Genomic DNA, 47,478 nt, shown 5'->3' with positions numbered 1-47,478 from the left:
TTCTCACGCACCATGAGAATCCTCACTATGGTTAATTTTTGTGAGGATCTCTCAGGGTCAGAGCCGCGGAAATTCGAAATGCAGCATATTCTCACATATCAAGCGAATTCCCGCGGCTGTGATCGCGGGAGAATAGGAGTTGTAGCCTGTTTGCTCGCAAACAGGATCATGGTTTCTCAAGCTTCTAAATCGAAGCTTATAGTTTGGGCATAAAACCAGGCTACTGAACTGAGACATAGTTGTTCCAGCCGCCCATTAGAACCAAAGTTATTTTTTGGGCATAAAAAATAGGGATGTAGCGTATAAAGTGCCAATTTATACAATAATGGAGCTTTATGTTTTGTTTTTTGGAGTGGTTCTTCGCTTTTGTAAGGTCAACAGATTTTGGTCAATCCAATTCATGATATTGATATTTATTCATTTATCTGTTTAAAGTAACTGCAAGGCGAGTACTTTGTAAAACAGATTTTTCATTAATAATGAAATACCACTTAAAGGACAATTGATGCACCAAAAACAGAATGCTCAAAATATAAAACCAATCTTGATTTGTACCATTTTATTCATGATGGCATTGATGCAAATGACTATGGATCAGTATGTTCCTTCCTTACCAGCGATGACTCAATTTTTTCAGAGCAGTGAAGCAACGCTACAATTAACCCTGACTTTTTTCATGTTGGGTTTGAGTATTTCCCATGTGTTCTATGGACCTTTATCGGATCGAATAGGACGAAAACCGCCACTGATGTTCGGTGTGGGGTTGAGCATTATTGGCAGTATTTTTTGTTTTATGGCACCCTCGACAACGGTATTAATTTGGGGTCGCCTGTTACAGGGGTTTGGTATTGGGTGCTGTAATTCCGTAGGGCGATCATTAATCCGTGATTTGTTTACTGACCGACTGCTGGCAAAAATCGGTTCTTACGTTGGGATAGTGAGCGTTTTTATCATGGTCGCATCTCCCACATTGGGCGGATACATACAAGAACATGCCGGGTGGAGAGCTAATTTTTTATTTTTAATTGTATTTGGCATTGCCGTATGGAGCATGGCACTCATAACTCTTCCAGAAACCAACAAAAATCTTAATCCTGATGCAACGAAATTAAAGGTCATGGGAGCTAATTATCGTACCTTGATAAGCAACAAAGTCTTTTTAGGCTATACTCTCTGTGCCTGCTTTGCTTGTGCTGGATTGGTTTCATATCTTACGATTGGTCCTTTTTTATTTCAGGATAGATTAGGCTTAAGTCCACTAGAATTTGGGCAATTGACCTTTTTTATTGCAGGGGCCATTTGTGTGAGTGGTATCATAAACAGTCAGTTAGTGATGCTTAAAGGCATCTCTTACATGGTACTTACCGGAGTGCTGTTGATGATTATAGGCGGACTAAGTCTGTTCTTGCTTACTGTGGCTGGAGTAACCCATGTTTTGGGGATCATGATCCCTGTAGCACTGTTTAGCACAGGAGTTGGCTTTACGTTCATTAACGCCTTTGCAGGCGCTTTTCATCCATTTCCGAACATGGCTGGAACGGCAGGGGCATTGTATGCCAGCATGCAGGATTTGAGTGCTGCCTTTACTAGCGGCGGGATTGCTGCATTTAAAGGGTTCGGGCAGTTTTCTTTGGCTATAATATTACTGGTATTGGGATTAGCTTCATTAGCCGCATGGTATTATTTGGCGATTCGCGACGAGTCGCCTTCAAATTAAGAGGACATTATGAAAATAACAGACGCACAATTAAAAGAAATTGTTTGTAAATTATCCGGGGCGAAAGCAGACGAGATTAATGATGACACGGCACTAATAGAGGATTTGCAATTAGATTCTTTGAAAATTGTAGAATTGTTGGCGATATTGAGCGAAGACTACCAGATTCCGGTTTCTGAAGAAGATGCAATGAAATTTCATACCTATAAAAATTTATTCGATTTTACGCAACAATAAAATGACAGGGCGAAACAAAGCTGTATATAGCTCGTTTCGTGTCTGGATGAAGCGCTTTCTTATGATGCTCGGGATGACGCACTATTCTGGATGATGAATTGCTGATGAAGCATGATGAAATAGAATGGACTCAATGGTCTAAACAACTTCGAGTAATGCGCATGCCGCAATTCCTCCTCCTCCGGCGGCGACCAGAAGTACTTTGTCTCCAGATTGTATAGGCGAATTGACTCGTAAATCATCGAGGGCTATTCCTACGCTTGCTCCGGAAGTATTACCTGTTTCCTCAACAGTCTTGATGACTCGTTCAACAGGAAAACCCAATTGTTTTGCAACCGACAGAACCAGATTTTTATTGCCTTGATGAGGTACCAGCCAATCGATATCTGTTGGACTCAGCGCCAGTTCTTTCAGAAACATTTGGGCGCTATCAACCATTCCATGAACGGCTTTCACAAACAGGGCGGTACTTTCACGTATGGTGATATGGAATTGATCCGGATTGGTACACAAGGCTGCCGGCAAGCGTGATCCCCCTGCGGGTGTTGAAACGGTATCACTGACCTCACCATCCGCAAATAATGCTGAAGCAAGAAAACGAAATTCAGCGTCTTTTACGTCCTGGGAAACACTACAAGCCGCGGCACCATCTCCAAACAGAACACTGGTGGCAAAATTATTCTTATTTAAGAACTTGGAGCGAATTTCGCTGGCTATGAGTAATACGGCTCCTGAACTGGCTTGGGCAAGAGCGGCACTGGTATGCAAACCTACGACAAAACCTGCGCAAGCGGCGCCTACATCAAAAGCTCCTGCGTGTTCTAATCCTAGCCGATATTGAATCAGGGGGCTTGTAGGCGGTGCTATATAATCCCCGGAGATGGTTGCAAGAATAACTTGGGTTATTTTAATTTTTTCATCAGGTTTTTCAGAGAACAACCGCTCAGCAGCACTAACCGCCAGATCACTACAGGCTTGTTCTGCATTGACCCAGCGTCGATTTCTGATTCCGGTGGAAAATCCAATCAAGGCCGGGTTTTGAGTACTGTTCATCCAATTCAGCACATCCTGATTGCTCATTACTCGCTCAGGCAGGGCAACGTATGGACCTTTAAGGTATATGGGTTTTTCTGCACGAAAAAAATTCATTATGACAATACTCCCTCAGAACTCATCAAAGGCAATCCGCCGCTTACGGTCACCACTGAACCGGTCATGAACGAAGTCAGGGAAAGAAGAGGATCCATTGCTTCTGCAACTTGAGCCGGCTCTCCCATGGTTCCTTGTGGAATAATTTTTGATACTTTTTCCTGATAGGCCGGATTTTTCCAGAACTGTTCTGTCCGTGACGTTTTAATCAAGCCCACTCTCAGTATATTGGATAATATATTTTTTGCGCTGTAATCTACGGCTAAGTTTAAGAACAATCCTTCCAGCGCCGCTTTTGCTGCACAATAAGCAGGATAGCGGCTTGTTCCAGTTATCGATGACAAACTTGAAACAAGAACCAATCGCCCCAATTTATTAATTAACATGGACGAAATGACTTTTTGGATCAACCATATGTTGCCATTGATATTCGTGTCAATGTAATTACGCACTGCAGAGTAAGGCAGTGCATGCAATTTGCGTAGTTGAGTGACTCGGGTGAAGGCATTAAGAATTAATCCATCAATCGGTTGCTGAATTAAACGATCTAATTCTTTTTCACAGTCTTCTGGATGAGCAAAATCATAAACAAAGCCCGTTACATCCATTTTTTGAGCCTCATAGTGTTCCAAGGTCTGCTTCAGTTTCTGTTCATTAGAGGCAGTTATAATGATGGTATCGCCCATTTGAATACGTCTTTTGGCTATCGCCTGGGCAATTTCTGAGGAACCTCCGGTAATTAAAAGATTCATTTTGCCCCCAGATCGGTGAGGTGTTGTTCTATGCTTGCTCTGGTTTCATAATGTTCTTTTACCAAGGGGATGACCGGGATTTTAATTTTAAACTCACGCTCCAGTTCCAGAATTAACAAGGCCAGCATCAAGCTATCCAGCCCGCCTTGTTCGAGAGGCGCATGCTGGTCTTGCGGAAGATTCCCCAGGCCAATTCGTTCAAAAGCGTTTTGAATTCTATCGCTCAACATGGTGTGATTCCTTATGATCAAAAGTCATTTTGTTTGCCAGCAATGCTTTTCTATCCGGTTTACCGTGAGGATTTCGTGGTAAATAGTCCAGAATACATGCGTTAATGGGTACTTTTTTGGGAAGTAGATGCTGCTGAATGCGCTCAGAGAGCTGTTGCTCCGTCCGATTGGCGGGGAGAGTACCTCGTTCGAAACACGCGATTAATCGGGTGCCATAAAGCTCATCCTCTATAGGTAACACAATGACTTCTTTAATCCCATCCATTTGACACAATTTTTGTTCTATTTCAGTCAAATTCACCTTTTCCCCGCCAATGTTCACTTGAGTATCACGCCGTCCTTTGATTGCGACCAATCCGTTGGGAAGTATCTCGGCAATGTCTCCGGTGTGCAGCCAGCCATTGTGTATCTTTTCATTTTTATCTTCCCCCAAATAACCTAACATCATCTGGCTGCCTTGAATTACTAATTCGTGATCTTCGGATACCTTTATTTGCCAGTCTCCTACTGGATAACCAGCATATGGTTCAAAAAAAAGGGGATCCTGGCTTGAATAAGTGAGGACTCTTGGTGATGCTTCAGTTAAACCATAATTGTTGTACAAGATGGCTTGGGGAAATGTGTTTCTTAGTTCCTTTCGTAAAGTTATAGGCAGGGGTGCACCTGCAGAAACAATTGCGGCAATTTGGTCGGTATTTTCTGGATAAAGAGAGGCCATTTTACTGATGGCTACCCAATGAGACGGGACTCCACTCCACATTTGAGGAATGGGGCCGTCTTCAAGTAAATTTTTTATGTCTGTAAATTGTGCTATCAGCCGGGTAGTGATACCGCACAGTAAACCGGGCAGTAGTTGTCCTAATAGTCCATAAGAATAGGAAAGAGGTAAAAAGAGCAATTGACTTTCAATTTGGGAACAGTTCAGTGCCTTAATGACCGCCAGACAATTTGCTTCAATATTTTTAGCGGACAATTGGACTGCTTTTACCTGGCCTGTTGTGCCAGATGTAAACAGGATTAACGCTAATTCCGGATGATGTTGGGTCGTTTTATTTTCATAAAATGCCAATAAATTCCCTTGGCTGTCCACTGTCATTGCAGTATCCAGAATAGCCAGTCTGCTGTGCAGTTCCTGTTCTGTTAAGGCATTTGGAATAAGGGCTACAGGCTTCTCAATCGCGAATGCAGCGAGAAGTTGAATAACAAACTGGATACTGTGGCTAGCGGTAAGCAACAGTATGCCCTTGGGTAATTGTTGCAATTGCAGTGCCTGATGCTTTATTTCATTGCGTAATTGCGCAAAAGAACAGCTTAACTCTCCCTCGATAAGTGCTGTTTTTTCAGGATATTTATTGGATAAAAACCGCATGTGTTTATTCCTTGTTCTTACTTAATTGCCAGGTCGCAATGACTGGCAAAGTATGATCCAATAAACTGTTTCGACAGAAATTTCTGCGTATTTTTCCACTGGTCGTATGGGGAATTGCTTGAGGAGGAATGAGTACGATTCTATTAATTTCCAGTTGATGTGTTTGATAAGTGAGCTTGAATATGGCGTTAAATAATTCTTCCTGGGCTGCAGTATCCATTAATTCATTTTTGATCTCACACACTACGGTGAGTTCGTATTCTTGCTCATTCTGAATCACGAATGCAGCACATTTTCTTAATAAGGGACGTAAGGGTGAGTGAATCAGGCTGTATTCTATATCTTGAGGATAGTGATTTTTTCCATAAAGAATAATTAAATCTTTGATTCTTCCGGTAACATAAAGTTCTTCATCGTGAATAAATCCCAGATCGCCAGTCCTTAAATAGGATAAATTTGTATCGTCGCCTTTGATTTTGCCGTGAAACGCATGTTTTGTTTCTTCTTTTTGCTCCCAGTAACCCAGGGCTACGCTTTCGCCATGAACCCAGATTTCACCGACCTGATCCCGTTCACAAGGTATTAAGGTATCTGGATCAACAATTTTAACGTTTTGAGCCAATGCACCACAACCAACCAAAACATGGCTCCCAGGGCTATTTTCTTCTACAAAATGAACACGATGATCCTGGTAATATTCTTTATCCAGGGTGAGTGTTCTGAAGCGCATTCCCGGAGTTCCGCAAGTCACCAGTAATGTTGCTTCTGCTAAACCATAACAGGGATAAAAGGCTTCCATTTGGAAACCATAGTCTTTAAAGGCTTGATAAAAATGTTCCATGGTTTCCTTACGGACTGGCTCTGCGGCATTTGATGCGATGTTCCAGGAACTTAAATCCAGCCCCTGTTTTTTTTCTTCACTTATCCGTTTAACGCAGTAATCGTAAGCAAAATTGGGGCTTCCACTAATGGTTATCTTATATTTAGTAATATTGGTTAACCAGGATAGAGGACTTTCAATAAAGGAAAAGGGAGACATCATAATAACAGGAAGCATCTTGTATATTGGGGTTAGAATATAGCCAATTAAACCCATATCATGATGCGGCGGCAACCAACTGAACAAGACACTCTTTTCGTTAACCTGAAATCTGGTGCACATGAGTTCGAGGTTATGGATTAAATTTCCGTGACTGACCATCACACCTTTAGGATGCATGGTAGATCCTGAAGTGTATTGAAGGAAGGCAATGTCGTTTTTATTCAGTTCAAGTGGACGCCAATGAGCACCTTGCTCTGATTTAATGGAGTCCACTGCAAGACAGGGGATTTGAGCAAAACTTCCTTTTGATTTTGAATCTGTTCCAGTGAATAGTTTCAGGTGTGCGGCAGTCAATAATACCAAACCCGGTTTGGAATTTTTAATGATGCGATGTGCTTTTTCAAGTAATTTTTCCTGGGCAGGCGGATAAATAGGAACGCCAATACAACCGGCATACAGGCAACCAAAAAAAGCCTGTATCAAGGGTAATCCCGGGGAGAATAATAACAGCACTCTATCCCCTTTGTTTAGCCCCTGCTCTTGCAATGCTGCGGCTATGGCCCTGGCTTGTTCATCCAGTTCAGCATAAGTCATGGTCTGTTCTGTCTCTTTATTCAGAAAAGTGCAGATGATTTTTTGAGGGCTGCTTAGGGCTCTAAATCTTAAAACATCAACTAAAGATTGGCATTCTTGCAATTCTTTATTCATGATTGATTCCTGGTATCTCGACTGTTCGTTCCATATTAAACAGATTCCTGGCTTGATTGATTTTTGGTGTATTGCAGTACTTGTGCAGCATAAGACAAGCCCCCACCGACACTCATTAATAGAATTTTTCCTGATCTGTCCAATACATTTTCTTCTACCGCTCTGGCAAGGGTATAGGCTATGGATGCTCCTCCAATGTTTCCAATGGTGTCGGAATCCCACAGTACGGTTGTATTTTTTAATTGATGTTCCTCCAGAAGAAGATCGATTAATTTACGGTTAACCTGATGCGGGATTACCCAGGTAATTTCATTTCGTTGCTGTTCTGTAGGGAGGATATGGGTCAACATTTCGTTATATTGTTTATAAGCCAGTTCTTTTAACAACGCTTCATCACCAAGCAAATGATAGCCAATAGTGTCTAACTGCTCCTGGGTCGGTGGAAAGACGCCTTGAGTGGTGAATGCCTCAACATAGGCGCCATCTGTTGAAAAAAAACTCTGTTCAACTGTAAAGGAACCTTGATCGGATTGCTCAAGGAATAAAGCGGCAGCGCCATCTGCCAGGCCAATCCAGGTTTTTTCATTTTCGGGATCAATGACTTTTGATAACGTCTCAGCACAACTGACCAGTACATTCTTATAACCTAAAGCCATTAACGCATAGGCTAAATGCAAGGTGGATAGGGATGTTGAGCAGCCTGTTTTTAAATCATATGCTGGTGCATTTAACCCTAATTCTCCCAAGACAGCCGCTGCCTGGGAGCCAGTAAACCGTTTATTCGTTGTGGAACCTAAAAGAAAAGCGGCGATGTGTTCCGGTTTATACCGCATAATGAGCTTTTTAACTGCTTCGGCTGCAAGGGATTCAGCGGTTAGATTTCGTGACGCATCCAGAGACCCCCAAGGTTTATGACACCAGTACCGTGTATAAAAACCAAATTCTTCACCTATTTTTTCAGCGAATTTTTGAAGAAAAGCCGGAGATTGTTTTGCCGTTCGCGGGAAATTTTGAAGGATTTCCAAATTGGTAATTGGGCCAGATTCAGGTAAGCTTCTTGACGTCGCAGAAATATTAAAGCGAATATTAGGTTTTAAAATATCCATAATGTGAGTTCACCTCTCCAAACGATTGGGTGATGATAGGTTAATGAAACTACACTTTTTTGTAGAAGCAAATCAAGTATATTTTTGTTACAAAATTCATAATGAGTGTTAATTTATTACCTTTATATTAGTCTATATTTTACTAAGTTGATTTATTTTTAATTCAGTTAGGGGGTTAGATGTCCGTACAGTCTTCTGAAAAGGCTTCCATGAAATGGATAGAGCATTTGGTTGATGCCCATAGTTTTTTTCCATTGTGCCCCGAGTATGCCCCTGAAAATCAGCCTCACTTGAAAATGGGCGCGGAAGTGATTACCGGGCTGGCAAAAGTCAATAATAGACCTGTTGCTGTGTATGCCCACAATCCAGGAGAGAATCGCGGTTATGTGACTCGTGAGGGCGCTATAAAAATCGTTCGTCTGATGGATAAGGCAAAAGAATTAAGAATCCCGGTAATTGCTTTTTTGGCCTCTCCAGGAATCTCTCTGGATTTGTTAAGTGGCGATGAGTACACCCAAATCATCAGTAGAAACATTTCATTATCTGGATTAGTTCCTCAGCTGGCAGTCATTTCTGCGCCTACTCTTGGGGCTCCTGCTTATTCAGCAGTATTAATGGATTTAGTGTTTTTTAATAAACACCGCAGTTATCTAATGGTCACGAGCCCAATGGTAGTCCAACAAGCTATAGGTGAAAAGGTATCAATGAGTGAGTTGGGTGGTTCAGGAATGCATGCTACGACTACAGGGATAGCCGATTTTGTCGATGACAGTACCGCCGCTCAAATTAATCACGTGAAATTGCTGTTGAATTTTTTACCTTCTCATGCGAATGAACTGCCTCCACTGCACTCACCACATGAACCGGTGCAGCCTATGCCGATAATTCCAGCCAATCCCCGCTTGCCTTTTAATATGCTCGATTTGATTCATGCGGTTGTTGATAATTCTGAAATCATCCAATATAAGCGCTCTTATGGACAGGCAATGATATGTGCCTTTGTTCGTATTAACGGATATGCAGTTGGGTTGGTTGCCAATCAAAGCATACGCTTTAGTGGAGCTATTGATTCTGATGCGGCACAAAAAACTTCAAAATTTATACGAATATGCGATGCGTATTCAATTCCTATACTGACGTTGATTGATGTGCCAGGGTTTATGCCGGGTAAAAGAGAAGAGCAAAAAGGATTACTTCAACACGGGGCAAGGCTGTGTGTGGCCATGCAGACTCGAGTGCCGAGGATGAGTGTTGTTGTACGAAAATGCTATGGCGCAGCAGCGTTTCTAATGATGCAAACCAAATCTCAGAATGGAGATTTGGTTTTAGCTTTGGAGACGGCAAGTTTAGGGGTAATGGGTAAAGAAACAACCAAAAAAGTTCAAACGACAGATGGTCAGATTCAGGAGCACAAAATTGATCCCGATTCAGCTCCAGCATCTTCAATAGATGAGTCGCTTGCGGAGGCTTACTCTTTGGGAATAATTGATGAAATTATTAAACCCATGCAGATACGCGCTCGATTGGCGCAACATATCGAATTTTTATATAGAAAAATGCAGCAAATGCCTGATGCGCGTCATTCAATTGTTTAAGGAATATTCATGCCATCTCTTAATGACTTGATCCGATTATTAGAGTCTTTTGAACGCTATTTGGGTAATCCTCAAGACACGAAAACACCTGTTAATTACATGCAGATCCTGGTTCACGATGAGCAGGAATCCCTCGACTGGGAGCAGTTAAATTACATCAGGGATTGGGGATTTATGAAATACATCATACCTCAAAATATAGGCGGCTCATTGCATACTCTGGATGAAGTGTACTTGCTGAGTAAAGTCATTGCCAGACGAGACATTACTGCTGCAGTTGCTCTGGGATTATCCTTTCTTGGTGCTTTGCCTTTCTGGATTGCCGGTACAGAGGAACAGAATAATTTTTTGAAGGAACGTATCCTGAAGGGGAGTATTGCTGCATTGGCTTTAACCGAAGAGGAGCATGGATCAGATTTAGCTTCAAATGAAGTTATTGCTCTACCTGTTGAGGACGGCTGGGAACTTTCAGGACAAAAATGGTGCATTAATTTTGCTACTGAGGGGGATTTGGTTTCAGTCCTTTGTCGAACTCATGGACAAGGGGGATTATTAGGATTTGGTCTTTTTTTAATTGATAAATCATCAATAGAACAAGGTCTTACACCAATACCCAAACTGCTGACCCATGGTGTCAGAGGGTTGGATATTAGTGGTTTTCACCTGAACAAGCTTCGATTGCCCAAAGAGGCATTAATCGGAACGGCACAAAGAGGTTTGGAAATTACATATAAGGTCTTTCAAATTTCGCGGACTCTCTGTGCTGGCTTGTCAGTAGGCGGTGCTGATACTGCACTGCGCTTGGCTTTCTCATTTAGTTTGGACAGAGAACTGTATGGCAAAGCTGCTTATGAAATCCCTGCAGTAAAACAGCGATTGGGAACCTTGTTTACCCAATTATTAATCGCGGACTGCACTTCTCTTTGTGTGATGCGGGCGTGCACTGTGTTTCCGGAAAAAATGAGTTTTTGGTCTGCAATTATCAAGTTTTTAATTCCCCATCTTTGCGAGGATCTCGTGGAGCAGTGTGGAATTATATTGGGAGCCAGGGGGTTTCTAAGAACCACCTCGTGGGCCATATATCAGAAGATTAGACGCGACATCCAGGTCGTGGGACTATTTGATGGAAGTACTCAAGTTAATCTATCCCTTATTGCGGGTAATTTATTACCTCAGGCGCGGATGCGTGGTACTAATAAGCTGCTTGATCCGGAACAACTGGAGCGAATGTTTCAACTAGAACTACCTTGTCCTCCGTTTGATGGCAATAATTTGAGTCTTTTTACTCATGAGGAAGATGATGTCTTTGCAGGATTGATGCAACTCGAATGTGGGCCGATCAATCATCTTATCGCTGCTGTGCGAGATGAAATAAAAAAATTGGATCAACAGGTTAATCAGTTAAGAGAGCAAAAGATTTTTGATCCACGAAGTCTGGCCGCTTTTCGTTTGGCAGAACATTATTGCTGGATCTATGCAGCCTGTTGTTGTCTGCTGTTTTGGTATCATAATCACAACTCACTGGGTGAGGAATTAAAAGAGATTGACTGGCTCAATTTAGCGATACAATTCATCTTGAATCAACTGGATTCAACTCGTTTAATGGAAAGCGGGTTGCAGGAAAAGATGGCAGAACATTTAAGTACTTTTTATCAGCAAAATAAATTGTTTGCTGTAATTCCAACGAAGATAGCGGAGTAGCAGGAATGAATTGGAGAAAGATGTTAATCGCAGCAATAACAAAAAATAAATACAAAGCGTTTCTTGTAGATACCCAATTTCCTGAACAGGCACGAGATCGTTTGTGGACTAAGGAAATCCTCCCTTTATTACGCAAATCAACTTATTGGCCTCCGATTCTTGAACAGCAACAATCTTTAGAACTTGATGCGTTTTCAATAACCCATTATGAGGATTATGAGGCGCCTTTATTAGCGGCTCAGAATACGCAAACTCAACCTTTCAATGGTGAACCTTTGATTTTTTGGTCAGAGACTTCAGGAACAGCGGGCGCCAGAAAATTTTTTCCAATTACCGCTTCATTTCAAAAACAGTTTCAACGAACCATGCCGCCTTATATATACTCTCTGACTCAGCGGTTTAAAAATTTGTTCAAGGAAAAACTGGTGTATCTGGTCGCTGTAAACACGAATAAATCAACCCCGGCAGGGATTCCTTCCGGATGGATTAGTAATTTTAACTACCGTCATCTGCCTTCGTTTATTAAGCGATTCTATGCGATGCCAGATGAAGTGTTTGCTAATGATGAGGTTTATGAACAATGGGCTCCGTTGTATGCTTTGGCTTGTGATTTAAGTGCGATGTTTGCAGTTACTCCCATGGTTATTGATACGTTCTATAGCCGCTGTGTGGATGGTTTTCATCACTATCTCCCTTATTTAACGGGCGAAAGAGCGGTTCCGAACGAATTGCCTCCTGTTCAGGTGACCAAGGCTCGTCAATATTATTTAAAGAAACTGGCAGCGAAAAAATCTTCCCTGAGTTTTACTGAACTTTGGCCTTCACTAGAGTGCGCAGGCTGCTGGACTTCAGGGCTTTGTGAGCTCCCCGCTCAGCAATTACAAAACAAAATGGGGGATAAAATCAGTCTGGTTGATGGCACTTATTCTGCCACGGAAGGCTGGCTGACTGTGCCGCTGGAACAGGGGGTATTGGGCGGTATTTTGCATCCCGGAGCTCATATTGTCGAATTTATCCAAGAGGGCAAGGAGCTTGATAAAAGTAACCTGCTTCAGAGCTGGGAGTTGGAGGTTGGTGTCAAGTATGAGGTGTTTTTGACTACTGCTATGGGATTTGTCCGTTATCGTCTAAAAGATGTTGTGCGATGTACGGGGTACTTGAATAAAGCACCCAGATTGAATTTTTGTTACAAAACTCAATTATTGAAATTGGAAAGTTGCGCTATAACTGGTCAGGAGCTGCAGGCTATGGTGCAGGCGGCTGATTTTAAAATGGCTCCTCACTGGTTTTTTGCGCGTAATAGTGTTGGGAACCGAATTGTTCTTGTAACAGATGATGAGTTAGAACTTCCTGATTCAATTTTGGCTGAATTGCATCGTCATTTAATGCACATTAGTCCTACTTACGCTCACAGTATGGAGACTGGCGAAGTGATCTCTATGACCTTCTTTCAAGTACCTAAGGATGAATTATTGGCAGATGTTCATGCCCAAACAAAACCAAAATTAATTTCCCAACAGGTTATTGCGGAAAGGTGATGCCTTTCCTTATTTTAATTTAATCTATCTGAATTATTTATAATAACAATATGCAAGATTTTGAATCATTTTGTATTTTAATATCGTGCAATGTTTGATTTTTGTAATATACTTTAATTCGATAGCTAATTAAAATAAGGTATCTAACATGGACATGAAAAAATATATTTTATCGCTTTCGTTGGTTACATTAATGAGCTCTTATGCCTTTGCAACAACACAGGAAGGCGAAGATGCCTATAACCAGAAGCATTATGAAAAGGCCTTTATTTTACTTAGCCCTGAAGCAGAAAAAGGTGATGCCAAGGCCCAATATCTGCTCGGAAAAATGTATTACAATGCTCAGGGGGTAGCTTATAATGCGGACAAGACAGAGCAATTATTACTGGCTTCCGCAAATCAGGGTAATGTAGACGCGCAGGTACTTCTGGCTGGATTTTACTGGTACCTAAATACCCCGGAAGGCTTTAAAAAAGCGCTGACCTGGTATCAAAAAGCGGCTGATCAGAATAATCCCGACGGTCAATACGGTCTGGGCTATATGTACGATACCGGATCAGGCGTTCCTCAGAGTGCTGAAACAGCCATGATTTGGTATAAGAAAGCAGCAGAATTAGGTAATTCCAATGCGGCTTTAGCGATTGGCTATGACTACGACACCGGAACGGGTGTGAAAAAAGATAAAGCAGAAGCGATAGTCTGGTATTCCAAGGCAGCAGATATGGGAAATGCCAGCGCTCAGTATAATCTTGGTTTAATGTACGAGCAGGGTGATGGTGTTCCTGTGGACTTTAATAAAGCGTCTCAATATTTCGAAAAAGCAGCGGAACAAAATCACGCCAAATCTCAATTAGAGTTGGGCTACTTATACGATGCAGGTAAGTTGGGAAGGACAGATTTGCAAAAGGCAGCTTATTGGTATCAAAAAAGTGCTGATTTAGGGAATGCTAACGCGCAATTTAATCTGGGCGATATGTACTTCTATGGAGACGGGGTAGGTAAAAACCTGGAGCAATCAGTATTCTGGATGCGTAAGGCAGCGGAACAAGGATACGGTAAAGCGCAAAACCAATTGGGTGTTTATTATCGTGATGGGATTGGCATAGCAGCGGATCCGGTTATGGCCTATGCCTGGTTTAGTGCTGCAGTTAATCATGGCTATGATAAGGCATCTCCAAATCTGAGTGAGCTTGAGAAAACACTCAGTGCTGATGATTTGGTCAAGGCCAAAATGTTAGGTCAGCAATACAGCGATAATTATAAAGCTAAAACAGAATGATCGCGCCTCCGGGTGAACGATGGATTCACCCGGGTCACTTTCAGATTTCTCTTTTTGAATGTACTATGGATACCATTAACTGCTGCTTCGTGTAAATGAGATAAGTTCTAAGGAATTCTGCGTCATGACAGAGAAAACCAACCGTAAAAAATCCACCAAAAAAAATCAGGTAACCGTTTCTTCACTTCTCTTCATTGATTTAATTTCTTTTTTCTTAAGTTTGATGCCGGCAGTTGTGGCCATGAGTATGACCGGTTTATTTGTTTATCACGGTTACTCAAAAACCTGGCTTGTCCTCCCTTTGGCACCCCTTATCCTTTTTTTTACATTAATCGCGATTGTCTTTTTAATCCGAATCAGTTTACCCAAATTAAAACCAGGGCGCTACAAACGGGAATTGAATCGAATGATGATCGCCTGGTTTTGTCATTTTGCCTTGTCCCGAGCAGCAAAAATCACCGGGTTAATTTTTATCATTCAATCGTTCAATATTTTGAAATTTTTGTATTGGCGAGCATTGGGAGCAAAGGTTTCATTTCAGATAATGAATTCTTATGATATTGATCTGGTCGATACTCCTCTTATTTCAATAGGAAAAAATGTCACAATAGGGAGCGGTGTCAGCATCAGTTGCCATTCCGATGTGGGCAGCCTTGTTTTTATGTCCCCTGTGGTTATTGAAGATGACGTGTTTATAGGGATGGCCACTACAATCGGTCCCGGTACGACAATCAAAAAAGGGGCATGGATAGGTTATGGAAATACATTAGTCAATGAAACAGTGGAAGCAAATGCCAAACTTGGCAGTATTCGTGCAGTTTCAGAATGATGGATCACTTTGATAGTTTTTTTGAAATGCAGCTAAGGTATTTTTTCAGTGACTGATGCAGCAGAGTTTGTGCGTTCCCTTTAAATGAGGCCAGATATACCGGTGTAGGGTAAGGGTTGAACTCATCCATAATCAAGTAAGCAGCATCTTTTTGTATCAGATGAATCGGGACAATGGCTTTTCCCAGTCCCATTTTTACTCCGGCAAGAATCATATGAATATTATCCAGGTAAAATGTTCGCCATGACTCTGGCCCAGAGTGTTGCATGCGCCAGAAATTTGAGGTCATTGTATCTTCATAATCATGATCCAGGAATACATCATCAGGACAGCTTTGTGTTGCTGATGTGATGAGTACATTCAGTTCGTATCCTAGTAACTCATAGTCAATTTCAGGTCGGGGTACTTGAGCTTGTGTAATGATAAAATCAACTTTGCCCTCCTCCAATGCAGGCATTAACTCTCTGAGTTCCATTGAATGAAGTTCAAGATTTAATTGGGGTGCTTTTTGAAGTAGTTCCACGAGTTCAGGAATGACGAGCGACTCCATGATTGTTGAGAAGCCTGCAATTCTGATGGTGCCGACCAACTTTTGATAATCGGATAATCCAGTATGAATCAGAAATTCTTCTTCCAGTTTCGCTTGAGTTGTACAATAGCGAAGTAGGTGCTCTCCAATGTTGGTTAATTTTATACCGCCTGCTCCTCTTATAAATAAGGCATTCTTGAGGCGATCCTCCAGTTTTTGAATTCGTTGCGATAATGCGGACTGAGTAATATGCAACTGCAGGGCTGCCTTGGAAAAATTGAGTGTTTGGGCCGTTACTGCAAAAGCTTTTAATTGCCGTGAGGAGAGTTTCATAAATAAAACTAATCACTTGATAAAATTAATTAATTTTACTTATTAATGGGATGCAAATACAGTGTTCTCATCAATTATAAGGATGGAATGCAATGAGAAAATTATTGGTTGGATTAATATTAATTTCTTCACTGGCTCATGCAAAATGTATGGTTTATATGAACAATAAGCCTTTAGGGCGCATCATGCATGATCCTTTGTTTGTCATGTTATCAAGCGCAACATCCTGTCCTGTAACTATTCATGAGCTTAAAAAAATCATTGATGAAAATGGAATGCATGAGCAGATCAGCATGGTAGCCAATCGTGGGAGGAATAATCCTTACCAGGGTAGTTTCAGTTTTTTTGAATCCATTTTTGGCAGGTTACCTGGAGGTAGTTTAATTGCTCGGGGCGATTTATTTCTGGGGTATTTTACCGATGTGCATGATTCTGAAATTATATTGGATCAACAATCTGAACCTCGTAAATTATTGATAGAGGCTATTGCCTGGGATAAACAAAAAGGGTTTTATAATTTTTATGAGCTTAGAGGTATAGAACATAATGCTGTTCGTTGGTTTTATCGAGGTGATTCAGCGGATGCATATCAAGATAATAAGTGGTTGTACAGGGATACCCCAAAGGAAGAACATCATTTTGGTCATCGCATGCGTTGTTCCGCATGTCATAATTCAGGCGGCCCAATCCTGAAAGAATTAGAGAAACCCCATAATGATTGGTGGACTGTTCGTCGCCCGTTAATCCTGACTCCTAACTCGCCGGATAATGAGGTTAAGGCTCTCTTAAATGAAGTAGAAGATGCCGCTTTATTTACCAAGGATGTATCCGCTGGATTGGAGAAATTGGCCAGAAGCAAGTCTATGGCACAGTTTCAAAAGAAATTATCGTTACAGGAACAACTACGCCCCTTATTTTGTACTACTGAAATCAATATAGAGTCCAGTACGGAGCAATCAGATCGTCGAATAGTTATACCCTCGTCATTTTGGTTGCATCCTTTATTAGGGCGTATCGATGTATCGGTTTCCCGTCAGGATTATGAGCAAGTGCTTCAGGAGTTTGACATGCAATTTCCTGAAACCACATTACGGGATGCCGATCATGCATGGCTTACTCCCGTTAACGCTAAGGCGGGCATTCAGATGATTCACCAATTGATTCATCAAAACGTGATCAACAAACATTTTGCTGAGTCAGTGCTGATGGTGGATTTTACTCATCCACTTTTTTCATCACAACGTTGTGATTTATTAAAGCTTCTGCCCGAGCAGAGTACTGGAGATTGGTTGAACTCGTTTTTAAATAATCTTCGGGAGAACAGTGCTCAATTTCAAGGAGCAACTTTGTTGGCAGACTATTTAGCTAATGATGCTTATACTCATGAGGTCTTCATGAAGTATATCAATCAGTATAGGGATAATCTGAACCAGTTAGTCAGTACATTATCTGGAGTCAGAAGCAGCTATCAACACCTGATGGAATTAAGAGAATTGGTCTATGCCAGCGAATTGTCGCATAATCCACTGGGGCAGATTTTAGAGCCTGGGTTTCGAGTTATTTTTTCTGTAAGCATGCTCAATAACACCATGGACGTCCCTACTTAACTCAATGACGGTTTTAATTTTTCTTTTCTTATTTATATAGGTCATTATTCTAGGAGGCATTGAGCTGGGGCTATGCTTTTTATGTTTGTAGTGCAGGAACATGTTATGTGCTGTTATTCTGAATCCATGTTCTGATTTTGATGAACGGGCAGGCATTTAAAATAATGCTGGACGTGAGTTGTCGGGGTGATCAAAAATCGATAGCAGCGTTTCAGCGGCTGGAATGAAAGGGGACAATGTATGCTTGCATCATCAACAGAATTATATTATTTCAATGAAGTCTGTCATACGCTTAATTTTTCCAGAGCCTCGGAACGACTTGGCATCAGTCAGCCCTCATTAAGTCAGGCAATCAAACGTCTGGAAACCTTTATAGGAACACCCTTGTTCCTGAGAGTCAAAACCGGCGTCAAATTAACCAAGGCCGGCTGCCAGTTGCATCGGCATACCAAGGAGTTGTTAACTTTATGGGAACGAGTTAAATCGGAAAGTCTGGCTTCATGTCAAGAAGTACAGGGCCGCATTACTCTGGGGTGTCATCCCACGGTGGCACGTCATCTTTTACCGCATTTACTCCCTGATTTTGTAGCGAATTATCCTCATTTGGAAATTGCATTGGTTCATGATCTGTCAAGAAGGATTGTTGAGGGAGTCATTAAGATGTCAATAGATGTAGGGATAGTGGTTAATCCCGTACAACATCCGGGAATTATTCTACACAAATTATATAGGGATGAAGTCGGCTTTTGGCAGGCAGATGATTATCAGTGGTCATTTGAGCAGGGGGGAACGATCATTTGTGATCCAGAATTAATGCAAACGCAACAGATCCTGAGCACTCTCCGTGAACAGGGGAGAAGCAATTATCGGTTATTGACCAGCAGTAATCTGGACGTAATCGCCAGTTTGCTTGCTAGCGGTACAGGGATTGGAATTTTACCGTATAGTGTTGTTCGAACAGTACAATATGCTTTAAAGCCCGTAGCGAACATGCCCAATTACCTGGATGAAATATACTTGGCTTATCGCCCAGAGCAACGTGATATAATGGCTTTAAAAGAATTAATTAAAGCCATTAAAAATACCGTTAAGCTGCTTCATGAAGATGGTCTGCAAACCAGTTCCTGAGCACTTCTTCACCTAATACCTTATAAACGTAATTGAGGAATAAGGTAAGTGACTCAACGAATTGGGATTCGGAATAGGCCAAACTCTCTCTCATATTGGGTTCATGGTGCAGAAAGTGGCCGAAATAGTGGTGACAAAAATCATGATAATCTCGAGTTATTAATATAAATTCATGCCACATATTATCTATAGTACGCATTTCTTCATGCATCACCGGAATAAAACGCAGGTCAGGATTGTCAGGAGACTGTATTAAATCCCAGGAATGTTTCTCACATAACCATAAATAACGCAGCATCTCAGAAAACAGTTGTTCCGCTCGTGAAGCTTCTTTAGGATAGTTATCTTGAAAGCGTTTGATTACCGCTGGATTTTTGTAATTGAGTACGTCATTTAATTGGGGTAGATGATTCATTCTGTAGCACCTGTATTGTGTTCCGGTGAGATATAAATTTTAACTCGTTAACCATGCATCCCACGACAACATTTGTGCTGGGTGATTCCTTTGGCTAATTTCGCTTTGATGATTGTTTCGATTATTTGTTGTCTCATTTTGGGTTCCTTTTAGTTATTAGACGAACCCAGTATAGAAAGAACGGTTTCATTCAACCATTAGGTAGGGGTTATCATGGTGATAACGTTTTGTTATATCCTGTTAAACAGCGAGTTCCATCCGATTTACTGTCATGTGTTCTCATGAATGGGGACAAAAAAGAATAGCGCTTAACAAATAGGCACAGGAATGGTTCAATAATTTCTTTTTTTTCAGGAATCATTTAGAAATTCACACAGTAAACGTTGAAAATGGTGAGTACCCTGTTCTTTTGTTGGTGAAAACCGCCCCGTATCATAATAACGTGATTTGATTCCTTTTTGTACGGACTCTACAACTGCCTCATCTTCAAGTTCTACTTGATCCAGTGCTCCGCCTGCGCCTTTGCCCAGTTTTGTTTTATCCAGAACATAGGTTAAAAAAGACACTTTAGTCAGCTCGGGGCTGATAGGTTGAACGTTATTAACAGAGCAGCCCCATGGATAAAAATTCAGCATGGTATTAGGGAATATCCAATAATAATACGCCGCAACTCGCCTTCCATAATCCTGAGATTCCCTTGGTAACGCGAAGCATTCTTCTCCTTCACGAGCTAATGCCAGTTGCAAATTACTGTATCGGTACAACTCAGTGGTGTAGGTAGTACAATCAATGACCTGTCTTAATCCAGAATGGACAAAAGGGATGTGCAAGGCTTCCAGATAATTTTCACAATATAAAGCCCAGTGTGCTTTAACCATATAATCTCTGGAGCGCTCTCTATCAAGACGCATTTGCTCCATAGGAAGCCAGAACAATCTTTCTTTAATATCAGCAAATACTTCATTGAAAGGAACTGTTGGAGCCAGAGATGCGAAAATAAAAGGTTCCAGCGTATTGAAAGGGATTGGGGTGAGGTGTTCGCGAGGTGAAGGAAAATCCTTAGTTTGTTCAAATTCAGGCATATAGAGGAATTCACCACGATAATTAAATCGACGGCCATGGTAGGGACATTTTATTTTATGCGAGGTACAGGGGTGATCTACCAGAATTTTACCTCTGTGCGTGCAAATATTACTTAAGCAGCGTGTAATGCCTTGTTCATCTTTGGTAAAGAGTAACGGTTCATTCAAAAAATCAGGAAGTAAAGTATGTGGTACGAGAGTTCCCTGGGTATTCAACGTATCGGTACCAAGGCAGAATTGCCAGGTTTTACTGAATATTTTTTCTTTACTTAATTCAAACCAATCCGGTGAGGTATAAAATTGTGAAGCTATGGTTGATGCTTTTGCAATATCCGGATCAACAAACAGAGTATTCATAGAGACATCCTTTGTACTAAACCAATCCATAATTAAGTGTGAAGAAGCTAGTGTACTATACAGCATACTGTCAATAATTTAATGCTACAGAGTGGAGTGGTTTGATAATAAATCGGCAAAATGGTTGATTAATTTACCTGCTGGTGTAAAATTGCCCAGATATTTAAAATTAAGGATCATCTGATGCGCTACTCCAGAATTATATCGTTCATCAATGGGTTAATGATGTCGGGTAATGCCGTTGCCTTTATGGCTTCTCCAGTTCCTGCAATATTGAGCAGTATTGAAGTTAAATCCATGACCGATGTTAATCAGTTATTTCTTCACACTGAGAATCTTTTGATAATTAATAATCTTAAAAATACACTTAATATTCTTGAAATAATCAATTAATATCGATTGAGGCTCGGCAGGATTGGACCGGTATCTGCTTAAACATTCGGGAAACGCTCATCGAAATGAAGTGAGTGATATCCTGAAACAGGCACGATGCTTGATTTGGAATTCCTGTGCTGCGTTCAGGATGACTTAATTATCAGACTGATTAATAGCAGGATTTATTGACGACCAATTAACGGATTTAGGATGATGATGTTGACTAAAAGGGAACGTTTTGAACAATGGCGAGGGACTGAAGCACGTAACGAACAAGGAATTATCGATACTGTCGCCATAATAGAAGATTATTTCACTTCTATAGATAGTCTCTCTTCGATAAAAAGAGATCTTGCCGATCATAAGACGGATCATTTTTTGAAATTGAACGTTTACGGTGGACGTTCATTTGGTGCAGTGGCTTTTTGCCGATTTGTAATAGAAGAATCAATTGAACTATTGCCTGATACAGCATCAGACGAAATACATCTGTTAAAAGAATTAAGAACTATCCTGGGTGAACTATATGATAACCCTCGAAAGAATGTAGTGAATAACGCGAATATTTTAATAGGACACATCCAAAAGTTATTAGCAATAAAGACGGAGGATATGACTCAATTAAAACAATTCAGATCACTTTTTGTTTGTTTTTTTTATACCCTTAAACTTCTTAAGACTGGAATTGATAATTTAAGCGACTGGAAAAAAATTGCAATTAACGCTTTTATCGATCTGGACAAAATTATTCTGGATGTTAAGGGTCTTACTGAATTGGCTGAAGAAAAAATCAGGCAAATTGAACGGACTTTGGAACAATTAGACATTGAAGAAGCCAAAACACGTGCTGGAAAAAAATCGCTGCAGGATTATTTTAATGAGCGATTCGCAGCCCTTTTTATGGCAGATGAACGAGAAGTTAAAAAATTTTTGAATTTGCACCGTTGTCTGGATGAATTGAGTGACAGGATTAATTCTTTAATTGCGGCACGCGATGTCCGGCAAGAAATTTCTGAGAACATAACCAAGATCCAATCCTTATTAAATGCTTTGTTGAAGAATGAGCAGAGGGTCACTGGCAGACAGTATTTTTTAGAGCTTATGAATCACTCAATGGATGCATTTACGGTATTGATGAAACACACCAACGGGATTAAAAAAAAACAGTTAGTTGAAAAAGTTAATCAATTAAACGATCCCGGAATCTTGCAAAATATATCATCAAAACTCTTGTATGGAGTGAGTTGGGTAACCAGCTTTCTTGCAGTTGGCTATCGATTGGTTACCTCTAATTCATTTCAGGACTTTATAGCCAAAAAAATTCCATCAACCCTTGATGCTCAGTGTAAATCGGAACTGAAATTGCTGGCTACGGAATATTTAGCTGATTTGAAGCGACAATCCATTGAGGTCCAAAATCACATTATGGTTCATGAAGAGCACTTATCCAGGGGAGATGCCAATTTAAAAAAATTAATAGCCCATGCTTCAAATGAAACGCTGACTCAGGTTCTGACTGCAAATCATACTGTAGCTGAAGCTTTTGGCGAATACAGGCGAATTTCATTTTCATTAACACAAAAACATTGTTTTCTGACTTCACTTAAAGAAACCCATAACCTGTTATGTGATTTTATTCAGCAGCATGACGGATGGATGGTTAAATTATCCAATTTCCTGGCGCAGTTTTTGACAATTTTTAAATCAGAAACAGCCGTGGTGATCGATCGTGCTCGTGCGTTAAAGCAAAAATTAGTGAATTTTGAAACGGAATATAGGAAAGAGGTTCACAATGGTGTGATTGCAATTCAAAATAATCCTCACTTAACTAAAACCGTCAAAGATAAGTTTATTAATGAGTTTGGTACAGTTAAATCCCTGGAGTCGTTCCGAGTGATCCGTCCTGCGATCAGTAAAGAAGATCTCGATCATCTTATTGATAATACCACATTATTTTTTAATTCGGGTAGAAAACAAGGTGCTCTGGATAAGCGAGTACGTGTTGAATCTATTACGGTTACTGGGGCTGTATTATCTTTTTGATTTAATAAGTTATCTGAAATAACTCGAATTGCTGTTAAATAAAAACATCATTGAGTCTGATTGTTGTGCATTATCAGACTCAAAAAAGTACTGTTCGGGGTGGTCAATAATTAAAAATGTTTTTAATATCGAGGTTGAACATCATATTGGAGTTCAGAATTATCTGCTTTTGAAGAGTGAAACAAAGAGTTCACTGCACCACCAATCAAGTCAATTAAATTAACTAATGGGCTTGAAATAGCAGCAAGGACAAATATGGGAGACATTACTGATAACGTAGCACAATCTACTAATTTATCTGCAGCTTTGGCAAATTCAAACATCAAAATGTTTGAAAAAACTTTTAATAGCTTGCTGGCTGCTTCCAAGAGAAGAGAAATGCTAGCTAAAGACAAAAAGACAGGTGCGGTAGCTACAGATGCAACTCGAAAACCGAAATCACTGACAGAGTTATAACTAGAAAAAAAAGCGGGTCTGCGATAGCTTTTTAAAGTAGGGAATAGAGTTGCTCCAATTAATTTTTCACTTACATTTCTACGATCTACCATAATATGCTCCTAAATTGTATTGGGGGCTAAATAGTAACACAAATTGATAAAAAATGATCACTTTGTTGTGTTTTTTTATTGACTAATATCGATATGAACTTAAATACCTTTGTTTTAGGGGTAAGAACCCAATATCCATTTAAGATGTATTCCTTTGAAGCCAGGCCTACACGGCATTAGTTTCCATCGCACCCGAATTCCCGAGGCAATGACCGCGGGATCTAATACTTCAATGCTACCATTATGGCTCCCGCGATTATCGTCGTGGGAGCTTGAATCATATTTATTCAAACATGGCAACATTAACTATTTATGAAAATTAAGCTATTTGAAATCAAAGGAATTTTTAGATATTGTCAGCTCTAAAATAAATGAATATCATGGCTTGCTCTGCTTTTTTGTAATGCAGCTTTGTCACCAAACAGGTGTTTTTAAAATAAATTTTACATAAAAAGGGATTTATATGCGTATCCTATCAGCAGTATTACTTTTTTCGCTAACCTCAAGCGCTTTTTCAAGCACCTATTTTGTTCAGCTTGGAGCTTATGATAAAAAATATCCAGCCGAGCAATTAATCCGTCAGCTTGAAAAGAAAGGTATTTCTGGACCTACTATTTCAGAAAAAACGGTCACTAACAAACGCTATTACACGGTTATTGCAGGCCCTTTTGATAATCAAACCAAAGTACATGGCTATGTAACCTCTCTGAAGAAAAACAACCAACCGTATTTTGTATTCAAACAAAAAAGCGCTGTTAGTAAGCAGCCCGATTCCTTGCCCGCAATAAATCTGGATAAATCAGGCAAACAGGTCCCAGCGTTGTATCAGGCTCGAAAGGGAGGTAACTTTATTGGTGTAAATGGGGGGTATGCACAACAACAAGTTGCTCTCGGCTATTTAGTGCCTCCCACAAACCCATTACTCGTACGCGATAAAACCTACGAACACACCAGTGCTTTTTGGGGCCTGTCTTTAATTCATGATTTTGAGAGCATCCCTTTTCGGATTGATTTTAAATTCACTGATATTCTTGGTTCCAACCAGTTCGTCAACAACTATCTTTTTAATGCGTCAGAGCCTAAAGGTTACGTTAATGCAAATATTGATATTAACTCCCGGCAATATATGGTGGATTTGTACTATTTATTAAATATGACACCCGATTTTAGCATTTACGCTGGCGGTGGAATTGGTTTAAGCACCAATAGCTCTCTTACTACCATTAACAATTCTCCGGCATTTGGCAACAATGCTGAATATTTCGCATACACTGAAAACGCTTTTGCATATAACGTGGAGGCTGGCGTGAGTATGAACGTGTATGAGAAGACCAGTATTGGGTTATTCGCGCGCTACGTCGCTTTAGGCGGAGTTGTAGTAGAACAGCATTCTCTTGAAAACAAGCGTGGCGTAGGTGATAACCATGCCAAGGCAATGCTAGCCGGTGTTAATGTCAACTTCCGGTTAGGCTAAAGTCATAAAAGCGTCAGGGTTTTGATGCATCGACAAATTTTTTTATTTTGGGGCAGCTCCGTTTAATGGAGTCAATGAGGTCAAAGTAAATCTTACATTGACCTCATTAGCTTTCTCACTGAAACCATTGATTCGGATAATGATTGAATCAGCATAGTGATGCATTAGCTAATTAAATAAATATTGACATTTTGGTAATAAAATATACAATTGGTGTCTTTTTGGATGCCGTATGTTTACTATTAACTCAAAAAACATAAAAGAGAGTTTATTTAATGTCTTGTTACGCAATGAAAACATACAAGCTGCTGAAGAATTAAAAAACGCCCATCCAGAAGAATTTGCTGCTGTATTTTCTGAATCGATCCAAACCATCATGCTGAGGATTTCTCTGGCGATGACACGGTGGTGCTTCAAAGAATTTCCAGCTCAATGTCGGGAAATTTCTGCTCACCTGCCCCAATTTATCTCTAATGAATATTTTGATGAACGCTGGTATTTACCCAGTGAGGTTCTCCATTTTTGGCTGCAGCAAAATCCCGAGAGCATCGTTGATTTATTACGTATGGAACAGTATGCCATTATTTTCAAGGCCGCGAGATATGGCAAATTTCAACTGGTCGACGAATATTTACAAATGCTGCCTTCCTATGCGGCAGAAATACTAACCAGCCAAAATCAAAAAATTTTTCAGAGAATAGCATATTCTGATCAGTTTCATCTTATTGAACAATGGTTGAGGGCCTATCCGGAAATTGCTCCCATGGTGCTGGCCCACGATAATTTTTATATAGTACGAAGAACAGCCGCTAACGGTCATCTGGAATTATTGCAGTACATGCTTTCTTTCGTGGATGCCAAACAGGCTGTGGCTGCCAAAGATTATGATTTGTTTTTTTGCGTTGTTTGTGAACACCCAGCAATCTGCCGCTTTCTGTTGGATTTTGCAGCAGATCAGGTACAGGCCATGGTTTGCAGCCAAAATTTTAAAGCTTTTCAGATATGCTCAGAGGAACTACTGCTGATTATGTGTGGTATTTTGGAAAGCAATCCTGAAGCGTTGCAACAGTCTGTGACCACTGTGGTTATAGAAGCTGTTCGCTGTTCTGAATTGGATAAACTTAAGATTGTTAAGGAACATTATTCCGAAGCGGTACGTGTGGCAATGAACTCAAAAGAACTCAGCTGTGCTCTTGACTCGACAAAAATTGAAGTATGGGTATGGCTTACCTTTTATTATCAACCTGAGATTAAAGCGCTATTCCCTGATGGGATGAGTGTGTTGTATCAGACTTTGAAATTCCACAAGGAAATCAGAAAGGCCGAATTTTTAAAAGAACATTATAACGATGTACTTTCTAAATCAGGTATTCATCGGATAACCTCCCGCTTATTGCAATTTTTAATGACCCATCTTAATGAACAATCTGATTTTAAGACGGTTAGACAAATTGCAGAACAGGCTATTGGAGAGGGGCTGGTTAAATCTGTTGATGAGAAAGAATACTGGTTGCATTCCTCCTTAATGGAACTCTGTCAGCTAAAAGACATGACCATCAAGACAAAAACGCTCCTGCTGCAAGCAATTGAAGTGATCATGTTGTCCAGAAGGGTTTCTAATCTGGGAAAACTGAATATTTTCAGCCGTAAGTTATCAGCGAATACCAATCATATTTGGCTTATGAACGGAGTCAGACTCCTTCTTTCCCAGCTATACCCGTCTTTAACAATCGTATTTCTGCTAGCCGATCAGAACGACCTGCTGCAAGAAATCGAGTATATTTCTCAGACATTAAAAGAGTCAGGCGCTATTTGGGCTGTGGTTGGATACAGTAATCGTTACCATTTATCGCTGTTAAGACTTCAATTAAACAAAAATGAGTTGGAAATTCAGGTGCTTGATTCTTTGGGTGCCGTTCCAGCCTCAGGTGAAGATTTATATTATTCGAGAGTATTGGTTAAACTTATTAATACTCTGAAACACAATATAAACCTTGATTCCTTTAATGTTGTTACCTGTCCGCAAGTCAGACAAAAGGATGGTCGGAGTTGCTTCAGTTTTGTACTTCATGATCTGGAGACTGCAGAATATTATCTTTCTCAGGGCATCTCTCATTTTTTTTCAATGGAAGCTGAGGTCTGGGATGACCACAAGTTACTGTTTAAAAGTACATTTTTACCTGAGTTTTATAGTATAAGTCAAATTGCATATCCCGGGGCTAAACTTGAATCCAGATTGTCAATAGAGCGCGATCACTATGGAAGTTCAAAAGCACTGGACAGGTCCATTCATTCCCTTTCCAGTCTTTTGACAAGCAAAATGATCACTTTTGCTCCGGAAAATCATATTGAAGAGGGGACATCGGAAGAGGATGAAATAATAAATACCTGCTCTATTATGTAAGGTTACTGTTATTCAAATATAACCCCAGCCCTTAAGAGTTTACCCTTTCCTCATACTTACCCGGTTTTAATGCCCTTTTTATCATGCCCGTGAATTCGGGTAACTCTTTATGAAAGGAGTTGAAAAGTACTTGGGATTGTTGACAATTCGCCCTGCCACCTACGCGCCGCGGCCATATCATTACCCAGAAGTATCTAAAATATTGTTTGTCGTTCCCGCGAAAGCGGGAATCCATCCTTTACTTGAGCACTTTGCCTGATTATGAATAGATTCTCACTTTCGCGGGAATGACTTTATCTGGCTACTCAATACTTTTTAAAACCCGGCATTCCTTGCCGAGAAAGGGGTGTCAGTCTTGTGGGTAATGATGTGGCCGCGGCGTGTAGGTGGCAGGGTGAATTGTCAACAGGCCCTAAAGAAAAGAGGTATTTATTCGCTCTCATAGAGTCAGGTTTTCCCTTTAGCTGAATATTTGATAATTATCTGAAGATATAGTAGGGTTTATTAGCAGTCACATTAAAATTTTGGCGTAGTCTTACAGCCCTGAAGGATAGTAGCGGATAGCCTCAAGGGATTATGAATTTAATTGTTTAAAGACCCTGGTCAATTAGAACTGTACTAAAGGAGTTTAGTTCATCGTGAATATTTTAATAGCTGGAGCTTCAGGATTAATTGGCCAGGAACTGATTCATGGTTTATCTCAGGAGCACCATTTTACTGTTCTGGGCAGGCATAAGGATTTATTGCGTCAGGTATTTTCAGGGCAATTTGTATCCGTTTCCTGGGATGAACTGGATACATTAGACGCCAGTCAATTTGATGCGGTCATGAATTTGAGTGGGCTAAATATTTCAGCATCACGCTGGACACCCAAAATAAAAGAAGAAATCATCTCTTCACGAGTCGAAACTACACAGCGTTTAGTGCGCTGGATTATAAAGCAAAAAGCTAATCCTCATTTTTACTGTGCGAATGCCGTTGGAATCTATGGCATGCAGGAGAATGGTGAACAAACGGTATTAAGCGAGGATACATCTATTGATTTTTCCCACCCTAAAGATTTTTTAAGTGAAGTAGGGATACGTTGGCAACAGGCCTTGGAAGAGGCTGAAGCGGCAGGACTGGCTGTTACTTCAACTCGATTCGGCGTGGTGTTAAAGAAAGGGCAAGGAATGTTGGGAAAATTATATCCCAGTTTTATTAGTGGTTTTGGAAGTGTTATAGGAAATGGAAAGCAATTTATTTCCTGGGTAGGCAGTAAGGATGTCGTCAACGCTTATCGATTTTTGCTCAATCATCCTCAAATTACAGGAGCAGTGAATATTACTTCTCCTAATCCATGCATGCAAAAGGATTTCGCCAAAGCTTATGCTAAATCCTTGCATCGCCCATTATTGTTAATGACCCCTGCTTTTGTTATTCATTTCTTATTTGGTGAAATGGGTGATTGTTTAATCAATCACGGTCAACAAGTCATTCCTAAAAGACTGCTGGATGAAGGATTTACATTTCAATACCCGACAATAGAAATGGCATTGGAGTATGAAGCAACTGCCAAGGATATGGCGTGAACTGAATGGTGATACCTTCAGGTAAATTAATTCATTGCAGGATTGGATATGAAGATATTTCGGAATGGACGATTGGCTCCGCCAGCCAATATGTATCTGCATTTAATTCGTAATTGGTTTATTGGGATGTCCCTTATTGTTGCCGCTTTAGGGACGGGTATGTTGGGTTATCATGTTTTTGAAGGAATGTCATGGATCGATTCGTTTTTAAATGCGTCAATGATTCTTTCTGGAATGGGACCCGCAGCTACTTTAGTTACTTCATCAGGTAAATTATTTGCTGGAGTTTATGCGTTATTTAGTGGATTGGCTTTTATTGCAATTGTTGTGATTATGTTGTCTCCAGTAATACATCGGTTTTTTCGTAAAATTCACATGGAAAGTGCAGCAAGCAAGGATTAATAACGAATTCATCTCAGAGGGTGAGCACGTGTTTGAGATGCGGTGAGTATTTCAAATCCGCAAAACGCATCGCGTTTTGCGGGATCAGGCATTAGGCTATTAATGGGCTCTTTTGAAAAAGTATTTGAGTCTCATTGGAGTAATTTGTTGATTATCATTGATTGCCGCAGCAAACACATCCTGACGACCTGTATCGTAATCGCAAATCACAGCTCCGCCATGTTGCTCAGGAACTCCAGGAGCACTCATTGTGCTTAAAATTTCGTTAGCGCCTTCAACAGCTACTTCAGCGGAATCTGCTTCTACTGGTGCAATCAGAAATCCCCAGGTAGATTCAGTATTGTAGTTGCTAATATTATAGCTAATATAAAGATTTAGCCCAATTTCTTCAGCCATAGAAATGCCTTCTGCTTTAATGTCATTGATATTGGGGCATAGGCTTTCTTGTCCAGCAAAAGCAGATCCTGCGAGAATTAATGCACCAGCAAAAGCGGCTAATTTGGATTTCAACATCATGTTCTGTACTCCTGACTTGTTTATTAAAAAAATCAGCAAAAGAGTATCACTTGCATATAAGATTTACAACAGAGTGTCTTTTTGGAAGCGAGGGTTAAAAATAAATCACAGACCATTGCTGTTCAAGCATGATTTTTGAAAATGATAATATAAATCAGTAGGTTATTTTCCTTGCGATAACTTCTCAACTGCGTCTAATAGCTCATCCCCGCAGAGCTGGAACTTGAAGCCTGATGAGGTAAATGTGCGGTGATAATCTGAGTTAATAAACTGACTTGCCGTTCATACATTGCTCTATCATAACCCCCTTCCAATCCCCAATAGATGCCTTTAATAAGTTCCCTGTTTTTATTGTATAGCTGGAATATTTGCTCATAAAAATAAGTTAAATCCCCATCATTAAACCGAGTTTTGCTTGCCTCAGATAGTGACATCATTCGCTCATTAACCCATTTTCCGCAGGGAGCGGTTTCGTCTTCATGGGAATCCCAGCCTGTTGGTAACAAAAGCGCAATGTGATGATGATGAGTTTTAGCCTGCGCAATCTGCTCCTTTATCTTGGCGAGAGCAAACTGAAGCGCTGGATGAAGAGAAATTTTTTTACGAAAGGTAAGGCTTAAATCAACCGCATAATAATCCAGGTTATTATGCTTCCAATATTTTATTTGTTCGCCAACCTCTGTGCCGGTTAAATTGAATTCTTTATTAATGTCGAGATGATTCTGCCCGGGGTACACTCGTGAGTCAAAGACATCAATATGGCAAATATTCATATGAGATGATGTTTGCCGTATTATGTCGCATAAACCATTATCTCTATTTACATCCGTACCAACAATAATGTAATGCAAGGGTTCTGCATGAACAGTTTCCCAATACTTCATCAGTACGGCTGTCTTGTTGATGAGACAAAAACCACTGCCTTCATCATGAAACGCATGATGGGTGGGTAATCCAAAGGAAAAAATCATTTTGGAGGGATTCAGTAGGGTTGTTGCCAAATCCGTGATCAATACTTCAAATGTCCCTGGAGTGATTACGATATCAGAATTAATTTCTTTCACCCCATTTTCTAATGCCTGAATGGAATAGTCTATTAATTGCTGCACGTACTCATTAGAGTGCACTGCAAGCAGGGAGCGAAGAATTATGTCGTCTGCAGGAATTTGATTTAAAGCGTGAAAAGCGGTGAGACGATTCCCGGCGCCTATCTCTCTGAATAATTGCGACCAATATTCGGGTAAGTTGTTGTGATCGCTGGTGATTACGGGTAGCGAATGGCAATTACTCAGTATTTGACTCATGTGCATGAGGCGAGTCTGTTGATCTTCCGTACTACCAGCAGGCATGTGATGCATTTGCGCCAGAGCATTATGAGAAGGAATTTGAATGTAACATTCTGATAAATCGTAAAGTTCCTTGTCGTCCTCAATGGAGCTTAATGCGTATATACGTTCATTAATTTTGTTTAAAATATTATTTGCGACTCTTTGTATGTAGGGCTTGAGCTTGGAATAATTAGGAGATTGAATATATGTGGATACAAGAGTTTTATATTCATTTAAGCTTTCAATGGTTTGAATTGACAAAAACTTGTTGCCTTTAAACAAACGATTCAATGCTAATAGTTCCGATCTAAGATTACTCGGTGAGTGCTTTTCAAAAAATGTTCTTGGCATAAAGTGTCCTGCGCAACACAAATCAGCTTATAATTAATTTATTAGTCTATACAGTATAGTAGAGATAGGCTAATTATTCTGGTGCTTTTAATTGGGAGTACGCTTCAGTGATCACTCATAAATTAGTTCAATTATCACCTAAGCCTTATGGGGTGCATCTTATCACCAACGAGATACTTAATCAGGTTGAACTCCCGGGTTCAGGAATTCTGAATGTGTTTATTCAACATACTTCAGCAGCTTTGGCTTTAAATGAAAATGCTTCATCGGATGTAGTGTTGGATGTGCATCATTTTTTTTGTGATCTTGTTCCTGAAAACAGAGAGTACCGACATAAGGAAGAAGGTCCTGATGATATGCCGGCTCATATTAAATCCATAATTTGTGGCGCTTCCTTGAGTATTCCCTTTCTTGATAACCGGTTATTATTGGGTGTTTGGCAAGGAATATATTTAATGGAATTCAGAAGGAACGCAGGCGCCAGGAATGTTGTTTTAAGTGTGCAGGTTTAATTACTGGCGCAATTGCAGGTACTGTTGCTCTATATTAATTTTTTCTGGCAATTACGGTGGGGAATATTCCCTTGCTGTCGTATATCACGTTCAAGACATCAAATCCTGCTTTATTCAACTGAGCACGGGTTTGTTCTTCCGTTCTGTAGGTTTGCCAGTTGGCTTGTATGATCTCGTTAAAAATAATCTGTTGTTTGATGGCATCGTCACTGTTGATATTGTTCCAGGTTGATTGGCTGGTTAATTTTGGGGGGGGAGTAAGGAAACTGGTGATTAAAATCCCTTTATTTTTTAATGCATTATAAAATTGTTTGTAAAGTAAGGTGACTTGTTCATCATCCGGTTCATAGAAGTTCAGACCATTGCTGGTTATTAAATTAAATTGCGATTCAATGTCCAGGCTCCATGCATCTTTTTTCAAAAAGGATACATTTTTAAAATCATGTTTGATCGCATTCTGTGCAGCAAGCTCTAAAGAACTCTCATCCAAATCGATGCCGACCAGATTGATGTTGGTTTTGTTTGAATAATCCAGACTGAGAAGATCGTCCATTAATCCGCAGGGAATTGAAGCCAGTGTCCAGTTATCCTGTAAATACGCTTGAATTTGTTCCTGAAATATTTTAAAGCGTTCTTTAGTTGCAAGGCATATTGGTGATTTATATAAAAGCCAATGTTCCAAGGGGTGCATGGATTCTTTTTTCATGCTATAGAGAATGACATAGGCTGTCCAATATCCATTAAGGCCTCTATTGGATAATAAAAATCGTCCCAGCTCAAATTGAGATAAACCATCAAGTAATTTGAGCGCTTCACTTAGAGGAAGACTGAGGTTCTCTGCTTTTTTTAGTCTGTTTTGGTGTTCGGCTAATTTCGTGTTCATGCTGTGGTTATGTGAAATGATCATGCTCAATTCCATATGGTTGGGAATACAGCGAAGTATAGACTTCTCCTTATAGTTAATCCAGAACAGGAATTATTAACTATAATGTATATTATTTTGGTATCAAGGTGAGTTCATGGCAGGAAGCAATGTTAAACACTTCAAAAATTCTGCTCTGTTGATTTTAATGATGCTGCTTTTTGTTTCCAAAGGACTAGTGGCAAACGATACTGCTTTTGGTGGTGAGGGTTCTTTACCTATCCCCATATCGCAACCGGATATCAAAATGGTTAATGAAGTCATCATCATCACCGGAAAGAACCTGGATAATTCACAGATGAATGGTTCCTGGCATTACAGTTGTGATTTTAATTTTCAAAATACTTTGAATGAACAATTGAACGTGTCGATGGGGTTCCCGTTTCCAGTGTACAATGAAGAATCAAGTGCTATTGCCCTGCCTGAAGGGCAGAAAACGGGGCAAGGACAACCTTTGGTCTATGATTTTCAGGTACTTGTTGATGGCATTACAGTTTCTGCGCATAAAGAAAAAATTGCTCCAAACAGGGATAAGGGGTTGTATTATGATGAAGCATATTTATGGACTACTGTCTTTCCTCCCTTGTCATCGGTACGCATTCAACATGATTATGATACCGGCGCTACTTTTGATGTAATGGGATATCACTGGGTTGCCTACGTTCTCAAGACGGGAGCACTTTGGCATAACCAAACCATAGGGCATACCCGAGTGGAAGTCATTCCGAATACCCCAACACGGTTATGTTCTGAAATTGACGGCAATAAGGAGTATCTCAAGACGACACCCGCTGGTATGACCATTCGCGGTACTGGTGCCAATAGGAACTATGTGTGGGATTTGCCTCAATTTCATCCTGAAGAGGATCTTTCGCTGTGTCTGTTTACTCCTAAAAGTTTTGTGCGTTATAAATTGATTTATCCCATTTTAAATTCTGAAAATCCGGTTATTGAGTTATCTAAAATGACTTCATCGCAACTACGACTCTTGCGTAACAGCGTATTTGCTCAATATGGAAGACCCTTTAACTCTTCTGATTTGCAGCATTATTTTAATCAGCAATGGTGGTATGAGCTAAATCCAGATTATTCAGACAGTATGTTAACTGATGAAGATAAAAAGCTCCTTTCGTTCATTAAACAGATACATGAATGAGCATGCTGCTTTTTCTTACTGAATTTGTCGGTTAATCAGGGGCTGTTGACATGTCCTCTATTTAAACCTGCTTCCCGCGCATAAGGAGCGAAAGGTAGGTTAAGGGAGCAATGGGCAACAGAGCCTATTGAGTTCTCTTATTTTGGCGCAAGTTTGCCTGCGATTTAATTAAGAAATAGTGATATAGTTTTAACGGATCTCAGTGATTGAAAGTACTGCTATTTTATTTTTAAGGATGAATTATGAAAGCGATAGGTTATTTAAAGTCATTGCCCATTGATAATGCTCAGTCTTTAATTGATCTGGAGCTGCCTGCTCCTAAAGTCTCAGGGCGTGATATTCTGGTTGCTGTACAAGCCATCGCGGTAAATCCCATCGATACGAAAATAAGACGCAATGTTCAACCCCAAGGTGATGAGCCCAAGGTTTTGGGTTGGGATGCTGCTGGTGTGGTCGTTGATGTGGGGCCTGAAGTGACGTTATTTAAGCCCGGGGATGAGGTATGGTATGCAGGGGATTTGACAAGGCCAGGTACGAACAGTGAATTTCATTTGGTTGACGAACGAATTGTGGCAAAAAAACCTGAGTCGTTAAGTTTCGAGGAAGCGGCAGCTCTTCCGTTAACCAGTTTGACTGCCTGGGAACTTCTATTTGACCGTCTGGAACTATCGCCAACCAAGCCAGGCAGTTTATTAATTACCGGTGCTGCTGGAGGGGTTGGTTCTGTGTTGGTGCAACTGGCAAGAACATTAACTCATTTAACCGTTATAGGGACTGCTTCACGTCCTGAGTCTGTTCAATGGATTCTGGGTAATGGCGCTCATTATGTCATCGATCACAGCAAGGACATGAAGGCTCAATTGCAGGCAATCAATTATCCTGAAGTGGATTATGTCATTAGTCTGACCCACAGTGATGAGCATGGTAAAGCGTTGGTTGACGTTTCAAAACCGCAAGGTAAATTTGCTTTAATTGATGATCCCCAGCATTTGGATTTTAAAATGTTTAAGCTTAAAAGCATCTCCATTCACTGGGAAATGATGTACACCCGTTCAATGTTTAAAACTCCTGACATGATAAAGCAACACGACATTTTGAGCAAAATGGCTCAATTGGTCGATGAAGGGCAGATAAAAACTACCGTGGCAGAATCTATGGGAACTATTAATGCGGCCAATTTGAGAAAAGCCCATGCCTTACTGGAAAGTGGATTGGCAAGAGGGAAAATCGTACTGAGTGGATTTTAGGTGATTTTGATTCGGCTATAAGAATGGTGTTTGTGTAAAATTAACTCCTCACCACATCAGCCTTAATTTTTGCTGCGCTTGGGATAAATCGAATTCCCGCGGCTATGACTGCGGGCTAGCCTGTTTGCTCGCAAACAGGCTACTTAACTGCGCTGTCTCTTGAGTAGAGTTTTGACCAAGCTCAGTGGATTCCACGGTCAATGCTGTGGGAATTAGGTTGAGGTTTGAGCAAAGGTCATGTTTCGAGTTTCCGCAGCTATGACTGCCCCTATTTATTTTTTAAGGATAATTGTGTTTGGTTCTGTTCACAGGCACTGATTAAATCTTTGAGATTATTCATTTGTCGAACATTCATCGCTTCTTTTAAGGGGGCTTTAAATTCAGCAATGAATTCAGAAATTAACCTGCCCAAACTGCCTTGATTTAAGGCTCCTAAATCTTTTGTGGTTAAGGTATTCTTTCCACCTTGTAAAAGATTCATCAAGTGAGTGGCAGCAGTGCATTTCTCTCTTCTGGTGTATTGCGGAAACAGGGATAAATGATGCATCTCAGGTTGTTTTGCACGCTGCTTATTGTACTGCTCCAATTGGTGTATTAATTTGTCCACCGGATTTTGCTTATTGAGGGCATTAATTAATTGATTCACCGTTTTGATTGGTTTATCTGCCTTGAAATACGATTGAATGGCAAGCTCATGTTCCGCAAGATAGTTTTTGATTGTCTTGTTTAAGCGTCCGTCATTCAATACGGCTTTATCATGATGATTAATCATTGATGCTGGATTGTTCAACGCATTAATAAAGTGCTGTACAGCATCCAGTTTATCCTTTCTAGTGTATTGGAATAATGGGATCCAATGATGAGTGAAGTACTCATCTTTCCTTTTTTGGGCATATTCTTCTACAGTTTTTATCAATCCTGAAAATGGATTTAATTGATCAGTTTCCGATTTGTCTTTATCTGGCACGGATGCGTTGCCTGATGCCTGTTGTGATGTTGTGTTTTCTTGCTGTGTGTTCAATACCTTTTGGTCTTGGAGTTCTTCCTGTTCTTTTGGCTGCTTGGCTGTCTCGATTTCTTTTTGACGCTGTATTTGTGCTTCCAGTTTTTGTTTTCGTTGTTCTTGTGCCTCTAGTTCTTTTTGGTGCTGTTGCTGCGCTTCCATTTTCAGTTGTCTGTGCTGTTGGGCTTCCAAGTCTTTTTGTTGTCGGTGCAATTCTTCCTGTTCTATTTGTTTTTGATGTTCCTGGAATTTTTTATCAAAGGCATTCAGAGCATCAAAAGCACTTTCCAATTCATGCTGTTCATCAAAATATGCGGGTACTAATTTATTGGCTTCCAGAAGTGCTTTGAACTCGCGAATTTGATTGCGATTCAATTCATTTGATATCAGTTCGCTTGGAGAGTGTTCTTTATTGCGTTCAAAAAATTGTTCAATTTGAGGGCTCAGAGTGTCCATCGCCGTTTTGGTATTTTTGATATCGTAATATAAATCAAAGCGATAATAATGGCTTTTCAGATCGATATGGTTTTCTTCCATCATATTTTGTACATTCATGATGGCTTCTTGTATCGCTTTTTTTTGTTCTTTCAAAATAACATTTAAGGCCAGATTGCCTGTCGAGCCCAGAAGAGCATTCAGTTCATGGCGTGGATCGTTGGGAAGCGCTTGTTTTGCTTCAGATTGGAGAACTTGCACCAGTTGATTGCCATGAGTCTTAAGGGATGTTATTAAGTTCGGGCTTAATTCATCAGCAGAACGCCCTTTAAGAAAATGAGCAATGAATGGCCACATCTTCATTTCGATTGCTTTAGCAAGAACATGGTCGATTTTATAGTGGTCCAGAAGGACGCTGATAATTAAGGGTTTATTGAGGTTTGCATTAAAAAGAGAAATGATGTCCTCATCTACTTCAAGCTCGTTTTGCAAACGGTTTTCTGACTTACTTTGGATTTGTTCCAATAATGCACCAAGAATGATTTGATCATTCTCTTCCAACGCTCTGAAAATCAGATGATTTTTCATAGGCTTGGATAATCCTGGATCATCGGTCATCTCATTGATGGAGTGAAACAGGCTGGTAAAGGGACGGTATTTATTTTGAATGACAAATTCATACAGGCGATTGAGTGCTCGTTTATAAATTAAATCGTAGGCAGTATGCGCTGTGTTTGGAGATTCTTTTGTGTTCATACCAAACAGATGATCAAGTAGTTCATAAAGCTCTTGCTTCTTTTCAAATTCAATAGGGGATTTTAATAATTCGTTCACTATATCTGGAGCCTGAGCCAGACAGGCTTGTTTGAACAATTCTTTCGTGTGTGTGGTGAATTGCTCCATTTTCTGCAACTGTCTAAATAGAACGAGATCATTGTTTGTAATGGCAAAATTGATGAAGGCGGCAAAATAGTCGTTCATTTTATCTTGCTCATGGCCCAGTTTCATTTTTTTATAAAAGTATAAAACAGCTTCGGGGGTTCCATCGAGAAACAGTAGACGCAAAAGTTCATTAGAATGGGATTTAAAAAATTGTTCAAATTTAGGTTTTTGGAAAGCAGCATCCAGCAAGCGGTTATTCGTGTGTTTTATGGCAAGTGAAAACAATTGACGAGGCGGCATTTCCGCGTCGTATTTGATCAAAAGCAAATAGCCTTCCTCATTTTTTTCATGAATCGCCTCATACAGAGGAGAGCCTTCGATTTTGTATGCAGAATTGATATATGGAGAAAGGATTTGAATTACTGGTTCATGGTGTGACCTTACCGCTGCTTTTAGCAGGCTGATATAAATTGTGTGATCCATCAGTCGATTGCGTTTTAATAATAATGCCAATAAATCAAACTCTTTTGATTCGGCCAGTCTTAAATAAACCTGTTTATCTGCTGATAAGTTGGGATAATGGTCCAGGAGAAATTCAATGGATTTATAATTTTTATTTTGATGGGCTGAAACAAATAAATCATAGGCTTCATTTAATGACAAATAAACCTGTGAATTTAATTCTTCGGCAAAGGAAAAATAGTGATTTTCAATGGCATAAATCAGTATGTTACATAAGGGTTGGATGAGTATTCTTAATTCGGCACGGTATTGTCTATCGGCAAACTCATCATCTTTTGTAGTACGTTCAAACAATCGTTGATCGTATTCACTCATTTCATTGCGAATGAATTGATACAAGAGGGAAGAAGAAAATGATTGTGTCGAGTTTGGAAGTGCTTGAGCCAGCTTGATTGCATAGGGATAAAAATCAGAGTTACTACTGTCTATGATTACCTTTATGGTTTTTAATGCCAGATCTGGGGACTCTTTGGTAATGTGTTCGTACAAATGTTTATTATCATTGGTTACGGCAATCCATAATAAATCATCCAGTTGCAGATGATCTGCCGTTAATATTCGGTGTTTTGGGACGTCATGCTGGTAATTATTCCATGATCGGATGATAAAATCACTGAAACCTGATTGAATTAATTCTTTAATTAATGGTTTGTTAGTTTGAGTAAAAAATTGGTAAAAATCAACAGAACTTGACAGTATGGCATCCAGACGTTGATGATCATTTAATTTTAAAGCATCTTTGATTTGTTCTATTTGAAATTCAGTGGATACCTTAAATTGTTTCCGGGTCAGAAATTCAACCATCTCCTTATTACCGCATTCGCAGGCAAATTGAAGCGCCTCGTTACCTGCATTGGCGGAAATTGAATCGGGCCAGTTTCGTTTAATTAATGCATTCTTTTTGTAACTAATTAATACGTGCAGGACAGATAATGATTGATTTTGACTTAACAAATCGACAGGTTCTTCCAGTGAGTTACTCTTTAATGATGCGATGAATCCGTTCCATTCTGATGAAGGATTACTGGCAACACTCAATTCAAAAAACTCGTGGCGGTTTCTTTTTAACGTTTCAGAATAAAGAGACGGTGAGACTGTAAAACCGGCCTGAATTAATTGTTGGAAATTTAAGAGTGAGGTTTTGCTAATCAGTTTTTTATTGATTAGATCATTGTTGTCAACCATCGGATATTGTTCGCGAACCCCAAGCCAAAACGTTAATGCGCCACGCTTATCGTGGTTTGCAGCAGTTCGTATTCCTGCGGTGATAACGGATTTGGGTAGAACCGGGATTTCTTCAGTAAAGGCTTTTAAAAGTTCTGCATTCCCATTTTTGGTGAGTTGGATGATTATTTTTGTTAAGAGAGGCTCAGAAATTGAGTTTAATGGAATGTCATAATTTTTGTATAGTTTTAGTACTTCCATGATACAGACTGGATTTCTTGACCGAGCTGCTCTTAGCAAGCTAAAGTCATTTTGTATCAAAAATTTAAATGCTGTTTTTTCAACAGCCGTCACTACATGATTTTTTTGGTAGTCTTCAATCATTCGTTGAAACAGTCCAATAGTACCTGACCAAAGTGCGTAATAGATTAATGCTTGTTTGTTTTCTTTGTTGGATTTATTGGTATAGATCTGATAAACAAGTTCATTATTGCTGTCCATCAGCATGAGATAGGCGCAGTCTTTTATTGCAATTTCATCGTGTTGCACATGATATTCAATAGTTTGTCTGTCATTGATGTTAGTAGCAAAGAACAAGCTGTTGTAGTTCCAGTCTTTGTCTTTTGGGGCAATAGTTCTTTGGTAGTCCGGTTTGCTATGAAGCGACTTAAGTAACACTTGCTTTTTATCGGGGTAGGTAGCCTGGGATGTGTCATTAGGATTTGCATAGACGATTATGCCTAATCCTACATTACTGTTATCCGGATAGCCAAACTGCCGGGATAACTCATCTATTGCCTCATCTGCTGTCCTAAATCGCCGGGTATTGGTTGACTGGGGATTAGGATGTTCCTCATTATCTTCATCGTAATTGGGATCATAGATTTCAAATTGATCATCAATAAAGGAGAGGGCTATGGCGTGGTTGTGAGAGCGGATATAACACGCTCTGCCTTCGTTACGGATTTGTTCAAGAAGATTGGACCAATTGGTCGGGCTTTCAACCAAGCCGATGCTGAATTCCTTTTTAATGGGTTTACCGTTGATTAAAACGCTATGTTCCATATCTCCTTGATAATACTGACCTTTAGTATACTGAAATCGATTAAATTCAATTTCAATCTCTCTGATAAATTGATCAATCGCATTATTGTGTCCCATTTGATAATCTTCGGGGAGGCTGGCTAATCGTTTTGATAATTCGAAAAATTCGTTTTTTTTACCTTCAAGAGTGTATCGTACGTATAAGCTTGCTAAACCACCACAAACGCCACCTTTATTCAGTTTCATGTGAGCATCATTTCTGCTTAGAAATTTATTGACAGAATCAATAATTTTAACTTGTAATGGCATATCAACCTCGGGGTAATTTTTATTCGATGATTTAAGTGGTGATGTTTTAAATTATAACATATTGTGCCTAAATCGATACTTTTAGAGGTCATTTGATCGCGAAGTATAGGAGTCAATTCAAAATTTGCTTGATTTAATAAGGGTATATTCACTAAGGTAACCCATCAGAAGTGATCAAATAAGGAAGGGGCATATGTTTGGAATGTTTAATCAAGCCAGTCAATGGAAGAGGGGATTACAGATAGTTAGTGTGTTGTTGTTAAGCACAGCAACTTATAAACTGTTAACGGATCCTGATGCGAAGGCCTCGGTAGAAGGCTTGGATATAGCGGTTCACGCCCTTAATTTTTTAACTCTTAGAGAACATGCCAGTCCTCTGAATGAATTCCTGACTTTAGGCGTGAATCTTTTCAGCATGGGGGCATCCTATACCCGAATGACTTCCGAATCGACGCAGACATCTCCATTGCTTGATGCACTGGGAGTTGTTTCTACTGTGCTGAATACCGGGGCTCTATTGTCCGAATCGACACGCGCTAATCCTGAAACTTGTTCATCTATAGTGATGGCTCCTTGATTTGGTTGATCCTGTTTTTATAGAAAAAGAACTGATGAGTAAATTTCTTACTGGTACAATATAATCCATATTTTCCTTAAAGTTTCCTATCCGTATCCTTTTTAATGGGTAAAGTAGTGTAAATTTGGAAAATGCTTGATTTATTAGAGGCTCAATGGATAAAATTTCGACATTTTAATCCTGAGAGGTACTGTATTATGTTTGGTTTTTTTGATAAAGGCATATCCTGGACACAAGGTATGCAATTGTACAATGCAGCAGTTATTTCTGTAGCTGCTTATTCTTTGATTACAGATCCTCAAGGAAAAGTTGCTGATCTTGGACTGGCTCTATGCACTCATGCATTCAGCACTTATTGTCTGAATGAGACAACCGGGTTTGGAGCGAAGTTGCTTGGTGTTGGCGGTAACTTATTCAGATTGGGAGCTATTTATGCTGGAGTGACTTCTGGATGTACTAATGCCTCATGGACATTGAATGCTTTGAGCGCTTGCGCTAGCGCATTGAATTCAACAACCCTTTTATTCTGTGACAGGTCTGATGAGGATGATGCCAAGGCTACCAAAAAGCTCCAATAATGACAGGGTGTATTGATCATTCTTCACCTGTTTCCAAATGTGTCTTGATTTGTTCCTGAAAGAGCATTGCTTTTTGTAAGTTATCCTCGCGAAAACGCACTTGTATCCAGGGAAAATGAGCTTCTTTAGATCGCATTCCCTCTCCCCCACGCGCAGCGAGGGGGAGAGAGTTTAGGGTGAGGGGGTTAAAATATTTGCGCGCAAAAGCGCGCACATTCAGGTACCTTGATTAAATTAATTATCTTTAAATTAAATTTTGTGCACGCTGATTGTTTGTGATCTATATTAATGATTATAGGAATAATAATAATTTAAGATTAATACAATCAAGGAAATGCTATGATCAATATTCTGCTATTGCTATTAGCAGTAACGTCATCTGATTTCGCTTTACTTCCCTTACCTGTACTAGAAAAACAACTCGCTATGAATGAGAGTGTTCAAAGCGTGATCCCATCTTATAATTATCAATTGAATGAAATAAAGGACATGCTTCAAAAGGAGGGGAATACCTTACATGCACCGGTCATTAATAAAGTTCTGACAACGATCAAATGTGCGACAACTTATAATGTTCAACGTAATAACATTTTGACCATTATTGATTATTCCTTACCATCGAACGAAAAAAGATTATGGGTATTTGATTTACAAGAAAAGAAATTACTTTTTCATACCTACGTGTCTCATGGCATCAGATCAGGTACTTTATTAACCAACTATTTTTCAAATAAATACGACAGCAAAGCCAGCAGCATTGGCGTCTATAAAACCGATCAGGCTTATTACGGTCGAGAGGGGCTTTCTTTAAGATTGGCTGGTCTTGATAAAAATTTTAATGACAATGCCTATAATCGGTCGGTCGTGATGCATGGGGGGTGGTATGTAGAGGAGAATTTTATAAAACGTTATGGGAGGCCAGGACGCAGTTGGGGATGTCCTGCTCTTCCTCCGGATCTCTATAAGCCCATTATTAATACCATAAAAGACAATTCACTCATGGTCATTTATTATCCCAGTGATGAATGGTTTGGAAAATCCAAATTTTTAACCTGTGATGCCCCTCCTCAACCAGTCAATTCGACTGTACTGATGGCCAAGCCGGACTCACCACCCAATGATGTGGATCTTAGAGAACCTGTTTTATTTGCTGATCTGAATAAAAATGATCGACGAGAAGAGGAAGAGCCCATTGTTGTGATGTCGGCTGATGCTTATGAGCGGGTATTTCATACCCAGGCACCATTAGGAAGGATGTTGCGCCGTCAAATTAATAATCAAGAGTACATCGCTTTAAGTAGCAAAGAATTTAATAAACTGGTGGTGCAAAATGATAGAGGTGGGTTAGATTCGATTAATTTCGTAATACCCGTCATTATTATGGTGCATGGGTATTATGAAACGCAAATGAAAATTCTCAACATGGGAAAAATTAAAGAGGTGCGTTCAAACTCGGCTACATCAAGTACTATTGATGATGCAATAAAGAGTTATACAGTGAACACGGAAACCAGGCCATTCATTAATTTAAAAGCTACTAATCGGTTCATCCGCTGGTTGGGACTTTAATCCGTTTACCAGGTTGGCAAACCCGAAGGTAGTTTGCCAACCTGGTGTTTACTAAGAGTTAAGCGAGATAGCCTTTAATCCAACTGCAAAATCCACTGGTGATGCTGCACAGTATGATTCCCCAGCACCAATCAATTATTGAAACAGAAACAGGCCAATTTTTAAGTACCGACAGATTGGTCATGTCATAAATTCCGTAGACTATCAGCCCCAAAAATGCGCCATAGAAAAAACTGCTCGCTACTTGATTGTCTGCCAAAGGAAGGACAACCCACCAAATCATCAGCGCAAACAGGATATAAACTACAAAAGCAGCAGGCAGATTTGCGTTTAATTGATTTCCTTCAATATTTAAAAACGGGCCAAGCTGGTTAAAATAAATTGATTTCCCAATCCATCCAATCCAGAGAAAATCCAGCAGGCAGAATAAGAGCATTGTGGGAATGAGGCATTTAAGAGCGGTCATGATTTAATCCTTAATCAATGAGTGAATCGGTTTAAATAATAATTTATGACATAAAAAGGGAAAAAGAACCATCCATATTATACCAAGAATAATGGAGCTGATCGTACCTGCTTGAAATACAGCTACGTGAAATCCTACTCCGCCCAGATAGGCTGCTGGAAATCCAATTAATGCGATAAGCCAGAGAAGACGGCGTATCCGATTGAGAAGATCTACCAGGCAAATGCACAACACACTGAAATTGATCCAAAAGCCTAACATCCACGGAGGTGCAAGATAAGGTTGAAAGGGATTGGGCTGAAAATAAATGAATGAGGTTGCAGCAAATAGACTGTCGCACAGAAAACCTAAACTGGATAGGTAGAACATAAACAGTTTCCAGTTTTTGACTTTGGATAAATCACACCAAAAATAGAGTTGAATCGCGCTGATGGATAGTGACAAGAGAAGAGGAAGCCAGGCAAAATGATTCGCGGCCAGGATAAGTGAGCCAAACCAGACGATGTAATAGGTGTAAATAACCAGTATTTTATTCATTTATTGGCCTAAACAGGGGTTGATATTGATCCAGGGGAATGGAGTTAAAATACCCTGTTTTCATACAGGCCAGGGTGAGAAGCATCTGCTGTTTTATTATCGGTGTTTTGCAAAAAGTACCGTGCAATGCATCTCTTAAAAAGCCCATAACCCGATTTGAGGATTGGAACCAAGGAGTAACAAAACGGCTTGCGGTTTGATAATAATGAAGCTGTGAAGCTCTTTTTTCAGTATAGAGGGTCAAGGCTTTTTGGACGGGCTGTTCGCGTAAACATTCAAAAAGGATTCTGGCATCAATTAATCCCAGATTGGCGCCTTGACCTAATTGGGGGCTCATGCCATGAGCGGCATCTCCAATAATCACAACCCGGTTGTCATGCCATGGGTGCATGCTCACATCGGCATAGGATGCATAGGCGAATTGATCATGTGAATCCAGATGATCCAATAAGGGTCTCAACTTGGGCCAAACATTTAGAACCTCTTTTTTCCATGCAGGGAAAGGGGTATTTTTCCATTGTTCCAATTTTGCTTGGTGTAAACTCCAGAAAAAACTGACCATGAGGTTTTTGTTCTGATACCCCATAGGCAAAATACCGGCCATAATTTCAGTATGTTTATAAACCTGTTCCAGAATTGTATCGAATGTCTGTTCTGTATCCTGACAGATTGCCCATAGTGCACCCCATTCGTAAGGAGTTACGTTTATTTTGCAATTCATGCTGTATCGCAATTGGGATCGTGATCCGTCTGCAATAATCACACAATCATAAGGGCCATGATGGTTTCCTTGATTATCATTCAGATGAACACATTCTTCGCTCTGTTTTATACCAGTAATTTCACAAGGATTGATTATTTTGATGTTCAGCTCGGTCATCTTTTTAAATAATTCTTCATAGAGGACAGCTCTATGGATGCCCAAACCACTATGGTGAGGCACCAAATCAGCATAATGTAAATCCAGAACCACTTTATTTTTATGATTCCTTCCATACAAACCTGAAATGGGGGCGCCTCTGGAAATCAGTGAACGAACAATTCCTAATTGGTTCAACACATCCAGGCCTGCTGGTTGCAATAAGAATCCAGCACCAACAGGTTTTAAATTCTCGACTTTATCAAATACAGTAACGTCAGCATTTAATTTCTTTAAAAACAAAGCAGCTGCAGGGCCAGCAATCCCGCATCCAATAATGGCAATATGCAACATAACTTGCTCCTTCTAATGCGCTGCTCCATTAAGAGTGACATAAAGTATGGTTTTCATCAATGCAACATCAAGTAACGTAGTTATCTCTTCAGGTAAGGCACTCTGTCTTGCTGGTTTAATCGGCCACGGGATAAAAATAAATAACTCATCAGAGCAATAAAGCTGACCCACACAGGAGCGATCCAGGTCATGTCATGGAGATGAGCCTGTTCGGCTACCGGTAAACTGATTGCTCCAAGGCTTGCTGAAATTGCCCAAACAGTGGAAACACCTCGACAGCGGTATTGAGCAGGTAGCTGAAGGTATAAAAAATAATAGAGGGCAGAGCACAGAAAACCATTGGCCAGTATATACAAAACAAGGCCGAGCATTACTCCTGCAACAGAATCCTGGGCGGTAAACCAAAATAACACTGGGGCGCCGAAAAATGCCGCAATCATACTGTTTCGTAATAACCATAACACTTTGGACGGGGGAGTATATCGAGCAATTGGTAATGCCAACAAAGCAGACATAAGTTGCGCCATGGATCCAGCCCAGGCACAGGCAACTGGAGAACCCAAACCCTGATCGGTGGCGTAAGAGACCCAGAATGCATTGCATATATATACTGTAACGCTTACAAAAGCTCCCATAATAGTAATATTCATAATACCTGGCCATTCTTCACGGATTATTTGGCTTATCGGTGATCTGTCGGCAACAAATTCAGGCGATTCTGTGAGTTTTTTTCGTAAGCCACAAACCCAAAGTGAAATCAGCCCAACGAGAACAAAAATAATTCGCCACAACCCTGTACCAGGAGTTGATTGAACCAATGCAGCGGTTGCACCACCCAGAAACATACCAGCAGCACCACTGGCGGCGACAAAACTGCCGGCAATCAGAGGTTTATTGGATTGGTGTTCAACAAGAAACATGGCTGAATTGTTAATTTCTCCGCCAAGAGCGAGACCTTGAGCAATTCTTAAAAGGAGTAATCCCCAGGTCGCACTGATACCAATAACTTCATAACCGGGAAGCAGGGCTATGCCTATTGTTGCCATGCCCATTAAAGCCGCAGAAAAAATGAGCGGTGTTCGCCGACCAAAGCCATCTGCAGAGCGGCCGAACAACCAACCGCCTAAAGGTCTGGCAAGAAAGGCTGTAGCAAATAAGGCAAATGAAAGCATCAAGCTGTATTCTGATGGAGGAAAAAACAGTTTGGCAAACACCGACTTGGCCAGATAAAGGTACAAACTGAAATCCAGCCATTCGAGAAACACCAAAGCAATAACAACCAGTAAGGCTTTTCGATTCATTATATTATCCAATATCAGGGTGACCTCTTAATAAATCCTCGGATTTCGTCATTTTGAAAGCAGAGAAGGATCTCGAAATGCTGGTACAACATCACCTTCAAGAGATTCCTGACTACGTTCGGAATGATTTTCCCGAGGCTATTAAGACGTCACATGCCAGAAGTCTAGGTTCTGTTGACAATTCAAGTTTCGACGTCCCGCGACTTGTTCGCGGGATCCAATTCACTCTTTATAGGCGCAATATATTCTTGTTTTGCGCATGATCTATCGATTCCGCGAACAAGTCGCGGAAAGTAGGCTTGAACATAATGAAATGTCAACAGCCC

At 40.2% G+C, this 47,478-nt stretch carries 39 protein-coding genes; 21 read left to right on the top strand and 18 right to left on the bottom strand.

The features are described from left to right. Positions 1-505 precede the first annotated feature (505 nt). Together G543_RS0108285 and G543_RS0108280 are read left to right on the top strand one after the other, a co-directional pair. Positions 506-1,717: a multidrug effflux MFS transporter gene (locus G543_RS0108285; RefSeq protein ID WP_028384111.1), complete on the top strand. Its 1,212-nt coding sequence runs from the start codon at positions 506-508 to the stop codon at positions 1,715-1,717. Positions 1,718-1,726: 9 nt separating this feature from the next. Beyond that, entirely contained in the window at positions 1,727-1,954 is a 228-nt protein-coding gene (locus G543_RS0108280) for an acyl carrier protein (RefSeq protein ID WP_028384110.1), read from the top strand. Positions 1,955-2,092: 138 nt separating this feature from the next. Here the strand turns inward: G543_RS0108280 and G543_RS0108275 are convergent, their stop codons facing one another. The 6 genes from G543_RS0108275 to G543_RS0108250 are packed head-to-tail and all read right to left on the bottom strand — an operon-like array spanning position 2,093 to position 8,310. After that, positions 2,093-3,103, bottom strand: coding sequence for a 3-oxoacyl-ACP synthase III family protein (locus G543_RS0108275; RefSeq protein WP_028384109.1), 1,011 nt, complete (start codon positions 3,101-3,103; stop codon positions 2,093-2,095). Further along, positions 3,103-3,855 (bottom strand): SDR family NAD(P)-dependent oxidoreductase, encoded by a 753-nt coding sequence (locus G543_RS0108270; RefSeq protein WP_028384108.1) that lies wholly within the window; start codon positions 3,853-3,855, stop codon positions 3,103-3,105. The genes G543_RS0108275 and G543_RS0108270 overlap by 1 nt, the downstream gene beginning before the upstream one ends. Beyond that, a complete protein-coding gene (locus G543_RS0108265) occupies positions 3,852-4,085 on the bottom strand; it encodes a phosphopantetheine-binding protein (protein WP_028384107.1) in 234 nt (77 codons plus the stop codon). Before G543_RS0108265 ends, G543_RS0108270 begins: the two co-directional genes overlap by 4 nt. Further along, positions 4,072-5,454 carry a class I adenylate-forming enzyme family protein gene (locus tag G543_RS0108260; protein WP_028384106.1) on the bottom strand — a complete coding sequence of 461 codons (1,383 nt, stop codon included), beginning with the start codon at positions 5,452-5,454 and terminating at the stop codon, positions 4,072-4,074. The genes G543_RS0108265 and G543_RS0108260 overlap by 14 nt, the downstream gene beginning before the upstream one ends. Positions 5,455-5,458: 4 nt before the next feature. Further along, positions 5,459-7,204 (bottom strand): fatty acyl-AMP ligase, encoded by a 1,746-nt coding sequence (locus G543_RS0108255; RefSeq protein WP_028384105.1) that lies wholly within the window; start codon positions 7,202-7,204, stop codon positions 5,459-5,461. A gap of 35 nt (positions 7,205-7,239) precedes the next feature. Beyond that, positions 7,240-8,310, bottom strand: a complete 1,071-nt coding sequence (locus G543_RS0108250; RefSeq protein WP_028384104.1) for a 3-oxoacyl-ACP synthase III family protein — start codon at positions 8,308-8,310, stop codon at positions 7,240-7,242. Between the two features lie 179 nt (positions 8,311-8,489). Between G543_RS0108250 and G543_RS0108245 the strand changes: the two genes are divergently transcribed. The 5 genes from G543_RS0108245 to G543_RS0108225 all read left to right on the top strand — a co-directional run bounded on the left by G543_RS0108245 (position 8,490) and on the right by G543_RS0108225 (position 15,252). Then, positions 8,490-9,905: an acyl-CoA carboxylase subunit beta gene (locus tag G543_RS0108245; protein ID WP_028384103.1), complete on the top strand. Its 1,416-nt coding sequence runs from the start codon at positions 8,490-8,492 to the stop codon at positions 9,903-9,905. Between the two features lie 9 nt (positions 9,906-9,914). Further along, on the top strand, positions 9,915-11,606 hold the full coding sequence (locus tag G543_RS0108240) for an acyl-CoA dehydrogenase family protein (protein ID WP_028384102.1): 1,692 nt from the start codon (positions 9,915-9,917) through the stop codon (positions 11,604-11,606). A 5-nt stretch (positions 11,607-11,611) separates the two neighbouring features. Next, positions 11,612-13,144, top strand: coding sequence for a GH3 family acyl-acid amido synthetase (locus G543_RS0108235; RefSeq protein WP_028384101.1), 1,533 nt, complete (start codon positions 11,612-11,614; stop codon positions 13,142-13,144). Between the two features lie 148 nt (positions 13,145-13,292). Next, complete coding sequence (locus G543_RS0108230; RefSeq protein ID WP_028384100.1) at positions 13,293-14,423, top strand: SEL1-like repeat protein; 1,131 nt, start codon at positions 13,293-13,295, stop codon at positions 14,421-14,423. A 124-nt stretch (positions 14,424-14,547) separates the two neighbouring features. Beyond that, positions 14,548-15,252, top strand: a complete 705-nt coding sequence (locus G543_RS0108225; protein ID WP_028384099.1) for a DapH/DapD/GlmU-related protein — start codon at positions 14,548-14,550, stop codon at positions 15,250-15,252. Between the two features lie 4 nt (positions 15,253-15,256). Here the strand turns inward: G543_RS0108225 and G543_RS0108220 are convergent, their stop codons facing one another. Continuing rightward, on the bottom strand, positions 15,257-16,114 hold the full coding sequence (locus G543_RS0108220; RefSeq protein WP_028384098.1) for a LysR family transcriptional regulator: 858 nt from the start codon (positions 16,112-16,114) through the stop codon (positions 15,257-15,259). A gap of 92 nt (positions 16,115-16,206) precedes the next feature. Here G543_RS0108220 and G543_RS0108215 point away from each other — a divergent pair, with 92 nt between their 5' ends. Both G543_RS0108215 and G543_RS17475 read left to right on the top strand, forming a co-directional pair. Beyond that, complete coding sequence (locus tag G543_RS0108215; RefSeq protein WP_028384097.1) at positions 16,207-17,721, top strand: hypothetical protein; 1,515 nt, start codon at positions 16,207-16,209, stop codon at positions 17,719-17,721. A 240-nt stretch (positions 17,722-17,961) separates the two neighbouring features. Then, positions 17,962-18,849, top strand: coding sequence for a LysR family transcriptional regulator (locus tag G543_RS17475; protein ID WP_051190650.1), 888 nt, complete (start codon positions 17,962-17,964; stop codon positions 18,847-18,849). On the opposite strand, the gene G543_RS0108205 is transcribed toward G543_RS17475, so the two are convergent. Beyond that, positions 18,809-19,264, bottom strand: coding sequence for a glycine-rich domain-containing protein (locus G543_RS0108205; protein WP_028384096.1), 456 nt, complete (start codon positions 19,262-19,264; stop codon positions 18,809-18,811). The two genes, G543_RS17475 and G543_RS0108205, sit on opposite strands and share 41 nt — an antisense overlap. 350 nt (positions 19,265-19,614) lie before the next feature. Beyond that, entirely contained in the window at positions 19,615-20,703 is a 1,089-nt protein-coding gene (locus G543_RS0108195; protein ID WP_028384095.1) for an SRPBCC family protein, read from the bottom strand. Positions 20,704-20,886: 183 nt separating this feature from the next. Here G543_RS0108195 and G543_RS0108185 point away from each other — a divergent pair, with 183 nt between their 5' ends. Further along, on the top strand, positions 20,887-21,096 hold the full coding sequence (locus tag G543_RS0108185; protein ID WP_028384094.1) for a hypothetical protein: 210 nt from the start codon (positions 20,887-20,889) through the stop codon (positions 21,094-21,096). 192 nt (positions 21,097-21,288) lie between these two features. After that, the gene (locus G543_RS0108180; RefSeq protein ID WP_028384093.1) at positions 21,289-23,121 is read left to right on the top strand and encodes a hypothetical protein; all 1,833 of its coding nucleotides are present in this window, start codon (positions 21,289-21,291) and stop codon (positions 23,119-23,121) included. Between the two features lie 122 nt (positions 23,122-23,243). Here the strand turns inward: G543_RS0108180 and G543_RS0108175 are convergent, their stop codons facing one another. Then, on the bottom strand, positions 23,244-23,669 hold the full coding sequence (locus G543_RS0108175) for a hypothetical protein (protein ID WP_028384092.1): 426 nt from the start codon (positions 23,667-23,669) through the stop codon (positions 23,244-23,246). A gap of 463 nt (positions 23,670-24,132) precedes the next feature. On the opposite strand from G543_RS0108175, the gene G543_RS0108170 reads away from it, so the two are divergent. The 4 genes from G543_RS0108170 (at position 24,133) to G543_RS0108155 (ending at position 29,520) form a co-directional block, all read left to right on the top strand. Next, the gene (locus G543_RS0108170) at positions 24,133-25,143 is read left to right on the top strand and encodes an SPOR domain-containing protein (RefSeq protein ID WP_028384091.1); all 1,011 of its coding nucleotides are present in this window, start codon (positions 24,133-24,135) and stop codon (positions 25,141-25,143) included. A 232-nt stretch (positions 25,144-25,375) separates the two neighbouring features. Next, on the top strand, positions 25,376-27,547 hold the full coding sequence (locus G543_RS0108165) for a hypothetical protein (protein WP_028384090.1): 2,172 nt from the start codon (positions 25,376-25,378) through the stop codon (positions 27,545-27,547). Between the two features lie 638 nt (positions 27,548-28,185). Further along, a complete protein-coding gene (locus tag G543_RS0108160; protein WP_028384089.1) occupies positions 28,186-29,118 on the top strand; it encodes a TIGR01777 family oxidoreductase in 933 nt (310 codons plus the stop codon). A 48-nt stretch (positions 29,119-29,166) separates the two neighbouring features. Next, entirely contained in the window at positions 29,167-29,520 is a 354-nt protein-coding gene (locus G543_RS0108155; RefSeq protein ID WP_028384088.1) for a hypothetical protein, read from the top strand. A 99-nt stretch (positions 29,521-29,619) separates the two neighbouring features. Here the strand turns inward: G543_RS0108155 and G543_RS0108150 are convergent, their stop codons facing one another. Both G543_RS0108150 and G543_RS17470 read right to left on the bottom strand, forming a co-directional pair. Beyond that, on the bottom strand, positions 29,620-30,036 hold the full coding sequence (locus G543_RS0108150) for a DUF4949 domain-containing protein (RefSeq protein ID WP_028384087.1): 417 nt from the start codon (positions 30,034-30,036) through the stop codon (positions 29,620-29,622). Positions 30,037-30,230: 194 nt separating this feature from the next. Further along, positions 30,231-31,715 carry an acetylpolyamine aminohydrolase gene (locus G543_RS17470; protein ID WP_238584700.1) on the bottom strand — a complete coding sequence of 495 codons (1,485 nt, stop codon included), beginning with the start codon at positions 31,713-31,715 and terminating at the stop codon, positions 30,231-30,233. A 107-nt stretch (positions 31,716-31,822) separates the two neighbouring features. Here G543_RS17470 and G543_RS0108140 point away from each other — a divergent pair, with 107 nt between their 5' ends. Beyond that, on the top strand, positions 31,823-32,227 hold the full coding sequence (locus tag G543_RS0108140) for a secondary thiamine-phosphate synthase enzyme YjbQ (protein WP_028384086.1): 405 nt from the start codon (positions 31,823-31,825) through the stop codon (positions 32,225-32,227). A 34-nt stretch (positions 32,228-32,261) separates the two neighbouring features. On the opposite strand, the gene G543_RS0108135 is transcribed toward G543_RS0108140, so the two are convergent. Beyond that, on the bottom strand, positions 32,262-33,134 hold the full coding sequence (locus G543_RS0108135; RefSeq protein WP_162145885.1) for a methyltransferase domain-containing protein: 873 nt from the start codon (positions 33,132-33,134) through the stop codon (positions 32,262-32,264). Between the two features lie 112 nt (positions 33,135-33,246). Here G543_RS0108135 and G543_RS0108130 point away from each other — a divergent pair, with 112 nt between their 5' ends. Together G543_RS0108130 and G543_RS0108125 are read left to right on the top strand one after the other, a co-directional pair. Then, the gene (locus tag G543_RS0108130; protein ID WP_051190649.1) at positions 33,247-34,305 is read left to right on the top strand and encodes a YARHG domain-containing protein; all 1,059 of its coding nucleotides are present in this window, start codon (positions 33,247-33,249) and stop codon (positions 34,303-34,305) included. 242 nt (positions 34,306-34,547) lie between these two features. Then, on the top strand, positions 34,548-35,552 hold the full coding sequence (locus tag G543_RS0108125) for a zinc-binding alcohol dehydrogenase family protein (RefSeq protein WP_028384083.1): 1,005 nt from the start codon (positions 34,548-34,550) through the stop codon (positions 35,550-35,552). A 268-nt stretch (positions 35,553-35,820) separates the two neighbouring features. Here the strand turns inward: G543_RS0108125 and G543_RS0108120 are convergent, their stop codons facing one another. Continuing rightward, positions 35,821-40,848, bottom strand: coding sequence for a hypothetical protein (locus G543_RS0108120; protein WP_133141315.1), 5,028 nt, complete (start codon positions 40,846-40,848; stop codon positions 35,821-35,823). A 256-nt stretch (positions 40,849-41,104) separates the two neighbouring features. Between G543_RS0108120 and G543_RS0108115 the strand changes: the two genes are divergently transcribed. The 3 genes from G543_RS0108115 to G543_RS0108100 all read left to right on the top strand — a co-directional run bounded on the left by G543_RS0108115 (position 41,105) and on the right by G543_RS0108100 (position 43,635). Further along, on the top strand, positions 41,105-41,488 hold the full coding sequence (locus tag G543_RS0108115; RefSeq protein ID WP_028384081.1) for a hypothetical protein: 384 nt from the start codon (positions 41,105-41,107) through the stop codon (positions 41,486-41,488). 197 nt (positions 41,489-41,685) lie between these two features. Next, positions 41,686-42,066, top strand: a complete 381-nt coding sequence (locus tag G543_RS0108110) for a hypothetical protein (RefSeq protein WP_133141314.1) — start codon at positions 41,686-41,688, stop codon at positions 42,064-42,066. A 339-nt stretch (positions 42,067-42,405) separates the two neighbouring features. Next, positions 42,406-43,635, top strand: a complete 1,230-nt coding sequence (locus tag G543_RS0108100) for a murein L,D-transpeptidase catalytic domain family protein (RefSeq protein WP_028384078.1) — start codon at positions 42,406-42,408, stop codon at positions 43,633-43,635. Positions 43,636-43,693: 58 nt separating this feature from the next. Here the strand turns inward: G543_RS0108100 and G543_RS0108095 are convergent, their stop codons facing one another. The 4 genes from G543_RS0108095 to G543_RS18390 form a co-directional block, all read right to left on the bottom strand. After that, a complete protein-coding gene (locus G543_RS0108095) occupies positions 43,694-44,101 on the bottom strand; it encodes a DUF2177 family protein (RefSeq protein ID WP_051190648.1) in 408 nt (135 codons plus the stop codon). Between the two features lie 3 nt (positions 44,102-44,104). Then, on the bottom strand, positions 44,105-44,638 hold the full coding sequence (locus G543_RS0108090; protein WP_028384076.1) for a DUF2878 family protein: 534 nt from the start codon (positions 44,636-44,638) through the stop codon (positions 44,105-44,107). Continuing rightward, on the bottom strand, positions 44,631-45,851 hold the full coding sequence (locus G543_RS17465) for an FAD-dependent oxidoreductase (protein WP_051190647.1): 1,221 nt from the start codon (positions 45,849-45,851) through the stop codon (positions 44,631-44,633). The genes G543_RS0108090 and G543_RS17465 overlap by 8 nt, the downstream gene beginning before the upstream one ends. An 80-nt stretch (positions 45,852-45,931) precedes the next feature. Beyond that, on the bottom strand, positions 45,932-47,152 hold the full coding sequence (locus tag G543_RS18390; protein WP_028384075.1) for an MFS transporter: 1,221 nt from the start codon (positions 47,150-47,152) through the stop codon (positions 45,932-45,934). Positions 47,153-47,478: the final 326 nt, after the last annotated feature.

The organism is Legionella moravica DSM 19234, from assembly GCF_000423305.1.
GTDB lineage: Bacteria > Pseudomonadota > Gammaproteobacteria > Legionellales > Legionellaceae > Legionella > Legionella moravica.
The sequence above is the reverse complement of the archived record's forward strand: the minus strand, read 5'-3'. Positions and strand labels throughout refer to the sequence as shown.

Coding starts and splice junctions, on each gene's coding strand:
- G543_RS0108285 (WP_028384111.1), top strand. CDS start 506: ATGCACCAAAAACAGAATGCTCAAAATATAAAACCAATCTTGATTTGT.
- G543_RS0108280 (WP_028384110.1), top strand. CDS start 1,727: ATGAAAATAACAGACGCACAATTAAAAGAAATTGTTTGTAAATTATCC.
- G543_RS0108275 (WP_028384109.1), bottom strand. CDS start 3,103: ATGAATTTTTTTCGTGCAGAAAAACCCATATACCTTAAAGGTCCATAC.
- G543_RS0108270 (WP_028384108.1), bottom strand. CDS start 3,855: ATGAATCTTTTAATTACCGGAGGTTCCTCAGAAATTGCCCAGGCGATA.
- G543_RS0108265 (WP_028384107.1), bottom strand. CDS start 4,085: ATGTTGAGCGATAGAATTCAAAACGCTTTTGAACGAATTGGCCTGGGG.
- G543_RS0108260 (WP_028384106.1), bottom strand. CDS start 5,454: ATGCGGTTTTTATCCAATAAATATCCTGAAAAAACAGCACTTATCGAG.
- G543_RS0108255 (WP_028384105.1), bottom strand. CDS start 7,204: ATGAATAAAGAATTGCAAGAATGCCAATCTTTAGTTGATGTTTTAAGA.
- G543_RS0108250 (WP_028384104.1), bottom strand. CDS start 8,310: ATGGATATTTTAAAACCTAATATTCGCTTTAATATTTCTGCGACGTCA.
- G543_RS0108245 (WP_028384103.1), top strand. CDS start 8,490: ATGTCCGTACAGTCTTCTGAAAAGGCTTCCATGAAATGGATAGAGCAT.
- G543_RS0108240 (WP_028384102.1), top strand. CDS start 9,915: ATGCCATCTCTTAATGACTTGATCCGATTATTAGAGTCTTTTGAACGC.
- G543_RS0108235 (WP_028384101.1), top strand. CDS start 11,612: ATGAATTGGAGAAAGATGTTAATCGCAGCAATAACAAAAAATAAATAC.
- G543_RS0108230 (WP_028384100.1), top strand. CDS start 13,293: ATGGACATGAAAAAATATATTTTATCGCTTTCGTTGGTTACATTAATG.
- G543_RS0108225 (WP_028384099.1), top strand. CDS start 14,548: ATGACAGAGAAAACCAACCGTAAAAAATCCACCAAAAAAAATCAGGTA.
- G543_RS0108220 (WP_028384098.1), bottom strand. CDS start 16,114: ATGAAACTCTCCTCACGGCAATTAAAAGCTTTTGCAGTAACGGCCCAA.
- G543_RS0108215 (WP_028384097.1), top strand. CDS start 16,207: ATGAGAAAATTATTGGTTGGATTAATATTAATTTCTTCACTGGCTCAT.
- G543_RS17475 (WP_051190650.1), top strand. CDS start 17,962: ATGCTTGCATCATCAACAGAATTATATTATTTCAATGAAGTCTGTCAT.
- G543_RS0108205 (WP_028384096.1), bottom strand. CDS start 19,264: ATGAATCATCTACCCCAATTAAATGACGTACTCAATTACAAAAATCCA.
- G543_RS0108195 (WP_028384095.1), bottom strand. CDS start 20,703: ATGAATACTCTGTTTGTTGATCCGGATATTGCAAAAGCATCAACCATA.
- G543_RS0108185 (WP_028384094.1), top strand. CDS start 20,887: ATGCGCTACTCCAGAATTATATCGTTCATCAATGGGTTAATGATGTCG.
- G543_RS0108180 (WP_028384093.1), top strand. CDS start 21,289: ATGATGATGTTGACTAAAAGGGAACGTTTTGAACAATGGCGAGGGACT.
- G543_RS0108175 (WP_028384092.1), bottom strand. CDS start 23,669: ATGGTAGATCGTAGAAATGTAAGTGAAAAATTAATTGGAGCAACTCTA.
- G543_RS0108170 (WP_028384091.1), top strand. CDS start 24,133: ATGCGTATCCTATCAGCAGTATTACTTTTTTCGCTAACCTCAAGCGCT.
- G543_RS0108165 (WP_028384090.1), top strand. CDS start 25,376: ATGTTTACTATTAACTCAAAAAACATAAAAGAGAGTTTATTTAATGTC.
- G543_RS0108155 (WP_028384088.1), top strand. CDS start 29,167: ATGAAGATATTTCGGAATGGACGATTGGCTCCGCCAGCCAATATGTAT.
- G543_RS0108150 (WP_028384087.1), bottom strand. CDS start 30,036: ATGATGTTGAAATCCAAATTAGCCGCTTTTGCTGGTGCATTAATTCTC.
- G543_RS17470 (WP_238584700.1), bottom strand. CDS start 31,715: ATGCCAAGAACATTTTTTGAAAAGCACTCACCGAGTAATCTTAGATCG.
- G543_RS0108135 (WP_162145885.1), bottom strand. CDS start 33,134: ATGATCATTTCACATAACCACAGCATGAACACGAAATTAGCCGAACAC.
- G543_RS0108130 (WP_051190649.1), top strand. CDS start 33,247: ATGGCAGGAAGCAATGTTAAACACTTCAAAAATTCTGCTCTGTTGATT.
- G543_RS0108125 (WP_028384083.1), top strand. CDS start 34,548: ATGAAAGCGATAGGTTATTTAAAGTCATTGCCCATTGATAATGCTCAG.
- G543_RS0108120 (WP_133141315.1), bottom strand. CDS start 40,848: ATGAAACTGAATAAAGGTGGCGTTTGTGGTGGTTTAGCAAGCTTATAC.
- G543_RS0108115 (WP_028384081.1), top strand. CDS start 41,105: ATGTTTGGAATGTTTAATCAAGCCAGTCAATGGAAGAGGGGATTACAG.
- G543_RS0108110 (WP_133141314.1), top strand. CDS start 41,686: ATGTTTGGTTTTTTTGATAAAGGCATATCCTGGACACAAGGTATGCAA.
- G543_RS0108100 (WP_028384078.1), top strand. CDS start 42,406: ATGATCAATATTCTGCTATTGCTATTAGCAGTAACGTCATCTGATTTC.
- G543_RS0108095 (WP_051190648.1), bottom strand. CDS start 44,101: ATGACCGCTCTTAAATGCCTCATTCCCACAATGCTCTTATTCTGCCTG.
- G543_RS0108090 (WP_028384076.1), bottom strand. CDS start 44,638: ATGAATAAAATACTGGTTATTTACACCTATTACATCGTCTGGTTTGGC.
- G543_RS17465 (WP_051190647.1), bottom strand. CDS start 45,851: ATGTTGCATATTGCCATTATTGGATGCGGGATTGCTGGCCCTGCAGCT.
- G543_RS18390 (WP_028384075.1), bottom strand. CDS start 47,152: ATGAATCGAAAAGCCTTACTGGTTGTTATTGCTTTGGTGTTTCTCGAA.